Origin of the sequence: Streptomyces sp. NPDC051310 (assembly GCF_044455245.1) — a bacterium.
Lineage (GTDB): Bacteria > Actinomycetota > Actinomycetes > Streptomycetales > Streptomycetaceae > Streptomyces.
This window is the reverse complement of record NZ_JBITEO010000010.1, coordinates 56014-111778: the sequence shown is the minus strand read 5'-3', so window position 1 is coordinate 111778 and position 55765 is coordinate 56014. Positions and strand designations below refer to the sequence as shown.

Annotated in this window: 55 protein-coding genes (2 of these 55 running past the window's edge); 32 read left to right on the top strand and 23 right to left on the bottom strand. The window is 73.8% G+C overall.

Features of this window, described 5'->3' with window-relative positions; translation table 11 throughout:
* From murJ to ACIA79_RS16680, 5 genes are all read left to right on the top strand, one after another.
* Positions 1-1228, top strand: partial view of a murein biosynthesis integral membrane protein MurJ gene (murJ, locus tag ACIA79_RS16700; protein WP_399429002.1) — the 3' portion only. 443 nt of this gene lie to the left of the window's left edge; the window shows 1228 of its 1671 coding nt (coding positions 444-1671); its start codon lies off the left edge, out of view; the stop codon is at positions 1226-1228.
* Complete coding sequence (locus ACIA79_RS16695) at positions 1164-1913, top strand: polysaccharide deacetylase family protein (protein WP_399429001.1); 750 nt, start codon at positions 1164-1166, stop codon at positions 1911-1913. Before murJ ends, ACIA79_RS16695 begins: the two co-directional genes overlap by 65 nt.
* A gap of 77 nt (positions 1914-1990) precedes the next feature.
* Positions 1991-3085 carry a glycosyltransferase gene (locus ACIA79_RS16690; protein ID WP_399429000.1) on the top strand — a complete coding sequence of 365 codons (1095 nt, stop codon included), beginning with the start codon at positions 1991-1993 and terminating at the stop codon, positions 3083-3085.
* Positions 3082-3750, top strand: a complete 669-nt coding sequence (locus ACIA79_RS16685) for a lipopolysaccharide biosynthesis protein (RefSeq protein ID WP_399428999.1) — start codon at positions 3082-3084, stop codon at positions 3748-3750. Before ACIA79_RS16690 ends, ACIA79_RS16685 begins: the two co-directional genes overlap by 4 nt.
* Complete coding sequence (locus ACIA79_RS16680; protein WP_399428998.1) at positions 3747-4844, top strand: GNAT family N-acetyltransferase; 1098 nt, start codon at positions 3747-3749, stop codon at positions 4842-4844. The genes ACIA79_RS16685 and ACIA79_RS16680 overlap by 4 nt, the downstream gene beginning before the upstream one ends.
* 27 nt (positions 4845-4871) lie before the next feature.
* Here the strand turns inward: ACIA79_RS16680 and ACIA79_RS16675 are convergent, their stop codons facing one another.
* The 4 genes from ACIA79_RS16675 to ACIA79_RS16660 all read right to left on the bottom strand — a co-directional run bounded on the left by ACIA79_RS16675 (position 4872) and on the right by ACIA79_RS16660 (position 9069).
* Positions 4872-6104 (bottom strand): glycoside hydrolase family 26 protein, encoded by a 1233-nt coding sequence (locus tag ACIA79_RS16675; protein ID WP_399429175.1) that lies wholly within the window; start codon positions 6102-6104, stop codon positions 4872-4874.
* A 326-nt stretch (positions 6105-6430) separates the two neighbouring features.
* Complete coding sequence (locus ACIA79_RS16670; RefSeq protein ID WP_399428997.1) at positions 6431-6664, bottom strand: chaplin; 234 nt, start codon at positions 6662-6664, stop codon at positions 6431-6433.
* Positions 6665-7082: 418 nt separating this feature from the next.
* The gene (locus tag ACIA79_RS16665) at positions 7083-8453 is read right to left on the bottom strand and encodes a cytochrome P450 (RefSeq protein WP_399428996.1); all 1371 of its coding nucleotides are present in this window, start codon (positions 8451-8453) and stop codon (positions 7083-7085) included.
* Between the two features lie 235 nt (positions 8454-8688).
* Positions 8689-9069 carry a DUF6479 family protein gene (locus ACIA79_RS16660; protein ID WP_399428995.1) on the bottom strand — a complete coding sequence of 127 codons (381 nt, stop codon included), beginning with the start codon at positions 9067-9069 and terminating at the stop codon, positions 8689-8691.
* A gap of 176 nt (positions 9070-9245) precedes the next feature.
* Here ACIA79_RS16660 and ACIA79_RS16655 point away from each other — a divergent pair, with 176 nt between their 5' ends.
* Together ACIA79_RS16655 and ACIA79_RS16650 are read left to right on the top strand one after the other, a co-directional pair.
* Positions 9246-9635: a rodlin gene (locus ACIA79_RS16655; RefSeq protein ID WP_399428994.1), complete on the top strand. Its 390-nt coding sequence runs from the start codon at positions 9246-9248 to the stop codon at positions 9633-9635.
* Between the two features lie 167 nt (positions 9636-9802).
* Positions 9803-10192 carry a rodlin gene (locus ACIA79_RS16650; protein ID WP_399428993.1) on the top strand — a complete coding sequence of 130 codons (390 nt, stop codon included), beginning with the start codon at positions 9803-9805 and terminating at the stop codon, positions 10190-10192.
* 117 nt (positions 10193-10309) lie between these two features.
* On the opposite strand, the gene ACIA79_RS16645 is transcribed toward ACIA79_RS16650, so the two are convergent.
* Both ACIA79_RS16645 and ACIA79_RS16640 read right to left on the bottom strand, forming a co-directional pair.
* Complete coding sequence (locus tag ACIA79_RS16645; protein ID WP_399428992.1) at positions 10310-11998, bottom strand: bifunctional 3'-5' exonuclease/DNA polymerase; 1689 nt, start codon at positions 11996-11998, stop codon at positions 10310-10312.
* A 50-nt stretch (positions 11999-12048) separates the two neighbouring features.
* A complete protein-coding gene (locus ACIA79_RS16640) occupies positions 12049-13392 on the bottom strand; it encodes a LuxR C-terminal-related transcriptional regulator (protein WP_399428991.1) in 1344 nt (447 codons plus the stop codon).
* Between the two features lie 137 nt (positions 13393-13529).
* Between ACIA79_RS16640 and ACIA79_RS16635 the strand changes: the two genes are divergently transcribed.
* Together ACIA79_RS16635 and ACIA79_RS16630 are read left to right on the top strand one after the other, a co-directional pair.
* Positions 13530-14444, top strand: a complete 915-nt coding sequence (locus tag ACIA79_RS16635) for an NADP-dependent oxidoreductase (protein WP_399428990.1) — start codon at positions 13530-13532, stop codon at positions 14442-14444.
* Between the two features lie 279 nt (positions 14445-14723).
* Complete coding sequence (locus tag ACIA79_RS16630; RefSeq protein ID WP_399428989.1) at positions 14724-15296, top strand: TetR/AcrR family transcriptional regulator; 573 nt, start codon at positions 14724-14726, stop codon at positions 15294-15296.
* Between the two features lie 51 nt (positions 15297-15347).
* Here ACIA79_RS16630 and ACIA79_RS16625 read toward each other — a convergent pair whose 3' ends face one another.
* The 3 genes from ACIA79_RS16625 to ACIA79_RS16615 form a co-directional block, all read right to left on the bottom strand.
* Complete coding sequence (locus ACIA79_RS16625; protein WP_399428987.1) at positions 15348-17444, bottom strand: ABC transporter permease; 2097 nt, start codon at positions 17442-17444, stop codon at positions 15348-15350.
* On the bottom strand, positions 17438-18331 hold the full coding sequence (locus ACIA79_RS16620) for an ABC transporter ATP-binding protein (protein ID WP_399428986.1): 894 nt from the start codon (positions 18329-18331) through the stop codon (positions 17438-17440). The genes ACIA79_RS16625 and ACIA79_RS16620 overlap by 7 nt, the downstream gene beginning before the upstream one ends.
* Before the next feature lie 70 nt (positions 18332-18401).
* The gene (locus ACIA79_RS16615) at positions 18402-19220 is read right to left on the bottom strand and encodes an NAD(P)H-binding protein (RefSeq protein WP_399429174.1); all 819 of its coding nucleotides are present in this window, start codon (positions 19218-19220) and stop codon (positions 18402-18404) included.
* Positions 19221-19344: 124 nt separating this feature from the next.
* On the opposite strand from ACIA79_RS16615, the gene ACIA79_RS16610 reads away from it, so the two are divergent.
* The gene (locus ACIA79_RS16610) at positions 19345-19743 is read left to right on the top strand and encodes a winged helix-turn-helix transcriptional regulator (protein ID WP_399428985.1); all 399 of its coding nucleotides are present in this window, start codon (positions 19345-19347) and stop codon (positions 19741-19743) included.
* A complete protein-coding gene (locus tag ACIA79_RS16605; protein ID WP_399428984.1) occupies positions 19740-20864 on the top strand; it encodes a DUF2786 domain-containing protein in 1125 nt (374 codons plus the stop codon). The genes ACIA79_RS16610 and ACIA79_RS16605 overlap by 4 nt, the downstream gene beginning before the upstream one ends.
* Before the next feature lie 485 nt (positions 20865-21349).
* Here ACIA79_RS16605 and ACIA79_RS16600 read toward each other — a convergent pair whose 3' ends face one another.
* The 3 genes from ACIA79_RS16600 to rpmB form a co-directional block, all read right to left on the bottom strand.
* On the bottom strand, positions 21350-21883 hold the full coding sequence (locus tag ACIA79_RS16600) for a hypothetical protein (RefSeq protein ID WP_399428983.1): 534 nt from the start codon (positions 21881-21883) through the stop codon (positions 21350-21352).
* 61 nt (positions 21884-21944) lie between these two features.
* Positions 21945-22250, bottom strand: coding sequence for a 30S ribosomal protein S14 (rpsN, locus tag ACIA79_RS16595; RefSeq protein WP_399428981.1), 306 nt, complete (start codon positions 22248-22250; stop codon positions 21945-21947).
* Complete coding sequence (rpmB, locus tag ACIA79_RS16590; RefSeq protein ID WP_399428980.1) at positions 22250-22486, bottom strand: 50S ribosomal protein L28; 237 nt, start codon at positions 22484-22486, stop codon at positions 22250-22252. Before rpmB ends, rpsN begins: the two co-directional genes overlap by 1 nt.
* A gap of 64 nt (positions 22487-22550) precedes the next feature.
* On the opposite strand from rpmB, the gene rpmG reads away from it, so the two are divergent.
* The 5 genes from rpmG to ACIA79_RS16565 all read left to right on the top strand — a co-directional run bounded on the left by rpmG (position 22551) and on the right by ACIA79_RS16565 (position 24885).
* Positions 22551-22715, top strand: coding sequence for a 50S ribosomal protein L33 (gene rpmG, locus ACIA79_RS16585; protein ID WP_399428979.1), 165 nt, complete (start codon positions 22551-22553; stop codon positions 22713-22715).
* A gap of 8 nt (positions 22716-22723) precedes the next feature.
* Complete coding sequence (locus tag ACIA79_RS16580; protein ID WP_399428978.1) at positions 22724-23005, top strand: type B 50S ribosomal protein L31; 282 nt, start codon at positions 22724-22726, stop codon at positions 23003-23005.
* On the top strand, positions 23005-24129 hold the full coding sequence (locus ACIA79_RS16575) for a CobW family GTP-binding protein (protein ID WP_399428976.1): 1125 nt from the start codon (positions 23005-23007) through the stop codon (positions 24127-24129). Before ACIA79_RS16580 ends, ACIA79_RS16575 begins: the two co-directional genes overlap by 1 nt.
* A 4-nt stretch (positions 24130-24133) precedes the next feature.
* Positions 24134-24379: a 30S ribosomal protein S18 gene (gene rpsR / locus ACIA79_RS16570; protein ID WP_399428975.1), complete on the top strand. Its 246-nt coding sequence runs from the start codon at positions 24134-24136 to the stop codon at positions 24377-24379.
* 266 nt (positions 24380-24645) lie between these two features.
* Positions 24646-24885, top strand: a complete 240-nt coding sequence (locus tag ACIA79_RS16565; protein WP_355363110.1) for a DUF397 domain-containing protein — start codon at positions 24646-24648, stop codon at positions 24883-24885.
* Positions 24886-25039: 154 nt separating this feature from the next.
* Here ACIA79_RS16565 and ACIA79_RS16560 read toward each other — a convergent pair whose 3' ends face one another.
* Positions 25040-25576, bottom strand: coding sequence for an ATP-binding protein (locus ACIA79_RS16560; protein ID WP_399428974.1), 537 nt, complete (start codon positions 25574-25576; stop codon positions 25040-25042).
* Between the two features lie 306 nt (positions 25577-25882).
* On the opposite strand from ACIA79_RS16560, the gene ACIA79_RS16555 reads away from it, so the two are divergent.
* The 7 genes from ACIA79_RS16555 (at position 25883) to ACIA79_RS16525 (ending at position 31986) form a co-directional block, all read left to right on the top strand.
* Entirely contained in the window at positions 25883-26746 is an 864-nt protein-coding gene (locus ACIA79_RS16555; protein WP_399428973.1) for a helix-turn-helix domain-containing protein, read from the top strand.
* Positions 26747-26845: 99 nt separating this feature from the next.
* Entirely contained in the window at positions 26846-28303 is a 1458-nt protein-coding gene (locus ACIA79_RS16550; protein WP_399428972.1) for an aldehyde dehydrogenase family protein, read from the top strand.
* A gap of 128 nt (positions 28304-28431) precedes the next feature.
* Positions 28432-28977: a DinB family protein gene (locus ACIA79_RS16545; protein WP_399428971.1), complete on the top strand. Its 546-nt coding sequence runs from the start codon at positions 28432-28434 to the stop codon at positions 28975-28977.
* Positions 28978-29072: 95 nt separating this feature from the next.
* Positions 29073-29714, top strand: a complete 642-nt coding sequence (locus ACIA79_RS16540; RefSeq protein ID WP_399428970.1) for a PadR family transcriptional regulator — start codon at positions 29073-29075, stop codon at positions 29712-29714.
* Positions 29715-29951: 237 nt separating this feature from the next.
* Positions 29952-30710: a MerR family transcriptional regulator gene (locus ACIA79_RS16535; protein WP_399428969.1), complete on the top strand. Its 759-nt coding sequence runs from the start codon at positions 29952-29954 to the stop codon at positions 30708-30710.
* A gap of 138 nt (positions 30711-30848) precedes the next feature.
* Positions 30849-31118 carry a hypothetical protein gene (locus ACIA79_RS16530; protein ID WP_399428968.1) on the top strand — a complete coding sequence of 90 codons (270 nt, stop codon included), beginning with the start codon at positions 30849-30851 and terminating at the stop codon, positions 31116-31118.
* Between the two features lie 166 nt (positions 31119-31284).
* Positions 31285-31986, top strand: coding sequence for a DedA family protein (locus ACIA79_RS16525; RefSeq protein ID WP_399428967.1), 702 nt, complete (start codon positions 31285-31287; stop codon positions 31984-31986).
* A 198-nt stretch (positions 31987-32184) separates the two neighbouring features.
* Here ACIA79_RS16525 and ACIA79_RS16520 read toward each other — a convergent pair whose 3' ends face one another.
* A complete protein-coding gene (locus ACIA79_RS16520; protein ID WP_399428966.1) occupies positions 32185-36639 on the bottom strand; it encodes an HAD-IC family P-type ATPase in 4455 nt (1484 codons plus the stop codon).
* A 139-nt stretch (positions 36640-36778) separates the two neighbouring features.
* On the opposite strand from ACIA79_RS16520, the gene ACIA79_RS16515 reads away from it, so the two are divergent.
* The gene (locus tag ACIA79_RS16515; RefSeq protein WP_399428965.1) at positions 36779-37258 is read left to right on the top strand and encodes a hypothetical protein; all 480 of its coding nucleotides are present in this window, start codon (positions 36779-36781) and stop codon (positions 37256-37258) included.
* Between the two features lie 98 nt (positions 37259-37356).
* Here the strand turns inward: ACIA79_RS16515 and ACIA79_RS16510 are convergent, their stop codons facing one another.
* The gene (locus ACIA79_RS16510; protein WP_399428964.1) at positions 37357-39030 is read right to left on the bottom strand and encodes a threonine/serine exporter ThrE family protein; all 1674 of its coding nucleotides are present in this window, start codon (positions 39028-39030) and stop codon (positions 37357-37359) included.
* A gap of 115 nt (positions 39031-39145) precedes the next feature.
* Complete coding sequence (locus tag ACIA79_RS16505) at positions 39146-39640, bottom strand: inorganic diphosphatase (RefSeq protein WP_031077398.1); 495 nt, start codon at positions 39638-39640, stop codon at positions 39146-39148.
* A 110-nt stretch (positions 39641-39750) separates the two neighbouring features.
* Here ACIA79_RS16505 and dacB point away from each other — a divergent pair, with 110 nt between their 5' ends.
* The 7 genes from dacB to ACIA79_RS16470 all read left to right on the top strand — a co-directional run bounded on the left by dacB (position 39751) and on the right by ACIA79_RS16470 (position 48314).
* Positions 39751-41217, top strand: a complete 1467-nt coding sequence (dacB, locus tag ACIA79_RS16500; RefSeq protein ID WP_399428963.1) for a D-alanyl-D-alanine carboxypeptidase/D-alanyl-D-alanine-endopeptidase — start codon at positions 39751-39753, stop codon at positions 41215-41217.
* A gap of 66 nt (positions 41218-41283) precedes the next feature.
* Positions 41284-42402 carry a zinc-dependent metalloprotease gene (locus ACIA79_RS16495; RefSeq protein ID WP_399428962.1) on the top strand — a complete coding sequence of 373 codons (1119 nt, stop codon included), beginning with the start codon at positions 41284-41286 and terminating at the stop codon, positions 42400-42402.
* A 215-nt stretch (positions 42403-42617) separates the two neighbouring features.
* Positions 42618-43688 carry a tRNA lysidine(34) synthetase TilS gene (gene tilS, locus ACIA79_RS16490; protein ID WP_399428961.1) on the top strand — a complete coding sequence of 357 codons (1071 nt, stop codon included), beginning with the start codon at positions 42618-42620 and terminating at the stop codon, positions 43686-43688.
* A gap of 41 nt (positions 43689-43729) precedes the next feature.
* Complete coding sequence (hpt, locus tag ACIA79_RS16485) at positions 43730-44269, top strand: hypoxanthine phosphoribosyltransferase (protein WP_031077393.1); 540 nt, start codon at positions 43730-43732, stop codon at positions 44267-44269.
* A gap of 168 nt (positions 44270-44437) precedes the next feature.
* The gene (ftsH, locus tag ACIA79_RS16480; RefSeq protein WP_399428960.1) at positions 44438-46471 is read left to right on the top strand and encodes an ATP-dependent zinc metalloprotease FtsH; all 2034 of its coding nucleotides are present in this window, start codon (positions 44438-44440) and stop codon (positions 46469-46471) included.
* A gap of 133 nt (positions 46472-46604) precedes the next feature.
* Positions 46605-47210 (top strand): GTP cyclohydrolase I FolE, encoded by a 606-nt coding sequence (folE, locus tag ACIA79_RS16475; RefSeq protein WP_031077390.1) that lies wholly within the window; start codon positions 46605-46607, stop codon positions 47208-47210.
* 93 nt (positions 47211-47303) lie between these two features.
* Positions 47304-48314, top strand: coding sequence for an aldo/keto reductase (locus ACIA79_RS16470; RefSeq protein WP_399428959.1), 1011 nt, complete (start codon positions 47304-47306; stop codon positions 48312-48314).
* An 87-nt stretch (positions 48315-48401) separates the two neighbouring features.
* Here ACIA79_RS16470 and ACIA79_RS16465 read toward each other — a convergent pair whose 3' ends face one another.
* The 6 genes from ACIA79_RS16465 to ACIA79_RS16440 form a co-directional block, all read right to left on the bottom strand.
* A complete protein-coding gene (locus ACIA79_RS16465; RefSeq protein ID WP_399428958.1) occupies positions 48402-48878 on the bottom strand; it encodes a DUF3180 domain-containing protein in 477 nt (158 codons plus the stop codon).
* Positions 48879-48928: 50 nt separating this feature from the next.
* Complete coding sequence (gene folK / locus ACIA79_RS16460) at positions 48929-49528, bottom strand: 2-amino-4-hydroxy-6-hydroxymethyldihydropteridine diphosphokinase (protein ID WP_399428957.1); 600 nt, start codon at positions 49526-49528, stop codon at positions 48929-48931.
* Positions 49525-49884, bottom strand: a complete 360-nt coding sequence (gene folB / locus ACIA79_RS16455; protein ID WP_031077382.1) for a dihydroneopterin aldolase — start codon at positions 49882-49884, stop codon at positions 49525-49527. Before folB ends, folK begins: the two co-directional genes overlap by 4 nt.
* A 135-nt stretch (positions 49885-50019) precedes the next feature.
* Entirely contained in the window at positions 50020-50484 is a 465-nt protein-coding gene (locus ACIA79_RS16450) for a nuclear transport factor 2 family protein (protein ID WP_399428956.1), read from the bottom strand.
* Entirely contained in the window at positions 50481-51341 is an 861-nt protein-coding gene (gene folP / locus ACIA79_RS16445) for a dihydropteroate synthase (RefSeq protein WP_399428954.1), read from the bottom strand. The genes ACIA79_RS16450 and folP overlap by 4 nt, the downstream gene beginning before the upstream one ends.
* A gap of 205 nt (positions 51342-51546) precedes the next feature.
* Entirely contained in the window at positions 51547-53379 is a 1833-nt protein-coding gene (locus ACIA79_RS16440; RefSeq protein ID WP_399428953.1) for a phosphatidylglycerol lysyltransferase domain-containing protein, read from the bottom strand.
* A 150-nt stretch (positions 53380-53529) separates the two neighbouring features.
* Between ACIA79_RS16440 and ACIA79_RS16435 the strand changes: the two genes are divergently transcribed.
* Positions 53530-54648 carry an alpha/beta hydrolase gene (locus ACIA79_RS16435; protein ID WP_399428952.1) on the top strand — a complete coding sequence of 373 codons (1119 nt, stop codon included), beginning with the start codon at positions 53530-53532 and terminating at the stop codon, positions 54646-54648.
* On the opposite strand, the gene ACIA79_RS16430 is transcribed toward ACIA79_RS16435, so the two are convergent.
* Positions 54635-55765, bottom strand: the 3' portion of a protein-coding gene (locus ACIA79_RS16430) for an ABC transporter ATP-binding protein (RefSeq protein ID WP_399428951.1). 18 nt of this gene lie beyond the right edge of the window; 1131 of the gene's 1149 nt are visible here — the last part of the coding sequence; the start codon falls outside the window, past its right edge; its stop codon occupies positions 54635-54637. The genes ACIA79_RS16435 and ACIA79_RS16430 overlap by 14 nt on opposite strands.

The window sequence follows — 55765 nt, the reverse complement described above, 5'->3', positions numbered from 1 at the left end:
GGACCTCGCCGTCGACTGCACCCGGCTGACCGCGACCTGCGTGCTGTCGTTCGCGCTGGCCGGGTACTTCAGCGCGGCCCTGCGCGCCCACGGGCGGTTCGCCGCTCCGGCCGCGATCTACCTCGCGTACAACACCGGCATCATCGCGGCGGTCGTCCTGCTCGGCCCGGCCCGGGGCGTCCGGGCGGCGGCCCTGGGCGTCGCGGCGGGCGGCGTCCTGATGGCCGCGGTCCAGGCTCCCGCGCTGTGGCGGCGGCTGGGCGCGGGCCGTGCGCGTCCGGCGGGGCGGGCTCCGGATGCCGGCCGGGCGGCGCGGCGGGTGCTCGTGGTGTCGCTGATCGCGCCCGTCGTCGTGTTCTCCGCGGGCCGGCAGTCGCAGGTGCTGGTGGAGCGGTTCCTCGCCGCGCCGCTGCCCGCCGGGGCGATCTCGCACCTCAACTACGCGCAGAAGGTGGCGCAGTTGCCGATGGCGCTCTCGCTCATGCTGTGCACCGTCAGCTTCCCGGTCGTCGCGCGGGCGCTGGCGGCGGGCGACCCGCACACCGCGCGGCGGCGGGCCGAGCGCGACCTTCTGCTGGCCGCCGCCCTCGTGCTGGCCGGGGCGGCGACCGTGGTGGCCGCCGCCCCCCAGATCGTCGAACTGCTCTTCCAGCGCGGCGCCTTCGACCATGCCGACACCGCCGCGACGGCCGCCGTCATGCGGGTGTACGCGCTCGGGCTGCTGGGCCAGACCCTGGTCGGCGCGCTCGTGCGCTGCTGGTTCTCCGGCTCCCGGCCGCTGTGGTACCCGGCCGTCGCCATGGTCTGCGGTGTGGCCGCGAGCGGCGGCGCGGGGGCGTTGCTCGCCGGGCCGTGGGGCACCGCGGGCATCGCCGCCGCCAACGCGCTGGGCATCACCCTCACCGCCGGGCTCCTCCTCGGCGGCGTCCACCGGCAGCGCGTCCCCCTGGCCGCCGGGCAGCTCGCCCGGGGACTGGGCCGGCTCGCCGCCGCCGCCGTCCCCGCGACGGCCGCGGGGTGGTTGTGCGCGGCGGCGCGGCCACCGCTCCTCGCCGTGCCCCTCGCGCTCGCCGCCGTCACCGTCACGTTCCTCGCCGCCGCCTGCGCGCTGCGGGCGCCGGTGGTCCCGTCCCTGATCCGCACCGCTGCACGAAGGCTCGCTCATGGCTCCCCGCAACACCCGCCCCTGGGTGGCGATGTACCACTCGATCGACGACACGACGGATGACCCGTACCAGGTGACGGTCTCCCCGGCCCGCCTCGACCGGCAACTGCGCTGGCTGCGCGACCGCGGCCTGCGCGGCGTCGGCGTACGGCAGTTGCTGCTGTACGCCGCCCGGCACGGCGACACGCGCGGCCTGGTCGGCCTCACCTTCGACGACGGGTACGCCGACTTCCTCGACCACGCGGTGCCCGTGCTGCGCCGCCACGAGTGCACGGCCACCGTCTTCGTCCTGCCCGGGCGGCTCGGCGGCGAGAACGACTGGGACGCGCACGGCCCGCGCAAACCGCTGCTGGGCGAGGAGGGCATCCGCCGCTGCGCCGCCGCCGGCATGGAGGTCGCCTCGCACGGCCTGCTGCACGTCTCGCTGCCCGCCGCCCGCGACGCCGCCCTGGACCGCGAGGTCGCGCACAGCAGGGAGGTGCTCCGTACGATCACGGGCACGGCCCCGGAGGGCTTCTGCTACCCGTACGGTCATGTCGACGCGCGCGTGGTCCGCGCGGTGCGCGAGGCGGGGTACGCGTACGGCTGCGCGGTCGACCCCGCGCCCGGGCTGGCCGGGCTGTTCGCGCTGCCCCGGGTGCACATCGGGCAGCGCGACTCCGCCTGGCGGCTGCACGCCAAGTACCGGCTGCACTGTGTGCGGCGGGCCCCGGTGGAGCTGCCGCGCGGCCCGGTGCCGGTCTCATGACGGCCGCCCCGCGGACTCGGCGGCGCCCCGGGGCGCGACTCACCGGGGCCCGGTCCCCGCACCCCCCGGCCCCCCGGGTGCTGCACATCATCACCGGTCTCGGCATCGGCGGCGCGGAGGAGCAGCTCCGGCTGCTCGTCCCGCACCTGCGCGAAGCCACCGCCGGTGTCGTCACGCTCACCAACCCGGGCCCCGTCGCCGACGCCCTGCGCGCGGACGGCGTCCCCGTCGTCCACCTCGGCATGCGCGGCAACCGCGACCTGACCGCGCTGCCCCGCCTGGTCCGGCTCATCCGGCGCGGCGGCTTCGACGTCGTCCACACGCACCTGTACCGGGCGTGCCTGTACGGGCGGATCGCGGCACGGCTCGCCGGCGTCCGCGCGGTCGTCGCCACCGAACACTCCCTGGGCGCGTCGCAGATCGAGGGCCGGCCGCTGAGCGCCGGGGCGCGCGCCCTGTACCTCGCCGGCGAGCGGCTCGGCACCACGACGGTCGCGGTGTCCGGCACCGTGGCGCGGCGCCTGGCCGAGTGGGGCGTGCCGCCCTCCCGCATCCGGGTGGTGCCCAACGGGATCGACGCCGCCCGGTTCGCCTTCGACGCGGACGCGCGGCACGCGGCACGGCAGCGGCTGGGCCTGGCGCCCGACGCGTACGTCGTCGGAGGCGTGGGGCGGCTGGTGCCCGGCAAGCGGTTCGACACGCTGATCCGGGCGGTGGCCCCGCTGCCACCCGGTGTGCGGCTGCTGCTGGTCGGCGAGGGCGGGGAGCGGGCGCGGCTGGAGCGGGTGGCCCGGGAGTGCGGGGCCGCGGGGCGGGTGGTGTGGGCCGGCGCGGTCTCGCGCGGACTGCCGGAACTGCTGTCCGCGATGGACGTGTTCGTGTCGGCGTCGGCGGACGAGGCGTTCGGGCTGGCGGTGGTCGAGGCGCTGGCCGCCGGGCTGCCCGTGCTGTACGCGGCGTGCCCCGCGCTCGACGACCTGCCGTCCGGCCGGGCGCCGGGGGCGCGGCGGACCGGCGGGACGGCCGCGGAGCTGACCGCCGCCCTGCGCGGGGCGTACGCGACGCGCGGCGCGGCCCGGCTGCCCGTCCCCGAGGCCGTGCGCCACTACGACATCGCCCGCAGCGCCCGGCAGTTGATGTCCCTCTACCACGAAGCGAGTGAACGACGATGACTCCCCATTCCCTCCTCGTCCGCCGGGTGACCGGCCGGCTCTCCCGGCTGAGGAGCGCCCGGCCGACGGCCCGCCACCGCCGGTGGCTCGTCCCGGCCGCCGTACTGCTGGGCGTGGTGTGCGGCGGTTCCTACGGGCTGCTGGCGACCCCGGAGTACGCGGCGACCGGTTATGTGGTCGTCGTCCCGGCCGAGGGGTCCGATCCGGCCGGGGCCATGGGCCTCGCCCAGGCGTACGGGCGGGTCGCCACCGACATCGCGGTCACCGGCGACGCCCAGATCGAGGCCGGGGTCCCGGCCGCCACCCTGCGCGCGGGCGTCCTGGCGGAGACCTCGCCCGACGCGCCGATGATCTCCCTCACCGGCCGGGCGCCCGACCCGCGGACCGCGGCCGCCATGGCCGACAGCGTGGCGAGGGCCCTCGTGCGGAAGGGCGGCCACACCGAGGCGAGCACCGGTGTGAAGGTCCTGCAGTTCACCCGCGCCACCCCGCCCACCGAGCCGGTCTCGCCCTCCGCGCCGCTGTCCGCGCTCGTCGGCGGCTGCGCGGGCGGCCTGCTCGGCGGGCTGGCGCTGCTGGTCCGGCCGCGCCCCGGGCACGGGGAGGAGCGGTACGCGGCGGTGCCCGGCCCCGTCCCGGCCCGCCCGCAGGAGGCCGCGGTATGAGCTTCGACGTGACGGTCTGCCGCGACGGCGAGGAGTTCGGCCGGCTGGCGGGCGAGTGGGCCGGCCTCCACCGCGGGTGCGCGGCCGCCACCCCGTTCCAGGCCCACTCCTGGCTGCACTCCTGGTGGACGTCGTACGGGACCCCGGGCCGCCTCCGGGTGGTGCTGGTACGCCGCGGGGGCCGACTCGTCGCCGCGGCGCCGCTGCGGCTGGTGCCCGGCCCGGTGCCGGTGCTGACGCCCCTGGGCGGCGCCATCACCGACTTCTCCGACGTGCTCGTGGACGACGCGTGCGAGGAGGCGGTGGCCGCACTGACCCGGGCGCTCGGCGAACTGGCCCGGAGCGCGGTCATCGACCTGCGGGAGGTGCGCGCCGGGGCGGTGGCCGAGCGGGTCTGGGCTCAGTGGCGGGGGCCGCGCCACCGGCTGGCGGACTCCGTCTGCCTGGACCTGCCCCCGCTGCCCATCGACGGACTGGTGGGGCGCCTCCCGCGGGCCAGGGCGCAGCGGGCCCGGGCCAAGCTGCGCAGGATCGAGAACGCCGGGGTCGAGGAGCGGGTCGTCCCGCCGGTGGAGATCCCCCAGGCCCTCGAGCGGCTTCTGGAGCTGCACCGGCGGCAGTGGGAGGGCAGGCGGGTGACATCGGAGCACCTCACCCGGCGGTTCGCCGAGCACCTCCAGCGGGCCGTACGGCCGATGGCGGAGTCGGGGAACGCGATGGTGACGGAGTTCCGCATCGCCGGTGACGTGGTCGCCGCCAACATCACCCTGATGTCGCCGCGGCTGTCGGGCGCCTATCTGTACGGGGCGGACCCCGCTCTGCGGACCGGCAAGGTGGACGTGCTGGCGATGCTGCTGCGCACCTGTGCACAGGAGTGCAGCACGAACGGCCGCGCCACGCTCAGCCTGCTGCGCGGCACCGAGCCCTACAAGCGGCAGTGGCGGCCCTCGCCCGCCCGCAACCAGCGGCTGCTGATGTCGCGCCGCCGGATGGCGCCGGCCCTGCTGCTGCGTGCGGCGTACGCGGGCGGGCGGGCCCGGGCGGCGCGGACCGTCCGGGCCGTCCGGGAGCGGCGCGCCGGCGGCGGGGGGTGAGGGGCCGGCCCGGCCGCCGCCGGGCTGTCAGGAGCGGCTGGAGTGCCACCAGAGGGAGGGGATGCACAGTCCAAAGTCGCCGATCCACTTGTGGACCCACGGACCGAGGTCCAGTGTCCTGCACGGGTCCGCGGCCCCGCTGCCGGTGCCCGGCTCGGAGGGCGCGGGCTCCTGGGGCTGGGGCTGGGGCTGGGGCTCGGCCGGCTCCGGCTTGGGCTCGGGGTCGGGTGCCGGTTCCGCGGTCGGCGGCTCGGGGGCCGGCTCCGTCTCCTCCGGCTTCGGCTCGGGCCTGGGCAGCGACAGCGCCGCACGGAACACCTCGGACGACCTGGGGTTGTCGTCGCACTGCCACACACCGTGCGGGCAATAGTCGGTGATGGTGTGGTAAAGCGGTCGATGCCGGTCGATCCATTCCAGCATCCGCCGCATGTACTCGGGGTTGTCACCGTTCCGGAAGAGTCCCCATTCGGGATACGAGACGGGCTTCCCGTGGGCGGCGGCGAATTCCACGTGGTGACGCAGTCCGTACGGCTGCTCCACCATCTCGTCGAAATTCTCCCCCGGCGGCTGGTCGTACGAATCCATCCCCACGATGTCGACGACATCGTCACCGGGATAGCACTCGGTCCACGGAACGGCGTCCGCCCCCCGGCTCGGCGCGAAGTCGAAGCGGAACCGCTGCCCGGGCACGGCCCGCATGGCGGTCACGATGCGCCGCCAGTACGTCTTCCACGCCTCCGGGTCCGGGCCGCACCGGTGGGTGTACGTGGTGCCGTTCATCTCCCAGCCCAGCACGATGACGGTGTCCGGCGCCTCCAGCCGTACGAGCCGCTCGCCGAGCGTCCGGAAGTGATGGTCGAACCGGCCGTCCGCGCCGAGCCGCAGCATCTGTCGCACCACCGGGTCCGGCAGGTGGTCCTCGTTACGCACCAGCATGGGCACGTTGAGCACGAACAGCCGGTCCTCGCGGGCACGCCGCCACTGGGTCCAGGGTTCAAGGAATTCGGGGCGGCCCTCGATGTTGCTCCACACGTCACCGGGCAGGTAGGTGTGGCCCACGCGGAGTTCGGTACCGCCGAGCCACTTCTCCAGGCCCGCCATCCGCCGGATGCCGGACGGGCCGTAGTGGAGAAAGGCGCCCAGCGCCGTGGCGGTGGCCGGGGGCGTGGACGGAAGTGGGTCCCGCGCGGGCGGCGGCTCGGCGGCGTGACCGGCGGGCGTCACGGCGGCGCCGGAGAGGAGGACCCCGGCGGCGAGCATCACCAGCCACGTACGCGCCCGGTGCCGCGTGCGCGTCCCGTGCCACGTGCGGGTCGTGTCCCCTGCCCGATCGGCCATGTCTGCTCCTTCGCGGCGGCGCGGAACGGCGCGGTGTGCGCCGGTACGGGAGCCGTCCGTCAGATGGAACAAAAGTATTCTTATTGGGCTGATCGGGCATGCGGCCGGGGCGTTCAGTAGGCCGGTGGGGGAATTGGTCGCCCACTTGAGGTACCAGCGGGTGCGACCGGCGCATACGAAAAGCCGGTCCCGGAGCACGCGACCGGGACCGGCTCACTGGCCGCTCGGGCCGTGGCGCTACGGCAGGCTCACTTGTTGATGCAGACGTTGCCGAAGGTCGGGTTGAGCAGACCGCCGATGTTGACGGTGTTGCCGCACACGTTGACCGGGATGTGAATCGGCGCCTGCACGACGTTGCCGGACAGGACGCCCGGGCTGCCCACAGCGGCACCCTCCGCCTCGGCATCCGCGACGGCGGGTGTGGCCGCACCCAGCGCCATGACCAGACCGGCGACGGCTACCGCAGCCTTCTTGCCCTTCATAACTCGGTTTCCTTTCCACAGGGGGAAGGCATGCCACGCATTTCGTGACGTACGAGCCCGTCATGAGGGGCTCGGCTTCCACTATGAAAATCACAACGAATGCGAAAGCGGAAAGACACCATTGAGGCTGCTTTCCGGACCGATTCACTCGAACGCCGAGTAGTGCGTCCAGGCGAATGGCTCAACGGCTGGGCCAGATGGGTCGGGTCACCAGGACCTGCCACTCGTGGTCGGGCACTCCGGGCACCGCCCGCCCCTGGGCCCTCCATTCGCGCATCAGCATCGAATAGACGGGCGACAGGTCGCTCCCCGTCGCCTGCCTGCTCTGTGGAATGAGGGGCACACGCTGCCAGTTACCGGAGCGAGGAGCCATGCCGCACCTTCCCGTTCACAGCCGTGACGAGGCTTGCGCATCATGTCACAGGCTGTTGTGCGGAAGGTGGGGAAGCGCCACGAAGCGCAGACCGAAGTGGTCGAGGGTGCGCGGCAGCGGCCGGTCGGGCCGCAGCCGCCCCGGCCGGTCCAGCAGGTACGTGTGGCGCTCCAGCAGCACGGCGAGCATCGTCGAGGTGACCAGGAGCACCAGGTCCTGGCCGGGGCATTCGCCCGGCCCGCCGCTGAACGGCATGAGCGCCTCGGTGTCCTGCGCGGTCCCGTCCAGCCAGATCTCCGGGGTGAACCGGTCGGAGTACGGCAGGGCCTCGTCCCGGTGGAACAGCGGCGCGTAGATCAGGAACTCGGTGCCGCCCGGCAGGGTGTCCCCGCCCCAGTCGGTGTCGCGCACCGACTCGCGCAGGATGAAGGGCGTGGTGGGCCAGAGCCGGACCGACTCCAGGACGCACGCGCGCGTGTACGGCAGCAGCTGCGGTGCGGTGAGGTCGGCGACGGCCAGCTCGCCCCGCACCTGCGCGGTCTGCCGCTCGTGGGTGGACAGCAGGGCGAGGGTGCGGAACGCCGCGATGCCCGCCGCGTCGAACGCGAACAGCCAGTGCGGGGCCTGGCCCGCCGGATCGGTGCCGGCGGCGGGGATGTCGCCCAGGGCCGCGGCGAGACTGCCGCCCTCGGAGCGTTCGAGGTGGTCGCGCAGCCGGCGCTCGAAGCGGTCGCGCAGACCGGGGCGGCGGGGGGCCGCGACGGACCAGTTGGCGGCGGCCCGCAGGCGGCCGAGCATCGCCGTGAGGGCGGTGTCGTCCCGGGCGGTGTCCCCGAGCACGACACGGCGGGCGGTGCGGTCCCAGGCCTCCTTGAACGTGACCCAGCCGAGCTCGCCGTCGCCCGCGGTGGCCGCGCCGAGCAGCCGGCCGGCCTCCTCCCGTACCGCCCTGACCATGTGCGGGGCCAGGCTGTGCAGCTGCCGGCCGTACTCCAGCACCGCTTCGTTGAACTCGCGCCGCTCGTCGCGCCGCGTGCCCCGGGAGACCAGCACGCCGTGCGGCTGGAAGTGCTCCAGCGCGGCGGTCTTCTCCCGGGTGGCCGGGGAGTACGGGTCGGGGGTGCCGTCCAGGACGAGGCGGGCGTCGTCGGCGTCCAGGACGACCGCGAAGTGCCGCCCGGCGACGTCGAGCCGCAGCGGGCCGGCCCCGTAGCGGCCGCGCAGCTCCGAGAGCAGCCCGGTGGCACGCCGGTCGACCGCGTACCGCTCGGCGAAGGCCATGCCGGCGCGGCGCCGGATGACGACGCCCGCCGCGAGGGTCGGTGCGATCAGCTGTGCGGCGAGCCGTGCGACATCGCGCCCCACGGCCCGCGCGGGCGTGTGCGCCGTCGTCGCCTTGTCGTCGGTGCTGGTCATGCCCCCTCGGGTGCCCCGGCCGGTCCCGGCAAAACGATCCCCGCCCCGGTCGCGGCCGGGGGCGGGGCGGGGGTGGGCGGCTGCGCAGCGGGCACAAGAAGCCCGGCGCCGGGATCGGCGCCGGGGTGCGGCTCCGGGAGGGAGGGAACGGCGCGTGGGGGCACGGCGCACGTCATCGTCCTGCCGCCCGGAGCGGGCACGCGCCGGCGGGCGGCCGGGGGTGCGGCGGGAGCGGTCAGCCGCCCGTCGTCGGGCCGCCGCTGCCGAAGCCGCCGCTCGGGGCGCCACGCCACTTGCGGTCGTGCTCGGTGCGCGGGGACGTGTCCGGCTCCGTGTTCTCGTGCTTCAACTCGTACGGCATCACCCGGTCCTCGCGCTCGGTGAGCTCGGCCGGCCTGCGGTAGCCCTCGACCTCGCCCGGCAGGCCCGCGTCGGCCGGGCGGTGCGGCTGCTCGCTCGGCTTGGGTGGCTCGGGCTCCCGCGTCCTGATGCGCCGCCCGATCCAGAACGCGCCGATCAGGAATCCGACGAGGATGATCCCCGCCACCAGGGGGCCGATCCCTACGAGATGGTCCCTCTCGGCCAATTCCATGCTGTACGTGAGGAGAGCGTCCATACAGGGCGTGTACCCGCTGCGGCCCCGGTCAGACAAGCGCAAAATTATGGTCCTAAAAACGGTGAGTCCGTCTTTTGGTGATTGAGCTCTTCGAGTGACATGGCGCAACTGAAACCGTTCCGCGCTGTTGATCAGAACGACCCAAGCACCGGGTCTCTCGACGAGAAGGATGGACCATGATCAAGAAGGTTCTGGCTACCGCCGGCGTGGCTGCGGTCGTCCTGGGCGCCTCCGCGCCGATGGCCTCCGCCGTGGGCGACCGCGGGGTCGACACGCAGAACGGCAACTTCGCCACCCAGTCGTACGGCAACACCTACACCGGCGGCTACATGAGCCCCCAGATCGGGCTCATCCAGGGCTCGCTCAACAAGCCCTGTGTGGGTCTGCCCGTCCAGGCCGACGTCCAGAACATCGCGGCCCTGGTCAACATCGGCGTTCAGGACATCCTCAACGACACGCAGAACCAGCAGTGCGCCGAGAACTCCACTGCCGTCAAGGGCGACAGCGCGCTGTCGCACCTGCTGGAGAACGTCCTCTCGGAGAACGGCTCCGCCTCCGTCGACTGAGGACGTGAGGACACCGGCCCGAGCGACCTCCGGGGGGCGCGGGCCGGTCCCGGTACGGCCTTCGGGGCCGCACCCCCTGCAGGACCTGAGTAACCGCATTGCGCCCGCACGTGGGCGCGGCAAGGACGACCCGGACACACGGGTCTCTCGACGAGCAAGGATGAACCATGATCAAGAAGGTTCTGGCTACCGCCGGCGTCGCCGCGGCCGTGCTGGGCGTCACCGCGCCGATGGCCTCCGCCGTGGGCGACCGCGGGGTCGACACGCAGAACGGCAACTTCTCCAAGCAGGTCTACGGCAACACCGTGACCGGCGGCTACATGAGCCCCCAGGTGGGACTCGTCCAGGGCACGCTGAACAAGCCCTGTGTCGGTCTGCCCATCGAGGCCGACGTCCAGAACATCGCGGCCCTGGTCAACATCGGCGTTCAGGACATCCTCAACGACACGCAGAACCAGCAGTGCGTCGAGAACTCCACCGCCGTCAAGGGCGACAGCGCGCTGTCGCACATCCTGGAGAACGTCATCTCCGAGAACTTCAGCACCGCCATCGACTGAACCCGGAGCACGTCTCCAGCGGAATGACCCCAGGGGCGGGTCCGGCAGCCGAAGCCACGGCTGCGGGGCCCGCCCCGTGTGCGCAGGACCGCAGGTGCAACGGGCCCCCTGCCCGTCTCACTTCGCGTCGGCGTAGCACTCCACCGTCGCCGTCGTGAACGGGAACCGCACCGGGGTGTCCCCGAACGCGATCCGGCCGGCCGCGTCCCCGGCCGCGCGGATGGCCTCCGCGACGGCCGGCGCCTCCTCGGCGGGACAGTGCACGATCACCTCGTCGTGCTGGAAGAACACCAGCTCCGCCCGCATCCCCGCCAGCGCCCGCCGCAGCGCGGCCAGCATCAGCAGGGCCCAGTCCGCGGCGCTGCCCTGCACCACGAAGTTCCGGGTGAACCGGCCCCGCGCCCGGGCGTTCACCGACGCGTACCCCGGCGTGAACTCCGCGTCGGCCACCGCTTCCTCGGGCCCCTCCTGGGGGATCCCCGCCTCGTCCGCCTCGGCCGCGCCCGCCGCCCGCGGGCTCGTCCGGCCCAGCCAGGTGCGGACCAGCAGCCCCTCCTCGCCCGCCTTCGCCGCATCGTCGACGTACGCCACCGCCCGGGGGAAGCGGCGGCGCAGCGCCGCCAGGTTCTTCAGGCCGTCACCGCTGGTCTGTCCGTAGATCGCGCCCAGCAGGGCGAGCTTGGCGTGCGTCCGGTCGCCGGAGAACGCCCGGTCGGACAGGCGGGTGTACAGGTCGTCCTCATGGCCCGCCACCTCCATCAGGCCCGGGTCGCGGGAGATCGCCGCCAGCACGCGCGGTTCCATCTGGTCCGCGTCCGCCACCACCAGCCGCCAGCCCTCGTCGGCGACGACCGCGCGGCGGATCACCTTCGGGATCTGCAGGGCCCCGCCGCCGTTGGTGGTCCAGCGCCCGCTGACCGTGCCGCCGGGCAGGTACTCGGGCCGGAAGCGCCCGTCCCGCACCCAGTCCTGGAGCCAGCCCCAGCCGTGCGCCGTCCAGATGCGGTACAGCTTCTTGTACGCGATCAGCGGCTCGACCGCCGGATGGTCGATCTCGGCCAGCTCCCAGCGGCGTGTCGAACGCACCTTGATGCCGGCCTGCGCGAACGCCTTCACCACGTCGGCGGGCAGGTCCGGCCGCACCCGGCGCCCGAACGCCGACGACACCGCGTCCGCCAGCTCCGCGAGCCGCCGCGGTTCGCCCCCGCCCGCGTACCGCTCGCCCAGCAGCTCGTGCAGCACCGCCCGGTGGACGTCCGCCCGCCACGGCAGTCCCGCCCGCGTCATCTCGGCGGCCACCAGCATCCCCGCCGACTCCGCCGCCGTCAGCAGCCGCATCCTGCCCGGGTGCTCGGCGGCCCCGTGCCGTCGCTGCTGGTCCGCGTACACCTCCAGCAGTCCCTCGAAGCGCACCTCCAGGCCGGACCGCGGTTCGAACAGGGGTGACTGCGCGCCCGGCTCCGCCCCTCTGAGCGGCGGATCGGGCGGTACGGGCCGGTCGTGCAGCCGGGCCCAGGCGGCCGCGGCCGAGCGGGGCTCGCCCAGGCGGCCCTCGTGCCCGAGCAGCAGCTGTTCGGCGGCCTCGATGTCGTAGCACCGCTCCACCCGCACCCCCGACGCGAGCAGCCCCGGGTACACCCCGGACGTGGAGCGCCACACCCACCGGTCGACGTCCGGCCGCGACCGCACGGCCTCGACGAGGTCGGGTTCGGCCAGCACGGGACCGGCGGGCAGCCCGTCCCGGCCGAGGGGGACGAGCCGCGCCCCGCCGCCCTCGGTGCCGTCCAGGAACCAGCGTTCGCTCACACCAGCGAGTCTGGCACCCGCCACTGACAACGGGCGGGATCAGCCGCCGCTCACGCCGCGGCGTGGAACAGCGCCGCCGCCTCGCCGCGCGAGCCGACGCCGAGCTTGGTCAGGATGTTGGCCACGTGGAACTTCACCGTGGACTCGCTGATGTGCAGCTCCTGGGCGATCGCACGGTTGCGGTGCCCCAGCGCGAGGTGCGTCAGCACCTCCAGCTCGCGTTCGCCCAGCGAGGTCAGCGGGTGCGGAGCCGGCTCCTGGGCCGCGCGCAGCGGGACGGTGGCGGTGACGGTCGTGCCCCAGCCGGGCACGGCGTCCACGTCCAGGCGCCCGTCGAGGACGTCGAGCCGCTCACGGACCCGGCCCGGGCTCAGGGTGCACAGCGAGAGCGTGCCCGGTCCGTCGTCGCGCACCGCGGCCCGCAGCTCGTCGTCGGTGACCTGCCAGCCGATGTGGACCCGCGACACCGCCTCCTGCTCCAGCACCTTCATCAGCACCGCCAGGACCACCGCGCGGGCCGTGTGCGCCACGTCCGCGGCCAGCGGGCGGGTGGACCCGGGCCCGCCCAGCTCCAGGCGTACCGGGCTGTAGCGCACGAGCGGGCGCAGCGAATCCGCGAGCCGGGCGAACGCCTGGTCGGCCGGCTCCTCGGCGATCCGCTGGTCCCGCTCGGCCTGCGCCCGCAGCTCGACGAGCGCCGAGACGGCCAGGTCGGTGGCGGCGGCGCGGGCGGCCGCGTCGTCCAGGGTGCGGCTGCGCAGCACCCCGAGCAGGCTCGTCAGGGTTGCCGCGTGGGTCTCGCCCAGCTCGGCGATCACCCGGGCCCGCGTCCCGGCGGCGGTGCGCGAGCGGGCGAGCGCCCCGGGCACCGCCTCGGCGGCCAGCCGGTCGAAATGGCTGGTCACGAGGTCCCACAGGGCTTGCACGAGCGCGACGGCCGCCTCGTCGGACCCGGGCTCCCCGAACTCCCCGGTCGCTCCCGGTTCCATGACCTCGCCGGACTGCCCGGCTGTCCCGGTCTGCACGGCTGTTCCTTGAGCGGTGCTCTCGTCGCGGATCACCACCAGCACCGCGCCGCGGGGCGTCGCGTCGCTGCGCACCACGAGCACCGCACAGTCCGCGCCCGCGAGACGCAGCGTGCCCTGCCAGGGGCGGCCCGCGACACCGGAGGCCAGCAGTGGGGCCAGGTCGGCGGTGGTGAGCCGGTCGGTGATGTCCGCTTCGCCGTACGTCTTGAACGGCGAGTGCGCGCAGTGCGTCGACAACTCGGCGACCGCCCGGTGCGGGACGACGTCGGCCAGCACCCGGGACAGCCGGGGCAGGATCTGCCCGAGCGGCTGCCGGATCACGTCGTACGCGGCGGACAGGGCGGTGAGGGCCGTCATCGCTTCCATGTGCCCCAGCCTAGGGAGCCGGGGGACCCCGTCCTGTCCTTTCGGACAGGTCCGACTGTCCCGAGGACCGGCCCGGTCCGGGGGCCGGCTCCCCGAGGCTTGAGTCGTCAACACGACCAGTCCTACGGGGAGTAGACATGAAGGCGATCACCTACACCGAGTTCGGCGGCCCGGACGTCCTCACCTTCGGGGAGACCGGCAAGCCCGTCCCGGGCGCGGGGGAGGTACGGGTCCGGGTGGTGGCGGTCGGCGTCAACCCGCTCGACTACAAGCGCCGTTACGGATGGGTGGAGGAGTTCTACCCGACGACCTTCCCCGCCGTGCCCGGCCTGGAGTTCGCCGGCGTCGTGGATGCACTCGGCGACGGCGTCACCCAATTCGCCGTGGGCGACGAGGTGTTCGGCTGGACCAGGACCGGCGCGTACGCCGAATACGCCATAGCCGGCGACATCGTGCACAAGCCGGCCGGACTCTCCTTCGAGGCCGCCGCCACGCTGCCCGTCGCGGGGGAGACCACCCGGCGCGTCCTCGGCCTGCTCGGGCTCGAGGCCGGCGAGACCCTGCTGCTGCACGGCGCGGCGGGTGCGGTCGGGCAGGTCGCGGTGCAGCTCGCCGTGGCGCTCGGCGCGACCGTCATCGGTACCGCGTCGCCCGCCAACCACGACTTCCTGCGCAGCCTCGGAGCGGTCCCCGTGGCCTACGGGGACGGGCTCGCCGACCGCGTCCGCGCGGCCGCGCCGCAGGGCGTCGACGCGGTGTTCGACGCGGCCGGGCACGGCACCCTGCCCGCCTCGATCGAGCTGCTGGGCGGCAGGACGGACCGGATCGTCACCATCGCGGCGACGGACGCCGCGTCCTACGGGGTCGTCTTCTCGGGCGGCGGCACTCCGCCCGAGGCCGTCCGGGCGGGTCTCGTCGAGCACGGCCGCCTCGCCGCCGAGGGCCGGCTGCACGTGCCGGTCGTCGGGACCTTCCCGCTCGCCGAGGCGGCGAAGGCGCAGGAGCTGAGCGAGGCGGGACACGTGCGCGGCAAGCTGATCATCACCGTGTGAACCGGACCGGTGGCGGTGATGCCGCCGCGCGAACCGGGTGGGGCGTGTTGGCCGGAGACCGTGAACCGGTGACAGGCCGGCCGTGCGCCCGGTGCGGGGGACCGGGCGATGGTGGCGGGGGCCGGGCGGCCGGGGCGAGGGCCGGGCGATGGTGAGTGGGACCGGGCGGCCGGGGCGAGGGCCGGGCGATGGTGAAGGGCCGGGCGGCCCAGGGGTGGGTAAGGTGGCCCGGCCCCGGAGCTCCCGTCCCTGCTCCACCGGCCGGATGAAGGGTGAGTCATGGCGCGTGCCGGTCTGACGGCCGACCGACTGACGCAGGCCGCGGCGGACCTGGCGGACGAGGTCGGCCTGGACAAGGTCACCGTGTCCGCGCTGGCCCGGCGCTTCGGCGTCAAGGACGCGAGCCTGTACTCACACGTCAGGAACCTCGCCGACCTGCGCACCCGGGTCGCGGTGCTCGCCGCCGGCGAGTTCGCCGACCGGCTCACCGCGGCGGTGGCCGGCCGCGCGGGCGGTGACGCGCTGCGGGCGTTCGCCGACGCGTACCGGGCGTTCGCCGTGGAGCACCCCGGGCGGTACGCGGCGTACCAGCTGAGGCTCGACCCGGACGTCGTCGCCGCGTCGCCGGGGCACCTGCGCAGCATCCAGGCCACGACCGCCGTGCTCGCCGGGTACGGCCTGGCCGAGCCCGACCTCACGGACGCGGTGCGACTGCTGCGCAGCGCGTTCCACGGGTGGGCCGGTATCGAGGGGGCCTCGGGCTTCGCCCACCCGCGGGACGTCGACACCTCGTGGTCGCGTGCGGTCGACGCGCTCGACCTGGTGCTGCGCAACTGGCCGCGCGGCGCGTAGGGACCGCCCCTCCGAGGGCCCGGCAGCAGGATCCCGGCCGGGCGCCGGCGGTCAGCGGGCGCGGCGGCACATCAGCAGCGCGGACGGAACCGCCACCAGGACGCAGCCCGCCAGGGCCCCGGCGAGCACCGGCCAGGGGAGCGTGAGGGTCACCGGTGCCGACAGGACCGCGAGCGCCGTGGCGAGCCCCGACAGGTTGACGGCGGTCACCGCCGCGCCCAGCACGGCCCCGATCCCCACCGCCACCAGCGTCTCGACGGCCACGACCCGCAGCACCTGGGCGCGCGTCGCGCCGGTCAGCCGGAGCGAACGCAGTTCCCGGCCGCGTACCGACGTGGCCATCAGCAGCGTGTTGGCCAGCGAGATCGCCGTGTAGAGCAGGGCGATGCCGAGCACCACCAGCAGGCCCAGCCGGGTCTGCGGGCTGGTGGCCGGAGCGGCCCACGCGTCGGCCGTCGTCACCGTGCCGCCGGTGGCCTTGCGCAGGGCAGCCGCCACGGCCGCCGGGTCGGCGTCCGGCGCCAGGCGCACGTCGATGCGGTCGACCGCCGCCGCGCGGGCGTTCGCGGCCGTGACGTACGGGCCGTTGCCGCCGGTGCCGAGCGCCAGCACGGCCGCGATCCGCAGCGATGCCCGCCGTCCGTCGCCCAGCCGCACGTCCACCCGTTCGCCGACCGTCCGCCGCTCCCACTCCTCGTTGACGATGATCGACTCGTCGTCCAGGTCCCGTACGTCACCCGCCACCACCGGCAGCCGCGCCAGCTCCGCGAAGGCCGCCGGGTCGGCGACCGCCCGCGTCGCGTACCGGACGACGGCCACGTCCCCGTCCCGTACGAAGACGGCGGTCGGCGCCGTGGGGGAGAGCGTGGCGCCGCGCACGGGGGCCGGGGTCAGCGCGTCGCCCGTCACGACGAGGTCCGCGGCCGTCTGCCCGCGCGCCTCCGCGGCCTTGGACGCCGTCACCGTCTCCGCCGTGCCCATCAGGGACCCGGCCATCGCGACCGTCACCAGGACGGGTGCGGCGACGGCCGCGGTCCGCCGCAGGGCCGCGGTGGTGTTCGCGCGCACCAGCATGCCGGTGACGCCGGGCAGCGGCAGGGCGCGCGCCACCGGGCGGACGAGCAGCGGCGCCAGCAGGGCCACCGCGGTGATCAGGATCATCGGCTGGGTCGTGTACGTCTTGCGGTTGAGCAGGTCCGAGGGGTCGGTGAGCAGCGTCCGGCAGAGGAGGCCGAGGCCCGTCAGCAGCAGGGCCGCGCCCAGCAGGCGCCGGCTCAGCGGCAGTACGCCCCGGTCGACGTCCGCCTCGCGCAGTGCCTCGGCGGGGCCCGTGCGCCCGGCCCGGCGCGCCGCCGCCCAGGCACCGGTGACGGCGACCAGCAGCCCGGTCCAGAAGGCCATGTGGAACGGCCAGGCGGCGTCGCCGATCGCGAACCAGGCGGGCGCGATGCCGCCGTCCACGAGGACCCGGGCCAATACGGGAGCACCCCACGCCCCGAGCGCGCACCCCGCGGCCGACGCGGCGACCCCGACGAGCACCGCCTCGGTGAGCAGTGCGCGGCGCACCTGGCCGGGTGTCGCGCCGGCCAGCCGCAGCAGGCCGAACTCCCGCCGGCGCAGCGCCACCGCGAAGGCGAACGTCGAGGCCACCACAAAGACCGACACGAAGGCGGTGACGCCGCCGGCGGTGCCCAGCAGGGCGTTCACCGTGACGAGCGCCTCCGCGTCCCGCTCCGGCTCCGGGTCGGCCTGCCGCCGCTCGTCCCCCGTCAGCACCCGCCCGCGGTCGCCGACGACACGGCGTACGGCGCCGGGGTCGGCATCGACTCCCACCGCGTCGACCGGCGCGCCGGGGCGGCCGTCGGTCCGTACCTCGCCGAGCGCGCGCAGGTCGCGCAGCAGACCGGCGTCCACAGGGTGTGGATGGGGCAGCTTGTGCGTGCGGCCCCCGGCCGTGAGGGTGTCCTGGCCGATGACCACCACCGGTGACGCCGCGAACCGCTGCGGCGCCCGCTCCGGTGCTGCGAAGGTCGAGGCCAGGCCCAGTCCCATCGTCGCGAGCAGTCCCACGCCGAGCGCGAGGGCGACGAAGCTGCCCATGAACGAGGCCCACCGGCCGCGCAGTCCGCTGATCGCGAGGTTCAGCACGGGACACGCTCCGTCCCGGTGCCGTGCGGCGCGGTGCCGTCCGCACCGGCGTGCTCCAGGGTCGCCATGCGGGTGGCGACCTGCTCGGCGGTGGGCGCGGTGAGTTCGCCGCTCACCCGGCCGTCGACCAGGAAGACCACCCGGTCCGCGCGGGCGGCCGCCACCGGATCGTGCGTCACCATGATGATCGTCTGGCCGTCCCGGTCCACCAGCTCCCGCAGCATGCCGAGCACCTGACGGCTGCTCGTGGTGTCCAGGGCCCCCGTGGGCTCGTCCCCGAAGAGCACGGCCGGCCGCGTGATCAGCGCCCGCGCGATGGCCACCCGCTGCTGCTGGCCGCCCGACAGTTCACCCGGCCGGTGTCCCGCCCGGCCCTCCAGGCCCACCCGCGCCAGTGCCGCCCGGACCTCGGCCCGTGACGGGCGCCGCCCGGCGAGCCGCAACGGCAGTGCGACGTTCTGCGCGGCGGTCAGCGACGGCAGCAGGTTGAACGCCTGGAAGACGAATCCGATCCGCTCCCGCCGCAGCAGCGTCAGCCGCCGCTCGCTGAGCCCGCCCAGGTCGATGCCGTCGATCTCCACGCGTCCGCTCGTGGGCCGGTCGAGCCCGGCGGCGCACTGCAGCAGCGTCGACTTGCCGGACCCGGAGGGCCCCATCACGGCCGTGAAGGTGCCGGTACGGAAGGCGAGGTCCACCCCGTCGAGCGCGCGGACGTCGCGGTGGAGCCGGCGGAGAGCGGTGAGCCGCACGGCCGGTGTGGTGGTCGCCGCCGCGGGCGCCGTCGATACCGCGGGTGCGGTGGGCGTCGCCGGTGCGGTGGCTGTCGTGGCTGTCGTGGCTGTCGTGGGTGCGGTGGAGGGCGTGGGTGCGGTGGGTGTTCCGGTCATGTACCGAGCCAACCGCCGCGGGGCCTGCGGATCACGACCACTGCCGGGTGTCCCAGGGGTAGGGCAGGCCCTACCCCCGGACGAGCTCGCGGTACACCTCCAGCGCCGGCCGCGGCTCGCGCCCGAGCAGACGGCGCAGGTCACCCTGGAGCTCACGGCCGTCCAGGAAGCCGTGGGCCACGGCCGAGTACGTGCCGGTCAGCATCGGTATCTGGAACGGGGCCGCGCCCGACGCGCCGAGCGCGGACCGGGCCGACGCGAGACTCGCCGGTTCGTACGCGGCGGAGACCGCGTCCGCCAGGTCCGCGCCGCCCAGCGGCCGCTCACCGACCAGCTCGTAGACGCGGCCGGCGTGCGGCACCGGGTCCGTGGCGACGCGCACCGCGACCTCGGCGAGGTCCGCGCGGGCCACCGCCGCCAGGCGGCCGTCGCCCAGGGGCGCGGTGATACGGCCGTCCTCGCCGGGCGCCGCGAGGTGCGCCAGCAGCTCGGCGTACAGGCCGTTGCGCAGGATCGTCCAGCGGACCGCCGACCGGCGCAGGCGGCGCTCGGTCCAGCGGTGGGCGAGCGCGTACGGCAGGTGGTCGCCGTCCCCGGAGAGGCTCGTGTACACGATGTGGGCCACGCCGGCCTTCTCGGCCGCCGAGATCGCCGCCTCGTGGCGGGCGACGACGGTGTCGTCCTCGCCGTACCCCGCCGAGATCAGCAGCAGGGTGTCCACGCCGGCGAAGGCGTCCGGGAGGGAGTCCGGGTCGTCGAAGTCGACGCGTCGGCCGGCACCGGGGACGCCGGCCGGGGTACGGGTGCCGAGGAGGACGTCCGCACGCCCCTCGAGCCGCTCGGCGATCAGTCGGCCGAGTCCGCCCGAGGCCCCCGTGATCAGCAGCATGGCAAGGTCCTTCCACTCATGGTCGCAGTCGCAGTCGCAGTCGCAGTCGCTGCCGCGCTCGCTGTCGGAGGCGGCTGCGACCATGGTGTTCGGGTGGCAGGGGTTCGCGTAAGGAGGCACTTTGATGTCAGTCGGGCACACGGAGGTAACCGGGGACGCCACCGGACCTGTGGTCAGCTGCGCCGAGGAGTGCGGCGTCCGCGACGTCCAGGACCGCCTCGGCGACAAGTGGACGGTGCACGTCGTGGTGGAACTGGCCGCGGGAGTCCGGCGCTTCAAGGAGCTCCAGCGGCTGGTCCCCGGCATTTCGCAGCGCATGCTGACGCTGACCCTGCGCCGGCTGGAGCGGGACGGGCTGGTGACGCGGACCGTGTACGCGACCGTGCCGCCGCAGGTGGAGTACGAGCTGACCGGGACGGGGCACAGCATGACGCACCTGATCAAAGCGCTGGTCGACTGGTCGCTGGAGCACCGCCCGGTGATAGCGCAGGCGCGCCGCGACTTCGACGAGCGGCAGCCGTGAGCGGCACGGTCGAGCGCGCGCTGGCCGCCGCGCTGTACGCCGGGGAGGACACCGCCCTCGACACCGGCGCGTCGCTCCTCGCCGCCGACCCCGGAGCCGACGCGGAACTCGCACGGCGGGGCGAGGAGTTCCTGCGGCGGGCCTGGGAACGCGGCTGGCAGCCGGCCGATGTCGTCCGGCTGGTCCGGCGCGACCTCGACGAGCCCCATGTGCGGCTGGTCGCCGGCCTGATCACCGCCGAGACCCGGGCGTACCGCGAGCTGCCGCCCCGCTGGTCCGCGCAGCTCGCCGAGCTGGAGCCGGAGCCCTGGCGCGCGGACCGGTTCTCGTACGCCACGGCCGTGCTGGAGCTGTACCGGCTGCTCGCCCGGCTGCCCGCGATCGAGCCGGTCGGCCCGGTCCCGGGCGGTGCCGCCCCGCACACGGCGCCCGTGCCCGGCGAGCCGCGGATGCTCGCGCGGATCCGGGCCCTGCTGGCCAAGGCGGAGGCGACCGGCTTCCCGGAGGAGGCGGAGGCGTTCTCCGCGAAGGCGCAGGAGCTGATGGCGCGGCACAGCCTCGACGAGGCGGCCCTCGCGGCGCGCACGCACAGCTCGGACGAGCCGGCGGCGGTACGGATCGGCGTGGACGCGCCGTACGAGACGGCGAAGGCGATCCTGCTGGACGCGGTCGCCGGGGCGAACCACTGCCGGGCGGTGTGGAACGAGGCGTTCGGCTTCTCGACGGTCGTCGGGTACGAGCCGGACCTGGAGGTCGTGGAGCTGCTCTACACCTCACTGCTCGTGCAGGGCACGGGCGCGATGACGAAAGCGGAGGCCGCCCAGCGGGCCGGGGGCCGCAAGCGTACGAAGAGCTTCCGCCAGTCGTTCCTGCTGGCGTACGCGCAGCGCATCGGCGATCGGCTGGCGTCCACCTCCCGCCGCGTCTCCGCCGAGGAGCCGACCCTGCTGCCGGTGCTGGCCGCGCGGGACGTGGCGGTGACCTCGCGCGCGGAGACCATGTTCCCGCAGACCACCACGACCCGGGTGCGCGGCGCGACCGACCTCGCGGGCTGGGAGCACGGCACGGACGCCGCCGACCGGGCGCGCACGTCGCCACCGGGGGGTGTGCTGCCGCGCTAGAGCCTGCCCTCCGGGTCCTGCCGCGTGCGCGCGGCCCGGCCTGCACCGGAAGACGGGACCTGTCCCGTCGCGGACCTCCCGTACCTGTCCGGCGCGTCCGGTGGGCACGCCGGTGCGTCCTGCCCCACGAGCCGAACCCGGGAGCCTTGCCCACCGCGGGCCCTCCGCACGAGCCGAACCCGGGAGCCGGCCGCGCTCGCCGGGCCACCGGGAGCCGGCCCACCGCGAGCCCGGCCCCGCCCGCCGAGCCGTCGCGAGCCGTCCCCCGCCGAGCGGGTCACCCCCGCCCGGCCCGGCGCCGCCCGGCCCGGCGCCGCCCGGCCGAACTGCACGGTGCGCGCGGCCTCGCCGAGCGGATCGGGCCGGTGCTCGCCTCGCTCGCCGACCCGGCGGTCGGGGGTACCCCGCGAGGACCCGCAGCGCGAGCGGGTGCGCGAACTCCTCGACACCGCCGGGGCCGTGCTCGACGCCGCCGCGACGGAGCTTTACGGCTGCGGCGGCAGGGACGGCAGCGATGTCGGCAGGTCCTCGCCCAGCGGCGATTTGGCCAGCGTCTCCTTCTTGCCGCTGTCCCAGGTGACGACGATCTTCCGGCCGTCGCTCGTCTCCGCCGAGCCGCTCGCGCGGTCGGTGCTGCCGTCGTGGCACTTCAGGGCCAGCACGACCTTGTTGCCGTCCGCGCCCTTGGCGGCGCCCTGGCAGACCCGCGAGTCGGCGAGGACGACGGCGTGCCCCTTCTTGATGGTCAGGTTCACGGCCTTGCCGTCGGTCATGCCGAGCCAGGCGCCCTCCACCCCCGCTGGGGTGGAGGCCCCGGAGCCGGAGTCCGGGTCCGCGCCCGGCGACGGGGTGGCCGTGGCCGCGCCGCCCGTGGGCCGGCCGGCCTTGTCCTTGCCCGGGCCGCCGCCCTTCTCGTCGCTCCCGCCCCCGCCGCAGCCGGTCAGCGCGAGTGCGGCGGCGAGGCCCGCCGCCGCCACGAACCCGTTCCGTACGAACCCGTTGCGTACCAGCCGGTGCACGTCACTCTCCCCCTCGATGGGCTTCGGGACCGCGCCAAGCTACCAGGCGGTACGCCCGTCATCACCAGGAGGACTTGGTGACCCCGGGCAGGAATCCGGCGTGCGCCTGCATGCGCACGTTCACCCGTGACAGGCCGAACCTCCGCAAGTGTCCGCGGGGCCGGCCGTCCACGCTGTCCCGGTTGCGTACGCGTGTGGCGCTGGCGTCGCGCGGCTGGCGGCGCAGCTCCGCCTGGGCGGCCAGGCGCTCGTCCGGGGGCGTGGACGGCCGCCGGATGATCTCCTTCAGCTCGGCGCGCCGGGCGGCGTACCGCTCGACGACCTCCTTGCGCCGGTCGTTGCGCGCGATCTTGCTCTTCTTCGCCATCAGACCTTCCCTCCCCGGGCGCGGATCCGGGCCACGGCGGCCTCGATGCCGATGGTGTCGACGGTCTTGATGCCCTTGGCGGACAGGGTGAGCCGGACGTACCGGCCCTCGCCGGGCAGCCAGTAGCGCTTGCGCTGGACGTTGGGGTCGAAGCGGCGCGACGTGCGCCGGTGCGAGTGCGAGATGCGGTTGCCGAAGCCGGGCCGGGCGCCGGTCAGCTGGCAGTGGGCGGACAAGGGTGACCTACCTCTCGGGGGGCTGTCTTGGTAATGGAAACCATTTTCACATACTCTCATCCCCATGGCCCGCAACGAACTCCGACCGGTCATCAAGCTCCGGTCCACCGCCGGCACCGGCTACACCTACGTCACCCGCAAGAACCGCCGTAACGACCCCGACCGCCTGACGCTGCGCAAGTACGACCCGGTCGTCGGGCGGCACGTCGCCTTCCGAGAGGAGCGCTGAGCCCCGCGATGAAGCCCGGCATCCATCCCCCGTACGAGCCCGTCGTCTTCCGTGACAAGGCGGGCGGCTTCGCCTTCCTGACCCGTTCCACCGCGACCAGTGACAAGACGGTCGAGTGGGAGGACGGCGCCACCTACCCCGTCATCGACGTCGAGATCTCCTCGGCGAGCCACCCCTTCTACACGGGGCAGGCGCGCGTGCTGGACACGGCCGGACGCGTCGAGAAGTTCGAGAAGCGGTACGGCCGCGGGACCGGCGGAGCCCCCGGCCGCCGCCGCGAGGGCCGCTGATGCTGTCCGTCGCGATCGTCGCAGGGCTGCACTCCGAGGCCCGCGCCGCCGCCGTGGCGCGGCTGCTCGCCACCGTCCCCGGCAGCGTGGCGCTCCACCACGACCTGTCCACCGCGGCCTCGGGCACGGTGCGGCGCACGGTGCGGGACGCCACCGGGGTCCTGTCGTCCGGTGAGACCCCGCTGGTCAACGACTGCGCGTGCTGCGCCCTGCGCGAGGACCTGGTGCCGGAGCTGGAGCGGCTGGCGGACGCGGGGCTCACCCGCCTCGCGGTGGTCGAGCTGTGGGACTCGGTCGAGCCCAAGGCGATGGCGGAGGTCGTCGCGGCCGCCGGGCTCACCGTCACCTCCGTCATCACGGCCGTCGATCCGGCGCTGCTCCTGCCGTACCTCGGCAACGGTGACGACCTGGTGGACGCGGGACTCGCCGCGGCCGCCACCGACCGGCGCACGGTCGCCGACACCTGGGCGCGCCAACTGGAGTACGCGCCGGTGCTGGCCGTCCTCGACAGCCCCGAGGCCGACGACGAGGACCGGGCCCTGCTGGCGCAGCTCCACCCGACCGCCCGGCAGGTGCGTCCGGAGGGCGGCGAGCTCGCGGCCGCGGCGCTGGCCGGCTTCGACGTGGAGGCGGCCGCCGCCGCGCAGCACCCCGCCTGCGCCCTGCTGCCGCAGGAGGCGGAGGCGCACGGCGTCGGCACGTACGTGTGGCACCGGCGCCGCCCGTTCCACCCGGAGCGGCTCTACGCGGCACTGGAGGACCTGTGCTGCGCGGCCGCCCGCAGCCGGGGCCGGTTCTGGCTGGCGGACCGGCCCGACACGCTGCTGGCCTGGGACGCGGCGGGCGGGGCGCTGTGCGTCGAGCCGGCCGGGCCGTGGCTGGCGTCGCTGCCGGACGCCGCCTGGGAGATGGTCCCGCCGGTGCGCCGGGCGGCCGCCGCGCTGGACTGGGACCCCGAGCACGGGGACCGCTGCCAGCACCTCGTCTTCACCTCGCCGGGCCTGGACCGCGAGGGCCTCGCCGAGCTCCTCGACTCCTGCCTGCTCACCGATGCCGAGTACGCCGCGGGCCGCGAGGCCTGGAAGCGGCTCCCGCCCGCCTTCGACACCCTCCTGGAGGTCTGACCCCATGTCCCCCCGCCGCTCAGCGGACCGCAAGCCCGCCAAGAACCGGCCCAACCCGCTGGACCGCGACGGCATCGCGTACATCGACTACAAGGACACCGATCTGCTGCGGAAGTTCATCTCGGACCGCGGGAAGATCCGCAGCCGCCGTGTGACGCGTGTCTCGGCCCAGCAGCAGCGGCTGCTCGCGCGGGCCATCAAGAACGCCCGCGAGATGGCCCTGCTGCCGTACGGGCCCACCGGGCGCTGACGGACCGTAGGCACCGGCCCCGTCCGTCCCGTCCGCCTCATCACAGGCCCCCTGCCTCATCGGCAGGGGGCCTGTGGCGTGCGTAGGAGACGTACGACCGCAGGTACGGGAGCCAGAAAGGCCTTTCGTGCGTCTTTACTCGCGGACGGGGGGTGTAATCGAGGGACCACCCGGCGTGCACGTGCATCTGCTCATGCACTTGCATATGAACGAAGCTATGATCACGCATAGTTGACACCTGCACCATGTATCTCGGGGAGCGTCCTGTGCACCACGTGTACAACGGCATGGCGGCCACAGAGCTTCACGGGGTGGTCTGGCAGAAGAGCAGGCACAGCAACTCGCAGGGCTCCTGCGTGGAGTTCGCGAAGCTGCCGGGCGGCGATGTCGCCGTGCGCAATTCCCGGCATCCCGACGGGCCGGCCCTGGTCTACACGCCCGCGGAGATAGAGGCGCTGCTGCTCGGCGTGAAGGACGGGGAGTTCGACCACCTGGTGGGCGGCTGATCCGCCGGCCCGCGGACGAGTGCGCGCACGCGGACGCGGCCCCGGCGGAAGGGCGCGGGGCGGGTGGCCGGTGCGCGGACGCGGCCCCGCGGAAGGACGCGGGGCGGGTGGTCGCAGTGAGGGCGCGGCCGCGCTCCCGGGTGCGGCTGGGCGGCTAGGCGGCGGGGCCCGCGGTCGGCCGTGCGGGGGCGGGCGCCTCGGGCAGCCGGAACAGCGCCCAGACCACCTTGCCGCGCAGCGTCCCGGCCAGCGGGTGCCAGCCCCAGCTGTCGCTGAAGGTCTCGACCAGGAACAGGCCGCGGCCCGACTCCGCGGCGAAGTCCTCCTCGCACTCGCGTGTGGCGGGACTGTCCGGGCTGGGGTCGCGCACCGCGCAGACGAGCCGGCCCGCCCACCGCATCAGGTGCAACCGCACCGGTGAGTCGTGCGGCGTCTCGCGCGCGGGCGGGTCCGTCGGCAGCGCGTGCCGCAGGGCGTTGGTGACGAGTTCCGAGACGACCAGCGCCACGTCGTCGAACCGCTCGCTCAGGTCCCACTGGGCCAGCGTGGCGCTGGTGAACTGGCGGGCACCGCGGACCGCTTCGTACCGCGCGGGCAGCGCGCAGGAGGCGGAGCTGGAGACGGACGCGGCGTCGATCGGTGGAAGCCCCTGCCTTAACGGCTCGAGCATGGTCGATCCATTCGTCCCCATGCGAGGCACTCCCGGGATTCGCGGCTGTGGTGCGACAACACGAACGAGTACGCAGGTGCGCGAGGACCATGGTTCCGAATGCGACCAGCTGATGCAAGGGCAGATGCACGTGCACGCGCCCGACCTGTCCCTCCCCGTGCCGGTTGCGGGCCATATCTTCCTGCGACGGATTTCACCCGGTACAGGCCAGGCTTCGGCTATCCGTAATCGGATGAGCACACGCTGAAGCGTTTAGTGGCAGAATCCGGCATCTCGGGGCTCGGGGGTGCTCCTTCGTACACATCAGCGATGGGGAGGGTTGGAAACGTGACCGCAAGCGAATCGAGCGGTTCCGTGGTGCGACGCATCCTGCTGGGTTCACAGCTGCGGCGGCTGCGTGAATCGCGCGGCATCACGCGCGAGGCCGCCGGCTACTCGATCCGGGCGTCCGAATCCAAGATCAGCCGCATGGAGTTGGGACGGGTGAGCTTCAAGGCGAGGGACGTCGAGGATCTGCTCACGCTCTACGGCGTCACCGACGAGACCGAGCGCGCCTCGCTCCTCGGCCTCGCCCGCGAGGCCAACGTCGCCGGCTGGTGGCACAGTTACGGCGACGTGCTGCCGGGCTGGTTCCAGACGTACATCGGACTGGAGGGTGCCGCCTCCCTCATCCGGATCTACGAAGTCCAGTTCGTGCACGGGCTCTTGCAGACCGAGGCGTACGCACACGCCGTCGTCACCCGCGGCATGCCCGACGCGCCGCACGCGGAGATCGACCGCCGGGTCGCGCTGCGCCTGGAGCGGCAGAAGATCCTCGTCTCGGAGCGCGCCCCGCACTTCCACGCCGTCCTCGACGAGGCCGCGCTGCGCCGCCCGTACGGCGACCGCGAGGTGATGCGCGACCAGCTCAAGCACCTGATCGAGGTCTCCGAGCGCCCCAACGTCACCCTGCAGGTCATGCCGTTCAGCTTCGGCGGCCACGCGGGCGAGAGCGGCGCCTTCACCATGCTCCGCTTCCCCGAGTCCGACCTCTCCGACATCGTCTACCTGGAGCAGCTGACCAGCGCGCTGTACCTGGACAAGCGCGAGGAGGTCGCCCAGTACGAACGGGTGATGGAGCGGCTGCACCGGGACAGCCCGGGCCCGGAGGAGAGCCGGGATCTCCTCAGGGGACTCCTCCAACTCACCTGACCCGTCAGTAGGATGACGTTTCGTCATGACGATTTCATGAGCGAAGAAGCGATGAGCGCTGCGCGTTGCCCAGCCCGCACGCCTGCCGGAAGGGATGGCATGTCCTACTTCACAGACCTGGCCCTGCAGTACATAGACGGTGAGTGGCGGGCCGGAGGCGGCTCGTGGGACATCATCGACTTCAATCCGTACAACGAGGAGAAGCTCGCCTCCATCACCGTGGCCACGGTCGACGAGGTCGATCAGGCCTACCGGGCCGCCGAGCGCGCCCAGCGGGCGTGGGCGGACACCAACCCGTACGCGCGCCGCAGCGTCTTCGAGCGCGCCGTGCGGATCATCGAGGAGCGCGAGGAGGAGATAACCGAGGCGATCATCGCCGAGCTCGGCGGCACGCGCACCAAGGCCGCCTTCGAGCTGCACCTCGCCAAGGAGTTCCTGCGCGAGGCGATCCACCTGGCGCTGCGCCCCGAGGGCCGCATCCTGCCGTCGCCCATCGACGGCAAGGAGAACCGCCTCTACCGCGTCCCGGTCGGTGTGGTGGGCGTGATCAGCCCGTTCAACTTCCCCTTCCTGCTGTCGATCAAGTCGGTCGCCCCGGCGCTCGCCCTCGGCAACGCCGTCGTCCTCAAGCCCCACCAGAACACGCCCATCCTCGGCGGCAGCCTGGTCGCGAAGGTCTTCGAGGACGCGGGGCTCCCGCCCGGCCTGCTCAACGTCGTCATCACCGACATCGCGGAGATCGGTGACGCGCTCATCGAGCACCCGGTGCCCAAGGTCATCTCCTTCACCGGCTCGGACCGCGTGGGCCGGCACGTCGCCACCGTCTGCGCCGCCCACTTCAAGCGCGCCGTGCTGGAGCTGGGCGGCAACAGCGCCCTCATCGTGCTGGACGACGCGGACCTCGACTACGCGGTCGACGCGGCGGTCTTCAGCCGTTTCGTGCACCAGGGGCAGGTCTGCATGGCCGCCAACCGGGTGCTGGTGGACCGCTCGGTCGAGAAGGAGTTCACCGAGAAGTTCGTCGCCAAGGTCCGCACCCTCAAGGCCGGCGACCCGGCCGACCCCGCCACCCACCTCGGGCCGCTCATCAACGCCACGCAGGCGGAGGCCGTCTCCTCGCTCGTCGAGCAGACCGTCGAGGCGGGCGCGACCGCCCTGGTGCGCGGCAGGACCGAGGGCAACGTGGTGGCGCCGACCGTGCTGACCGGCCTCCCGGCCGACTCCCCGGTGCTGGGCCAGGAGATCTTCGGCCCGGTGGCGGTCGTCATCCCCTTCGACGGCGAGGACGAGGCGGTACGGATCGCCAACGACACTCCGTACGGGCTGAGCGGCGCCGTCCACACGGGGGACGTGGAGCGCGGCGTACGGATTGCCCAGCGCATCCACACCGGCATGATCCACATCAATGACGCCACCGTGCACGACGAGCCGATCGTGCCGTTCGGCGGCGAGAAGCACTCGGGTGTCGGGCGGCTGAACGGCGAGGCCACGGTCGACGCGTTCACGACCTACAAGTGGATCTCCATCCAGCACGGCCGCAGCCGCTTCCCCTTCTGATCCGGTTCCCCTGCGGTCCTCCGGGACTCTCCGGCCGGAGTGGTCATAGAGGACAGGATCTGACCGCAAGGGCCCGTAGCGTGTGTGGTGTCGGAACGGCGCAGGAACCCCCTGAAAGGCGGACGGTCATGGTCACTTTCGTACCCGCGGAGGCACACGGCGATGAGCGGGGCGCGCTGCTCTCCTTCGTCGAGGCGCAGCGCGGCAGCCTGCGCCGCTCGGTCCTCGGGCTGACCGAGGAGCAGGCGGCGTCGCGGCCGAGCGCCAGCGAGCTGTCGCTCTCCGGGCTGATCAAGCACGTCGCCGAGGTGGAGCTGAACTGGCTGCGGCTGGCCCAGCAGCGGCCGAACGAGCGGCAGCGGAGCCGGGAGACCTGGGCGGAAGGCTTCCGGCTGACCGAGGAGGAGTCGGTCGGTGACGTGCTCGCCTTCTGGGACGGGGTGACGAAGGAGACCGAGGAGTTCCTGCGGTCGGTACCGAGCCTGGACGACACCTTCCCGCTGCCCGCGGCGCCCTGGTTCCCCGCGGACGGCCGGGTGTCGATGCGCTGGATGGCGATGCACCTGGTGCAGGAGATGGCCCGGCACGCCGGGCACGCGGACATCATCAGGGAGTCGCTGGACGGGAAGACCTCCTTCGAACTGGTGGCCATGGAGCGGGAGCAGCCCGCGTAACGCCGCCCCGCCCTGTCCCGCGCCCGCCACCGCGCCCCCGCGCGGGGCGGGCGCCTGCGTAGCCTGGTCGCGAACCGACGAGGAGGCACAGGGCGATGTCAGCAATCCGGCTGCTGGTGCTCGGGGCCGTGCGCCAGCACGGGCGGGCGCACGGCTACCAGGTGCGCAACGACCTGGAGTACTGGGGCGCGCACGAGTGGTCCAGCGCCAAGCCCGGCTCGATCTACCACGCGCTCAAGCAGATGGCGAAGCAGGGGCTGCTGCACGCGTACGAGACCGCGCCGAGCACGGCCGGCGGGCCGCCGCGTACCGAGTACGAGCTCACCGAGAAGGGCACCGAGGAGTTTCTCGCGCTGCTGCGCGCGTCGCTGACCTCGTACGACCAGAAGATGGACGTGCTGTCGGCGGCGGTCGGCTTCATCGTCTGCCTGCCGCGCGAGGAGGCGGTCGCGCTGCTGAAGCAGCGCGTGGCGGGCATCGAGCGGTGGAAGGCCGGGGTCCTGGAGCACTACACCCCGGCCGAGGGGCCGCAGGCGCTGGGGCACATCGGCGAGATCATGCACCTGTGGGTGCACTCCGCGGATGCGGGCGCGGAGTGGACGCGCGGCCTGATCGAGCGGATCGAGCGCGGCGCCTACACCTTCGAGGGCGAGGGCGAGCCGTTCGTCGGGGTCCTGGGGCCGGACGAGGAGAACCCGTACGCGACGGGTGTGCCGCACCCCGGGGACGCGCGGTAGCGGTCGGCACCGACAACAGGCGCCCCGGAGCCGGACCGAGCCCTCATGGCAGCGGGCCGGGCCGTCCGCGCGGGTCCGCCGGCGGCTGCGCGTACGGGGTGCCGGCCGGCGGATCGAGGCGGGGCGAAGAGCCCCTCCGCCCCGGTTCCGCACAGGGCCGGACATCGGGCTTGCACCTCACGTGGCGTGAGGGCCCAGGCTGGCATGCGTACCGACAAACAGGAGGAGCGGGAAGCCATGAGCTACTCCGTGGGACAGGTCGCCGGCTTCGCCGGAGTGACGGTGCGCACGCTGCACCACTACGACGAGATCGGGCTGCTCTCCCCGAGCGGCCGCAGCCACGCGGGACACCGGCGTTACGACGACGCCGACCTCGAACGGCTGCAGCAGATCCTGTTCTACCGGGAGCTCGGCTTCCCGCTCGACGAGGTCGCGGCTCTGCTCGACGATCCCGACGCGGATCCGCAGGAACACCTGCGGCGCCAGCACCGATTGCTGACCGCGCGGATCGCCGATCTGGAGAAGATGGCCGCGGCCGTCGAACACGCCATGGAGGCACGGAAGATGGGCATCAACCTCACGCCCGAGGAGAGGTTCGAGGTCTTCGGCGACCACGACCCGGAGCAGTACGCCGAGGAGGTGGAGCAGCGCTGGGGCGACACGGACGCGTACCGCGAGTCCCAGCGCCGCACCGCGCGCTACACCAAGGCGGACTGGCAGCGCATGCAGGAGGAGACCGCGGCCTGGAGCGCCCGCTACCGGGAGCTGATGGCCGCGGGTGAGCCGCCGGAGGGTGAGCGCGCGATGGACCTGGCGGAGGAGCACCGCCGGCAGATCGACGGCTGGTTCTACGAGTGCAGTTTCGAGATGCACCGGTGCCTGGGGGAGATGTACGTCTCCGACGAGCGCTTCACGGCTCACTACGAGGCGACGCACCCGGGCATGGCGGCCCACCTCCACGCCGCGATCGTCGCCAACGCGGCCCGCCACGGCTGACGTCCCCGGCGGAAGCGGAGGCGGAAGCGGAAACGGAAGCGGGGGACAGGCCGGGGCCGGGGGCGCCGGGGCGGAGGAAGTGGAATGACACGCTCCGTTCTGGGCACCTCGTCGCGTACGCCATCGAAAGGAGTCGCCATGGTGATCCGGAAGTTGCACGAGATGGGCGTACGCAGCGAGCACGCGTACCTGGCCGCCTTCGTGTCCATCGGTCTTTCCGTGGCCAGCTGGGCCGGGTCGCTTCGGATGGAGCCCGGCACCGGCCTGGCCCGCGCCGACCGGTGGGGCATCTTCGTGGGCGAATGGGCACCCACGTTCTTCGGCCTCGGTCTGGCCCTCTCCCACTACGAGCAGCACGACGGCACCCTGATCGTCGACGCCCGGGAGTACCGCAACGCATCCGTGTAGCGCGCTCCGCGCGTGACGCGGGGAGCACGCGTACCGCGCGTACCGCACGAAACGGCGGCTTGCGGGCCCCCGGGCGGCCCGAGGGGGCGGTGGAACCGGGACGGCGCACAAAGCGTTGATAGCTTTGGGCAGCCGTCCCGCCCACCGACCCAGGAGTCCCGGAACCGTGAATACGCTTGCGCTCGGACCGAGCTGGCTGGACCCGGACTATCTGATCCAGACCTTCGGTCTGATCGGCGTCCTGGTCATCGTCTTCGCCGAGTCCGGCCTCCTCATCGGATTCTTCCTGCCCGGTGACTCCCTGCTGTTCACCACCGGCCTGCTGGTGACCACCGGCAAGCTGGACACCCCGCTGTGGCTGGTGTGCACGCTCGTCGTGCTCGCCGCGATCATCGGCGACCAGGTCGGCTACCTCTTCGGCCGGAAGGTCGGCCCCGCGCTGTTCAAGCGCCCGGACTCCCGGCTGTTCAAGCAGGAGAACGTCGAGAAGGCGCACGAGTTCTTCGAGAAGCACGGCCCCAAGTCGCTCATCCTGGCCCGTTTCGTCCCGATCGTGCGGACGTTCACGCCGATCATCGCCGGTGTGAGCCGGATGAACTACCGCTCGTTCATCACGTTCAACGTCATCGGCGGTGTCCTGTGGGGCGCCGGTGTGACGCTCCTCGGGGCGTCGCTCGGCAAGATCGACTTCGTGCACCAGCACATCGAGAAGATCCTCGTGCTGATCGTGCTGATCTCGGTCGTCCCGATCGTCATCGAGTACCTGCGGGCCCGCTCCCAGGGCAAGAAGCAGAAGCAGGAGCAGTTCGGGACGGACGACTCGGACGGCCGCCCGCCGGCCCAGCGCGGCCGCCACGCCAAGCGCTGAGCCAGGCCCCCACTCCTCCCGGCGCGGGCGGCCCCGGGAGCTCGCGCGGCGGGCGCTCGCGGCCCCGGAGGGCTCCCGCGGCGGCGCTCACCGCTCCCGGGGCCGGGGCCACCCGCCCGGATGCGGTCCCCACAGCGGGGCGCTCACCGCTCCCGGAGGGGAGCTCACCCACCCCGAGGCGGTTCCCGGGGGAGGCGCTCACCGCTCCTCTGCGGGGCCGTTCACCGCTGACCGCTCCCGTACCAGCGGGGACAGCGCCATCCCCAGGACCGTCGCCGTGGCGATGGCGCCCAGCGCGATGCCCCAGCCCACCGGTCCCAGGGGCGTGCAGCCGAAGAACTGGCTCACCCCGGGCGTCTGGATGACCGCGGCCAGCACCGCCGCCGAGCCCAGGCTGGCCGCCAGCACGTTCCGGTCCAGGCCCCCGGTCGCCAGGGTCTGCGCCAGCTGGGTGCCGACGACCGCGGCGAGGGCGACCGTGCCCGCCCGCCTGCCGCGCCCGGTCAGCCGGGCAGCGGTCCACGCGAGTCCCGCGCCGGTCGCGGTGATGGCCCCGCGCAGCAGCATCTCGTCGGTCAGGGCGCTGCCGAGCGAGCGGCTCGGGCCCTCCGCCATCAGCCGTTCGGCGGTCTGGCCCGCCGGCTGGCGGACCGCGATGGCGAGCGACGGCGCCAGGTCCGTCAGCAGGTTGACCAGCATGATCTGCCGGGCATTGAGCGGCGTGGAGCCGGTCAGGGTGGAGATCAGCACGCTGAAGGTGACCTCGCCCAGATTGCCCCCGATGAGGATGCCGAGCGCGGCCCGTACCGACGCCCACATGGCGCGGCCCTCCATCAGCGCCGAGACGATGGTCTCCAGCCGGTCGTCGCCGACGACCAGGTCCGCCGCGGCCGTCGCGGCGGGCGTGCCGCGCCGCCCCAGGGCGATGCCGATGTCGGCGAGCCGGATGGCGGGGGCGTCGTTCGCACCGTCGCCGGTCATGGCCACGACCCGGCCCATCCGCTGGTAGGCCTGGACGATGCGGACCTTGTGGTGCGGGCTGCACCGGGCGATGACGTCCACGCCGGGCAGCAGCTCGTCCAGCGCGTCGTCGCCGAGCTCGTCCAGTTCCGCGCCCGTGCAGACCTTCGGGTCGGTGACGTCGCTGATGGTGGAGGCGATGGCGTCCGCGGTGGCCGGGTGGTCGCCGGTCAGCATCACGGTGTGCACCCCCGCCTCCCGCAGGTGAGCCGTGGCCGGCGCCGCCCCGGCCCGTACCGGGTCGGCCAGCGTGAGGAACCCCAGGAAGACCAGGTCCCGCACGCTCTCGTCGGTGAGGTCCTCCTCCGCGTCCATCCGGCGTTCCGCGACCGCCAGGACCCGCCGTCCCGCGCCCGCGAGCTCCTCCGCCGCGGCGGTCAGCCGCGCGAGGCCCGCCTCGTCCAGGGCGGTGTCGCCGTCCGGCCCGCCGCGGCTGCGGGCGCACCGGTCCAGCACGTTCTCGGGCGCGCCCTTCACGCTGAGCAGCACGCCGTGCGCCGCCCGGCCCGAGGTCGCGTGGTAGGCCCGCGACGGCTCGAACGGCAGTGTGTCGAGGCGCCGCCAGCGCGCCGCACCGTGCCGGACGGTGACCTTCGCGCTCCGCGCTCCGGCCGTCACGGCCCGGTCGGTCTGGTGGGCCATGGGCTCCGCCTGCCGGGCGGGCGGAGTGGCCCGCAGCGCCGCGGCCAGGACGTCCTTGCGCGGCCCGTCCAGCCGGTCGGGCGGCAGGACGCCGTTCCCGTCGCCGACCCCGGCCAGCTGGAGCTTGCCCTCCGTGAGGGTGCCGGTCTTGTCGAAGCACAGCACGTCCGCGCGGCCGAGCGCCTCGATGGTGCGCGGATTGCGCACCAGCGCGCCGACGTCCGCGAGCCGCCGGGCGGCGGCCAGCTGGGCGGCGTTCACCAGGAACGGCAGCCCTTCCGGCACGGAGGCGACGGCCAGGTTCACCGCCGAGGCGAGGTTGTCGGCGAGCGGCCGCCCGTGCGCCAGGCCCGACGCGGCCACGGCGCTGGCCGAGCCGATCGCGATGGGCAGGCTGGTGCGGGTGAGCGAGGCGAGCCGCGCCTCCACGCCGGTCTCGGGCGCCGCCTGGCGGGCGGTGGCGAGGCTGCGCCCGACCTCGGTGCTCGAACCGGTCGCGACCACGACCGCCACCGCGCGCCCCGCGGACACCGTCGTGCCCTCGTACACCATCGAGCGGCGTTCGGTCAGGTGGGTGGCGACGACCGGCGCCGGGTCCTTGTGGACGGCGAGGGACTCGCCCGTCAGGGACGACTCGTCCACCTCCAGGCCCTCCGCCTCCAGCAGCCGGCAGTCCGCCGGTACGACGTCCTCGGGCCGCAGCAGGATCACGTCGCCCTCGACCAGGTCGCCGGCCGTCACCAGCCGCTCGCGCCCCCCGCGGCGTACCCGCGCACCGATGGCGGAGCGGCGGAACAGCTCGGCGAGGGCCCGTTCGGTCCGCACCCGCTGGAAGCCGCCGATCAGGGCGGACGTGCCGGTGATGGCCGCCACCAGCAGGGCGTCGGTGCGCGAGCCGACCGCGGTGGCGAGGGCGGCGCCGCCGGCGAGGACGGGCGTGAGGGGGTTGGCCAGTTCCTCGACGAAGGCGGACGGCAGGGTGAGGCGGGCCGGTTCGTTGCCGCCGCCCGTGCGGGTGGCGCCGCGGCCGGCCGCCTCCCCGGGGGTGAGGCCGTCGGTGGTGGTGCGCAGCCGCTCCAGCACCCGCTCGGTGGGCATGAGGTGCCACGGCACGGTGGTCACGGGCGGGGCGAGGGGCCGGGCGAGCAGTTGCCTGGTGCGCCAGGCGCCCATGCAGAACGCCACGGTCGCAGCGCTGGTCCCGGCGGCCATGCCGTGGGCGGTGGCCTGCCCGGGCGGGGCCTGGAGCGCGGCGACCGCGCCGACACCGCTGCCGCCCGCGGCGAGCACGGCGCTGTCCCGGTCCACCCGCGCGGCGACGCCGACGGCGTCCACGATGATGCCCGCCGATTCGAGGTCCGAGCCGACGATCAGGTGCGCGCCCCAGGCGGGCGGTTCGCCGTCCCGGTGCACGCCGACACCGCAGTCCGCCGCGCCGAGCGCCCGCCGGTTGCCGGAGACCAGCAGCACCACCGCGCCGTCGGCCTGCAGACCGCGGACGGAGGCGACCAGATGCCGGCCGGCCGGCACCACCGCGTCGGCGAACGTGAACGCGGGCGCATCCCGGTCGGTCGCCAGCACCACCCGGGCGCCCGCGCGCCGGGCCGCTGCCGCGACCGCCTCGGCGCCCGGCGCCGTCTGCGTCCCGAGGCCGGCGACCGCCTGGAGGCGGCGGCCCTTGGCCAATCCGAGCGTCCGCTCGGCGCCCCGGCGCCGCAGCCGGGAGTCGGCCTGCCGCCCGGTGCGCCCGGAGAGCTCCAGTCCGTCCAGCGGGCCGAGGGTCCAGCCGTCGTCGTCGCGGGCGGTCCGCAGGGGCGCGTCCGCGTCGAAGAGCGCGAACAGCCGCCCGGCGGTCGTCTCCGGGTCGGCGCCGGCGAGCAGTTCCAGGTCCACCGGTTCGTACCGGTCGCTGCGCAGGGCGTCCTCCTCCAGGACGACGGTGTCCACCTGGCCGAGCCGCCGCAGCGCGCCCCGGTCCATGGTGACGACGCCGCGCAGGGCCAGGGCCCGGCCCAGGCTGGTGGCGAAGCCCTCGCGGCCGGCCTCGGGTGCCTTCGGCACGGCGGCGAGGGCGACGGCCAGGCCCCGGCGCAGGCCGGCGAAGGGCGCGGTGAGCGCGCCGGCCGCCAGGCCCGCGGCCATGGCGCGTTCGGCGTAGCGGTCGACCGAGTCCTCGGGCGTCGGCCCGGCACGGTCCACGACGAGCGGTTCGGCTCCGGCGTCCGCGGGCCCGTGGACGAGGCCGGGCTCGGCGTCGGCCCACGCCGTGCGCTCGGCCGTGGCCTCCCGCCACTGGGCGACCCGTTCGAGCACGTCGAGGGCGAGGCCGCCGCCATGGGTGGCGACGCCCTGGGTGAGCGCGTTGATCACCGGCAGGAGCGATTCGGCCTGCTCGGCGCTGCCGAGGCCGGCGACCAGGTGGCGCAGCCGCGGATGGTGCTGGAGGGCGCCGACGACCGCCGCCGCCTCGGGCGGCACCCGGAACCAGGGCGCGAGCTGCCGTACGGCCGTGATGCCGAGTCCGACGGTGTCGGCCGCCAGCGCGGGGACCGACTGGCGGGTGCGGGGGCCCTCGCTCGGGTGGTGCGGCTCGGGGCGCCACTCGTCGAACTCGTCCGGGTGGCCGCCCAGCTCCTCCTCCGCGCGCGTGACGAGGGCGACGAGCTCCCGTTCGGCGGGCGGCGGCGCGGTGACGGCCACGACCACGCGCTCCGACGGTGCGTTCACCCGGGCCCACAGCACGCCGGGGTGGCCCTCCAGGGCCTGCTCCACGCGCGCGGCGAGCCGCTCGCCGCCGGCGCCGTGCACCCCGTGGACCTCGATGTAGCAGCGGCCGGGCCGCCACCACACGCCGCGCCGCGGCAGGCCCAGCAGCCGGCCGGCCACGTCGGCGGCGCCCCGGACGCCGGCGGCGACGCCGTACGTGACCCCGGACGCCGCCGGTCCGAGCAGCGGGGGCGCCCACAGGCGCAGGCCTGGCAACGGTGACATGGGCGGGTGCCTCCGTCCGTCTCGCGACGCGAACGAGGCCCGAGTAGCCGCTCGGGGCCGCTTCAACCGCTCCGCAATGGCTACTCTGAAATGTAGACAAATTGCCCATACGTACACCACTTGTACGGATGTGAGAGCTGTGGCCACCTCGTCAACACCTCGTAAGCGCACAGCGTCGAAGGCCCCCTCCCGGAAGGCGGCCGCGAAGCCGGGCACGGCGTCCTCGGGCAGGGCGACGGCGGCCTCCGGCACGGGCACCGCACAGCAGGCCACCGCGGCGGCCGCGGGACCGGCGGCGGAACCGGCCGCGGCCCAGGACACCGGCGCGGCCCCCCGTGACGGAGGCGGCGGCCGCACCATCACCTTCACCCTCCCGTCCATGGACCGGGTGGCGAGCGGCGCGGCCGAGGCGGCGATGCTGCCGGTGACGGTGGCACGCCAGGTCATCCCCGGCAACCGCAGCCTGCCGGTCTACCTCGGCCTCGGCGTGCTGGGCGCCGCGGACGTCATCGAATGGCCCCTCGCCATCGGTCTCGGTCTCGGGTACGCGGCCCTGCGCCGCGGCGGTCTCCTGCCGCGGGCATCCACTTCCCCGACCCGCCCGGCCCCCGCGGCCTGACGCCTCGCGGCGATCCGGCGACCGGGCACCGGCCCGGCGCCTCGCCGGCGCCTCGCCGGCGGCGTACAGCGGCGTACGGCGACCTGCGGCGCGAGGGCTCAGAAGCCGCGGGTGCGCTTGGCCGCGCGGCGGGCGGCCGCCGAACCGGGCGCCCGGATGAACAGGCGCGCCATCTCGCCGCCCAGGTTCACGCCGATCGCGATCGCCAGGGCCAGCGCCGCCGCCCGGGCCAGCGAGGTGAAGCCGGCGTCCAGGTCGCTCTGGGCGATGTTGAGCACACCGAGGTACGTCGCGGAACCCGGCAGCAGCGGCCCGATCGCCGCCGTCACGTACGGCATCGACGAGGTGTGCTCGTACCGCGCCATCAGCTGCCCGAAGAGGCCCACCAGACCGGCCGCGACCGCGGTCGCCAGCACCGTGGGCCCGTCCGCGGTCACCGCGATCGACGCGTACACCACCCACGCCACCCCGCCGTTCAGCGCCACGAACAGCACCGTGGAACGTTCCTGCTGGAGCAGCACCGCGAACGTCACCGACAGCAGCACCGCCGCCAGGATCTGCAGCCCCGGCCGCTCCACGGCCTGCAGCGCGCCCTCCGGGTTCAGCTTCGCCTGGAAGAACTGCACGCCCACGTACAGCACGGTCAGCACGCCCACCACGATGGCGACGAAGAAGTACGCCACCTCCAGCAGCCGCGCCGAGGCGGTGATGTAGAAGCCGGTCAGGCCGTCCTGCACCGCCGCCACCAGCGCCCGCCCCGGGATCAGCGCGAACAGGCCACCGGTGATCACCGCGTTCGGGTGGAGCCCGGCGTGCAGCAGGCTCACCACCACACCCAGCGCCGCCGGCGGCACCGCGGCCACCGCGAACTGGTAGAACTCCGGCAGTCCGCGCCCCGCGCAGAACCACGCCGCCCGGTCGCCGAGCATCGCACCGGCCGCCGCCACCGCGAACACGGCCATGTCGCCGCCCAGCAGCATCGAGGCCGCGCCGGCCAGCAGACCCGCGGCCAGCGTGAGCACCCACCCCGGGTAGGGATGCCGGTTGCGCCGGATCTCCGCGAGGCGCCGGTACGCCTCCTCCAGCGTGACCTCGTCGTCCTCGGAGTTGATGTCGGCCACCAGCGTGTAGACCGCCGACAGCCGGGTGTAGTCCGTGCCGCGCCGCCGCACCGTCCGGTTCGCCGTCACCGGGTCGTCCACCAGCGACGGCTGGTACGTGATCGACAGCAGCGTGAACGTCACGGTCGGCTCGCAGCGGTCGAGCCCGTACGAACGGCAGATCGCGAACATCGCCGCCTCGACGTCCTCCGCGCCCTCGCCGCCCGCGAGCAGCAGCTCGCCGATACGCAGCGTCAGGTCGAGCACGCGCGGCACGGCCGGGCCCGCCTCGTCCTGCCGCTGCACCGGCTCCGGCACCGGGCGCTCGCTCACCGGCATGCGCAGCATGGTGCGCATCCGGTCCTGCCAGGGCGCGTCCTTCGACAGCCGCACCGCGGGGAAACCCTGCGCGGGCGTGAACGCGGGCGGCGACTGGCTGGCCCCGTACGTGGAGGGCGGTGCGAACGCCGATCCCTCCGGCTCGGCCGGCCCCTCGGGGGCCAGCCCCTGCGGAAGGGCGAACTCCGAGGTCGGATGGTCCTCCTCGGGCCCGGCGGGCTGTTCCACCCCCGGTGGCGGTGTGAAGGCGCTGTGCGCCTCGTCCGACTGAGGCTTCCGGTCCTCCGGAACGCCCGCTTCCTCCGCCGCCACAGTCCTGTCCCTCACTCCCATCCGGCCCGCCTGCCCAGTATGAGCACGACCAAGGGCGGGGACGCACGGCGGCCGGTGACGCACGACGGGCGGCGCACCCGCGAAGGTGCACCGCCCGCCGGACGGGAAAGGGGCGTCAGTGAGCGCCGCCCTGCGCCTCCAGGCGCTTGATGGAGGCCTCGATCTCGGCCTCGGCCTCGGCGCGGCCGACCCAGTTGGCACCCTCGACGGACTTGCCGGGCTCCAGGTCCTTGTAGACCTCGAAGAAGTGCTGGATCTCCAGGCGGTCGAACTCGGAGACGTGGTGGATGTCGCGCAGGTGCTCCATGCGCGGGTCCGAGGCCGGCACGCACAGCAGCTTGTCGTCGCCGCCCGCCTCGTCCGTCATCCGGAACATGCCGATGGCGCGGCACTTCACGAGCACACCCGGGAAGGTCGGCTCGTCCAGGATGACCAGCGCGTCCAGCGGGTCGCCGTCCTCGCCCAGGGTGCCCTCGACGAAGCCGTAATCGGCCGGGTAGACGGTCGACGTGAAGAGGTGGCGGTCCAGCCGGATGCGGCCGGTCTCGTGGTCCACCTCGTACTTGTTCCGCGATCCCTTCGGGATCTCGATGGTGACGTCGAACTCCACGGGTGGCTCCTCCAAGATCAACACAAACCGGGGGTGCCGTGTGCACGGCACAGCTCAGTGGTTAAGTGTCCCTCACGCAACCGTGTGCTCGCGAAAGGGGCTGGTCGGCCGTGCCGGAGCCGAAGGTGTTGCAGCTCGCCGCCGGTTCCGCGGTGCTCGGCCTGGTCCTGTCGGCCGGTGTGGTGACCGCGACCGGGCCCTGGGACTCGGGTCAGCGTACGGCGGAGCGCGCTCGCGTCGCCGCCCAGGCCCGCACAGGTGGCGCACATCACGATCCCGCGGCGCCCGGCGGCCCGGCCCGGGGGGACGGCCCCGGTGGCCGCGGCGGCCCCGCCCGCCCCGAGGCACCCGCCCCGGCGCCCAGTGCCCCCGGAGTGCTCACGGCCCTCGGCAAGGCCGCCGCCCGCCCGCAGAACACCGCCCTCGCCACCGTCCTGGAGCCGCTGCTCGCCTCGCCGGACCTCGGCCCGCTGCGGACCGGCGCCGTCGTCGACGTCGCCACCGGGGAGCAGCTGTACGGCAACGGCGCGGCCGCCCCGATGGTCCCCGCCTCGACCGTGAAGATCGCCACCGCGGCCGCCGCGCTCTCCGCCCTCGGCCCGGACCACCGCATCCCCACCACCGTCGTCGCCACGCCGGACTTCCGCCGCGTCACCCTGGTCGGCGGCGGCGACCCCACCCTCGACGGGCCCCGGCTGCGCACCCTCGCCCGCGACACCGCCCGCGCCCTGCGCGACCGCGGCGTCACCACCGTCGTCCTGGCGTACGACACCTCGCTCTACTCCGGCCCGGAGCGCCACCCCATCGGCGTCAACGACAACATCGCGCCGGTCACGGCCCTGATGACCGACGAGGGCAGGATCGCCGGCGCCGGCGCCGCGGGCCCGCAGGGCGAGCCGGCGAACGGCCCCGCCCCCCGCTCCGCCGACCCGGCCGGCGACACCGCCCGCGCCTTCGGCGACCTGCTCGGCGAGCACGCCGTCACCACCGGCGGCCCGCCCGTCCGCGCCAAGGCGCCCCGGCAGGCCGAGCGGCTGGCCCGGACCCGTTCGGCGCCCCTGTCGGCCCTGGTCGAGCGCGCCCTGACCCACAGCGACAACGACATCGCCGAGGCGCTCGCCCGCCAGACCGCCATGGCCACCGGCAAGCCCGCCAGCTTCGACGGCGCCGCCCGCGCCGTGCGCGCCGAACTCGGGAAGCTCGGCGTCCCGCTGGCGGGAGCGCGGTTCGCCGACGGCAGCGGCCTGGACCGCCGCGACCGGCTCTCCGCCGCCTCCCTGACCGCCCTGCTGGTCCGCGCCGCCGACCCCGGCCGCCCCGAGCTGCGCCCGGTCCTCACCGGCCTGCCCGTCGGCGGCTTCAGCGGCACCCTGAGGGAGCGCTACGCCGGCGGGTCCCCGGGCGCCGGGGTGATCCGCGCCAAGACCGGCACCCTGACCGGCGTGAACACCCTCGCCGGGACGGCGGTGACCGCGAACGGCCGACTGCTGGCGTTCGCGTTTCTCGCCGGCGAGACCCCGTCCCCGTACACCGCCCAGCCCGCCCTCGACCGCCTCGCCGCGGCCCTCACCCGCTGAGCGGCCGGGAGACGGGCGCCGTCCCGTCCCTCACCCATCCGCGCGCCGAGCACGTACGGTTGACGCATGACGAGCATCGGTGGTGCGGAGATGGTCGACTGGAACCTCGCGGTCGCGACCGCGACCCGGCTGGTACGCCCGGGGCCGGAGGTGAGCCGCGACGAGGCCCGTGCGGTCGTGGCCGAGCTGCGGCGACACGCGAAGGCGTCCGAGGAACACGTCCGGGCGTACACCCGGATGATCCCCGACGGCCACGAGCCGGACGACACCCCGATCCTGGTCGTGGACCGTCCCGGCTGGGTCAGGGCGAACGTCGCGGGCTTCCGCGAGCTGCTCAAACCGCTGCTGGAGAAGATGCAGGAGCGCCGCTCCGCCTCTCCCGGCGGGGCCGTGCTGGGCGCGGTCGGCGGCAAGGTGACCGGCGTCGAGCTGGGCATGCTGCTGTCGTTCCTGGCCTCCCGGGTCCTCGGGCAGTACGAGACGTTCGCCCCGGCCACGCGGGAGCTGCCCGCCGGCGAGCACGGCGGCGGACGGCTGCTGCTCGTCGCGCCGAACATCGTCCACGTGGAGCGCGAGCTGGACGTGGCACCGCACGACTTCCGGCTGTGGGTGTGCCTGCACGAGGAGACGCACCGTACCCAGTTCACCGGGGTGCCCTGGCTGCGCGACCACCTCCAGGGCGAGATCCAGTCATTCCTGAGCGCGACCGACGTCGATCCCATGACGGTCCTGGAGCGGCTGCGCGAAGCCGCCCAGACGCTGGCCGGCGCCCGCCCGGAGGGCGAGGAGGAGGACGGCGGCCGCTCGCTGGTGGAGCTCGTCCAGACGCCCGAGCAGCGCGAGATCCTCGGCCGCCTCACCGCCGTGATGTCGCTCCTCGAAGGCCACGCGGACTACGTGATGGACGGCGTGGGCCCGCAGGTGGTGCCGTCGGTGGCGGAGATCCGCGAGAAGTTCCAGCAGCGCCGGGCGCGCGGCGCGTCCCGGCTGGACCTGGCCCTGCGCAAGCTGCTCGGCCTGGACGCCAAGCTGCGCCAGTACCGGGACGGCGAGAAGTTCGTCCGCGCGGTCGTCGACGAGGTCGGCATGGACGGCTTCAACCGCGTGTGGACCTCCCCGAACACCCTGCCCACCAAGGCGGAGATCGCCAAACCGGCGGATTGGGTCGCGCGGGTGCACCGCTAGGCGGAGTGAGCAGCCCGTTCCGGCCGACGGCGGCGAACGGCGCCCCTCCAATCACCCATCCGAGGGACCGTGGGCGGTGGGTGGGCGTGCAATGCTCGGGTATCGGCCGGGTTCTGTCACGATCGATGCACTCTGAGTGACCGAACCCTCCGGTCCGGCCGTTAAGACTCCGACCGAGGCACCCCCCAACTTCTCCCACACGAAGGGCACCGGACATGGGTCCCCATCCTGCGGTCGCGGCGATACGCCTGGCGGTCCGCCGCGTCCTCCACGACGTCCTCACCCAGCACACCGTCCCCGAGCCGAGCACCACGGCACACAGCGCCCCGGGAGTCACCGCCGCCCCCGGGCACGGCGCCGGCGCACCGCCGGAGCCCCCGCTCGTGCTGGTCGCCTGCTCCGGCGGCGCCGACTCCATGGCGCTCGCGTCCGCCCTCGCCTTCGAGGCCCGCAAGCTCCCCGTCCGCGCCGGCGCCATCACCGTCGACCACGGCCTCCAGCCCGGCTCCGACCTGCGCGCCACCGAGGTCGCCGCCCGCCTCGCCGTGATGGGGCTGGACCCGGTCGAGGCCGTCACCGTGACCGTCGGACGCGACGGCGGGCCGGAGGCCGCCGCCCGCGACGCCCGGTACGCCGCGCTGGACGAGGCCGCCGAGCGGCTGGGCGCCGTCGCCGTGCTGCTCGGCCACACGCGCGACGACCAGGCCGAGACCGTGCTGCTCGGGCTCGCCCGGGGCTCCGGCATCCGCTCGCTGTCCGGCATGGCCGCCGTCTCCGGCGCCGAGGGCCGCTACCGCCGCCCGTTCCTGGAGGTCGACCGGCAGACCGCCCGCAAGGCGTGCATGGTCCAGTCCCTGCCCGTCTGGGACGACCCGATGAACGCCGACCCGGCCTACACGCGCTCCCGCCTGCGCCACGAGGGCCTGCCCGCCCTGGAGAAGTCCCTGGGCAAGGGCGTCGTCGAGGCCCTCGCCCGGACGGCCCAGCTGTGCCGGGACGACGCCGACGCCCTGGACACGTGGGCGGCCGACGTCGAGGCGTCCGTACGGGACGAGACCGGCCACCTGGTGTGCGCCAGGCTGTACGCGCTGCCGCCCGCCGTGCGCCGCCGGGTGCTGCGCCGCGCGGCCATCGCCCAGGGAGCCCCCGCCGGCTCGCTGTTCGCCCGCCACATCGAGGAACTGGACCGGCTGATCACCAGCTGGCGCGGTCAGGGAGCCATCAATCTGCCCGGCCGCGTCGAGGCACGCCGCCAGGGTGGCAGACTGGTCATTCGGCAAGGCTGACGCAGGCTGCAACGAAAGTGACCCGGGTGAACGAGAAAGACATGGGCGCCGACCTCCAGTCGGTGCTCATCACCAAGGAAGAGATCGACGCGAAGCTGGCCGAGCTGGCCGCGAAGATCGACGCGGAGTACGCGGGCAAGGACCTGCTCATCGTCGGTGTCCTCAAGGGCGCCGTGATGGTGATGGCGGACCTGGCGCGCGCGCTGTCCACCCCCGTCACGATGGACTGGATGGCCGTCTCCTCGTACGGAGCGGGCACCCAGTCCTCCGGCGTCGTCCGGATCCTCAAGGACCTGGACACCGACATCAAGGGCAAGCACGTCCTGATCGTCGAGGACATCATCGACTCCGGCCTGACGCTGTCGTGGCTGCTGTCGAACCTCGGCTCGCGGGAGCCGGCCTCCCTGGAGGTCTGCACCCTGCTGCGCAAGCCGGAGGCGGCGAAGGTCGCGATCGACGTCAAGTGGATCGGCTTCGACATCCCCAACGAGTTCGTCGTCGGGTACGGCCTGGATTACGCGGAGAAGTACCGCAATCTCCCCTTCGTCGGGACGCTGGCGCCGCACGTGTACGGCGGCTGATCGGCGGATGACCCGGCGCCGCACGGGAACCCCGGCCTCCTTCCCCGCGTTGGAGCATGGGAAGGCGGTCGCGGGTCACAATGCTGGGGTACCGTCCGAAGAACAGTCTTTTCTCATAGCAGCATTTACCTACGGGCAGGAGGGACGGGGCGTCATCGCTCCGTATGGATGGACGTGAAGCGATACTTCCGTGGGCCGGTCATGTGGATCGTGCTGGCCGTCCTCGCCGTGGTCGTGTTGATGCAGGTCGTCGGCTCGTCGGGCGGCTACAAGACGGTGGACACCGGCAAGGTGATCCAGGCGATCGACAAGAACCAGGTCGAGCAGGCCAAGCTCACCACCGGCGACGAACAGATGATCAAGATCGACCTGAAGGGCAACTTCAAGGTCGACGGTGCCGACAAGGTCCAGGCGAGCTACATCGGAACGCAGGGCTCCGACCTGGCCGCCACGCTGCAGAAGAAGTACGAAGCGGGCGACATCGAGAAGAGCTACACCGTCTCGCCGTCGAAGCAGTCCCCGTTCGTCTCGGTGCTGCTCTCGCTGCTGCCGTTCGTGCTGATCGTCGTGGTCTTCCTGTTCCTGATGAATCAGATGCAGGGCGGCGGCTCCCGGGTGATGAACTTCGGGAAGTCCAAGGCCAAGCTGATCACCAAGGACACCCCGAAGACGACGTTCGCCGACGTGGCCGGGTCCGACGAGGCCGTGGAGGAGCTCCACGAGATCAAGGAGTTCCTGCAGGAGCCGGCGAAGTTCCAGGCCGTCGGCGCCAAGATCCCCAAGGGTGTGCTGCTGTACGGCCCGCCCGGTACGGGCAAGACGCTGCTCGCGCGCGCCGTCGCGGGCGAGGCGGGCGTTCCCTTCTACTCCATCTCCGGCTCCGACTTCGTCGAGATGTTCGTGGGTGTCGGCGCCTCGCGCGTCCGTGACCTGTTCGAGCAGGCCAAGGCGAACGCTCCGGCGATCGTCTTCGTCGACGAGATCGACGCCGTCGGCCGGCACCGCGGCGCGGGCCTCGGCGGCGGCCACGACGAGCGCGAGCAGACCCTGAACCAGCTGCTCGTCGAGATGGACGGCTTCGACGTGAAGGGCGGCGTCATCCTGATCGCCGCCACCAACCGGCCGGACATCCTCGACCCGGCGCTGCTGCGCCCGGGCCGCTTCGACCGGCAGATCGCCGTCGACCGCCCCGACATGCAGGGCCGTCTGGAGATCCTCAAGGTCCACCAGAAGGGCAAGCCGGTCGCCCCGGACGTGGACCTGTCCGCGGTGGCGCGCCGTACGCCCGGCTTCACGGGTGCCGATCTGTCGAACGTCCTCAACGAGGCGGCGCTGCTGACCGCCCGCTCGGACAAGAAGCTGATCGACAACCACATGCTGGACGAGGCGATCGACCGTGTGGTCGCGGGCCCGCAGAAGCGGACCCGGATCATGTCGGACAAGGAGAAGAAGATCACCGCGTACCACGAGGGCGGTCACGCCCTGGTCGCGGCGGCCTGCCCGAACTCCGACCCCGTCCACAAGATCACCATCCTGTCCCGGGGCCGGGCCCTGGGTTACACCATGGTTCTGCCGGACGAGGACAAGTACTCGACCACGCGCAACGAGATGCTCGACCAGCTGGCGTACATGCTGGGCGGCCGCGCGGCCGAGGAGCTCGTCTTCCACGACCCGACCACGGGTGCGGCCAACGACATCGAGAAGGCGACCGCGACCGCGCGGGCCATGGTCACGCAGTACGGCATGACCGAGCGGCTCGGCGCGATCAAGTTCGGCGGCGACAACAGCGAGCCCTTCCTGGGGCGCGAGATGGCGCACCAGCGCGACTACTCGGAAGAGGTCGCCGCGCTCGTCGACGAAGAGGTCAAGAAGCTCATCGAGACCGCGCACAACGAGGCCTGGGAGATCCTCGTCGAGAACCGCGACGTCCTCGACAACCTGGTCCTGCGGCTGCTGGAGAAGGAGACGCTCGGCAAGGAGGAGATCGCCGAGATCTTCGCCCCGATCGTCAAGCGTCCGGCCCGCCCGGCGTGGACCGGCTCCTCGCGGCGCACGCCGTCGACGCGGCCTCCGGTGCTCTCGCCGAAGGAGCTGGCGCTGACGAACGGCGCCGCCGGTACGGCCGGGACGAACGGGTCCGGGCCTGTCTCCGACGCCTCTCCGGCGGCGGAGCCGGTGACGGAGGAGCGTCCCGAGGCGTGAGGGACCGCCGCCGGCCAGTGGCCGGCGGCCCCGGAATGAAAGCCGCGCCCCCCGGGTTCTAGCCTGTGGGGGCGCGGCTTTGCGTGTGCGCCGCGTACGCGCGTACTGCAGGCAATACGGAACGAGGCACAGAATGACCGACCCGGTGACGCTGGACGGCGAGGGCAGAATCGGCGACTTCGACGAGAAGCGCGCCGAGAACGCCGTACGCGAACTCCTCATCGCGGTCGGTGAGGACCCGGACCGGGAGGGTCTGCGGGAGACTCCGGCGCGGGTGGCCCGGGCCTACAGGGAGATATTCGCCGGTCTGTGGCAGGAGCCCGAGGACGTCCTGACGACGACGTTCGACCTGGGGCACGACGAGATGGTCCTGGTGAAGGACATCGAGGTCACCTCCTGCTGCGAGCACCACCTGGTGCCGTTCCGCGGCGTCGCCCACGTCGGGTACATCCCGTCCACCACCGGCAAGATCACCGGTCTGTCGAAGCTGGCGCGGCTCGTGGACGTCTACGCCCGCCGGCCGCAGGTGCAGGAGCGGCTGACCACCCAGATCGCGGACTCGCTGATGAAGATCCTGGAGCCGCGCGGCGTGATCGTGGTCATCGAGTGCGAGCACATGTGCATGTCGATGCGCGGCATCCGCAAGCCGGGCGCCAAGACGATCACCTCGGCCGTGCGCGGTCAGCTGCGGGACGTGGCGACGCGTGCGGAGGCGATGAGCCTCATCATGGCGGACTGACCACCCCCGGACTGACCAACTCCCTTTCTGCGCCCGTCTTTTATGCCGGACAGGCAGTGGACGCGGGCATGCTCCGCCGTGAAGACTCGCGGCATGACGATCACGAACGAGCAGGCGAAGTCCTTACCCGCACGCAGTCTCGGCGGCCTCGAGGTGTCCGCGCTCGGCTTCGGCGCGATGGTGCTGTCGCCGGGGGTGTACGGGGAGATCGACGACGAGCGCGGTGAGCGGGCGCTGCTCGCCGCGGTCGAGGCGGGCGCCACCCTGATCGACACGGCGGACGGCTACGGCGCCGACGGCCACAACGAGCGGCTCATCGGCAAGGCGCTGCGCGGGCGGCGGGACGAGGTGGCGATCGCCACCAAGTTCGGCTTCCGGCTGCCCGAGGGGGTGGAGCCGCACCCCTTCCCGGTCGGCTTCGCCTTCGGCGAGCTCGCCGTCAACGCGGACCCGAAGCATGTGCGCGGGTACGCCGAGGCGAGCCTGCGGGAGCTGGGGACGGACCGGATCGACCTCTACTACCCGCACTTCCCCGACCCGCAGGTGCCCCTGGAGGACACCGTGGGCGCGGTCGCCGACCTCATCCAGGACGGGCTGGTCCGGTACCTGGGCCTGTCGAACGTCACCGCCGGGCAGCTGCGGGCGGCGCACGCCGTGCACCCCGTGGCGGCCGTGCAGACCGAGTGGTCCATGTGGCGCCCGGCCGACCCGGAGCTGCTCGCCGCCGCCCGGGAGCTGGGCGTCGGGCTGGTGGCGTGGTCGCCGCTGGGGGCGGGCTTCCTCACCGGCACGGTGAGCGAAGTGAAGGAGGGCGACTTCCGGCAGCAGATGCCGCGGTTCGCCGCGGAGAACCGGCAGGCCAACAACGACCGCTTCGCGCCCGTGCGGGGCATCGCCGCCGAGCTGGAGCTGACCCCGGCGCAGCTGGCGCTGGCCTGGCTGCTGGCGCAGGACCCGCACGTGGTGCCGATCCCGGGAAGCCGTACCCCCGCGCACATCGAGGAGAACCTCGCCGCCGCGCGGGTGGAGCTGTCGGGGGACGTCCTGGACCGGCTGTCGGAGATTCTCGCCGCGACGGAGGTCGCGGGCGGCACGCTGCTGTAGGCGCGGCGCACCGCGGTGGGCTGCACGCGCCCCGCGGCCGGGGCCCGGGGTCGCTGTCCGGCGGACGGCGACCCCGTCCCGCCCGGGTCAGCCCCGGGCGGGCACCTCGTCGTCGTCCTCCGGGAGCCGGCAGACCCGCTCCAGGAAGAGCGCCGCAGCGATCACCGCGATGCCCGCCGCCACCGCGAAGCCGGCGTAGATCGCCTGGTCCCGGCGGGGCGGGATGTCGAGGGAGCCGAGCAGGAAGACGCCCACCCCGCCGTACATACCGCTCACCAGTGCGACGACCAGGGCGCTGGCCTGGCCGAAGACGACCGCGCGGGCGGCCATCAGGGGCTCCACGCCCTTCGCGCCGGGGCGGCGCTCGCGCTGGGCCCGCAGGCGGGCCCGCAGCGACAGGGCCGTCGCCATGAGGACCACCGCGATCACCGCGAGAACGATCGGCGCGGCCAGGGGCACGCTCGGCAGGGTGCCGAACGCCTCCCAGAGCCGTGCGCCTCCCCAGGAGAGGATGCCCGCGACGACGAACAGACCGGCCAGTACCTTGAGCCGCAGTTGCTTCACCCGGGGGTCCTTCGTGCTCGTCGCCGTACGATCTCCGTCGAGGTTAACGACTACTCGGGCAGCCGCAGTTCCAGGTCCTCGCGGACGAGGACGCCGGACCGGCCCACGCCCGTCAGCAGCTCGGCGACCGCACCGACGCCGGGGACCCGGGCCTCCGGGTCGACGTCGTGCCACGGCGCCAGGACGAAGGCCCGCTCGTGGGCGCGCGGGTGCGGCAGGGTGAGGACGGGGTCGTCGGAGACCAGGTCCGCGTACGCCACGATGTCGACGTCCAGGGTGCGGGCGCCCCAGCGCTCGTCGCGGACGCGGTGGAACGCCTCCTCCACGGCGTGCGCCCGCTCCAGCAGCGAGGCGGGGGGCAGGGTGGTCTTCACCACGACCACCGCGTTGAAGTACGAGGGCTGCGAGCCGGGGTCGACGCCCCAGGGCTCCGTCTCGTACACCGGGGACACCGCCTTGACCCGGACACCCGGGGTGTCCTCCAGGGCGTCGACGGCGCCCTGGAGGGTCTCCAGGCGGTTGCCGAGGTTGGCCCCGAGGGCGATCACGGCCCGCTTGGGGTTGGAGAGGGTGATGTCCGCGGCGTCGACCTGCTCCACCACGGAGGCGGGCACCGGCTGTACCGTCGGGTCGCTCTGCGTGCTGTTCATGCGCGCCTCCGTGTGATGGTGATGGTGACGTCGTCGAAGGGCACGGTGATCGGGGCGTCCGGCTTGTGGACGGTCACCTCCACCTCCTGGACGCCGTCGTGCTTGAGGCACTGGTGGGCGATGCGCTCGGCGAGCGTCTCGATCAGGTCGACCGGCTCCCCCTGCACCACGTCCACGACCTCCTCCGCCACGATGCCGTAGTGCACCGTCTTCGCCAGGTCGTCGTCGGCCGCCGCCGGGCGCGTGTCGAGGCCCAGCACCAGGTCCACGATGAAGGTCTGGCCCTCCTCGCGCTCCCGGGGGAAGACGCCATGGTGCCCACGGGCCTTGAGGCCGCGCAGCGCGACACGATCCACGCGAATCACTCCTGCTGTCGTTGGTCTGGCGGGCACACGGCCGGGTGCGGTCGACGCGCGTTGCCACCACTCGAATCTACCTGCGAGCTCTGACAGCGCCCGCCCACGGGGCGGGCTTACCGCTCGCCTACCCACTCACGAGGGGTTCTCGTCGTCCTCGTCGTCGCCCGTTTCGGCCAGAACGGGTGAACCGTGGTGCGACCAGACGCGCCACCCGTCCGGTGTGCGGCGGAACACGTTCGTCGCGACGACCAGCTGGCCGACGAGCGGTCCCAGCTCGGCGCCGTCCTCGGCCGGGCCGCCGCTGAGGATGTTCTCCGTGCAGGTCACCAGGGCCGTGTCATCGGCGACGGACACCTTCACGTCGGTCAGGAAGAACTGGATGTACTCCGTGTTCGCCATGATCAGCGCGTACGAGCGGAGCACCTCGCCCCGGCCCGTCAGGACCGGCCAGCCCGGGTGCACGCAGGAGATGCCGCCGTACGGTTCGGCCAGCCACAGATCGGACACCGCCTCGAAGTCGCCGCGCTCCATCGCCTCGTAGAAGGCGGTGTTGGCCAGCTCGACCGCTTCGGCGTCGTGGGTCCGCGCGTCGCTCACAGGGCACCCTCGACGGCGCGGGCCACCCGGACCGCGTCCGCCGTCGCCCGTACCTCGTGCACCCGCACGGCCCAGGCGCCCTCGCGGGCGGCGATGGCCGAGACGGCGGCGGTGGCCGCGTCCCGCTCGCGCGCGGGCGGTGGCGCCGAGCCCTCGGCGGCCAGCACGTGGCCGAGGAACCGCTTGCGCGAGGCGGCCACCAGCAGGGGGCGGCCGAGGGCCCGCAGGTCGGCCAGGTGGGCGAGGAGCGCCAGGTCGTGCGGGGCCTGCTTCGCGAAGCCGAGGCCCGGGTCGACGATGATCCGCTCGGGGTCGATGCCCCCGGCGACGACCGCCTCCACGCGCTCGCGCACCTCGGCGACGACCTCCGCCACGACGTCGTCGTACACGGCGAGGCTGTTCATGTTCTCGCTGAAGCCGCGCCAGTGCATGACGACGAACGGCACCCCTGCGGCGGCGACGGACGGCACCATCTCCGGGTCGGCGAGACCGCCGCTCACGTCGTTGACCAGCACCGCACCGGCCTCCACGGCGCGGCGGGCGACCGAGGCGCGCATGGTGTCCACCGAGACGGTGACGCCCTCGGCCGCCAGGCCGCGCACGACGGGGACGACCCGCCGCAGCTCCTCGTCCTCGTCCACGCGGGTGGCGCCCGGCCGGGTCGACTCGCCGCCGACGTCGACCAGGTCGGCGCCCTGGGCGACGAGTTCCAGGCCGTGCTTGACGGCGGCCGTGGTGTCGAACCAGCGGCCACCGTCGGAGAAGGAGTCGGGGGTCACATTGACGACTCCCATGACCGCACAGCGGTCCCACTCCGGCAGGCCCCGGGCCGTGCCACGCGCGCGCAACGTACTCATGCGTCCAGCCTAGGGGGTGTCTTGCCGATCATGCCGGGCTCGCGGTGTCCGGCACCGCACCTCGCTGCGTTGTCGTCGGTCGCCGACGCTCCGCGTCGACTCCCTCCTCCGCCTTGCGATGCACGGCACCGGACACCGCTCACTGATCCAGCCTGATCGACAAGACACCCCCTGGGGGTGTCTCGCCGATCACGGGGTGCGCGGCTCAGGCCGCGCGGACCTCGTGCTCGCCGTGCGACGGGCGGATGTGCGCGCAGGGCCGGGCCGGGCGGGCGGCGCGCCGGCGGCGGAACGGGCGCGGCGGCTCGATGTTCACGAAGCCCTCCGCCTGCATCGCCGCGAAGCCGATGCGCGGCAGGTCGCGCGCGTTGCGGTAGACGACGAAGCGGGGCTCCCAGCGCGGCTGGAACTTCGCGTTGAACTTGTACAGCGACTCGATCTGGAACCAGCGGGAGAGGAACACCAGCAGCCCGCGCCAGATCCGCAGGACCGGGCCGGCGCCGAGCTTCTCGCCGCGGGCCAGGGCCGAGCGGAACATCGCGAAGTTCAGCGACACCCGCTCGATGCCCAGCCGGGGGGAGGCCTGGAGGGCCGCGACGATCAGCAGCTCGTTCATGCCCGGGTCGGCGGACCGGTCGCGGCGCATCAGCTCCAGCGACATCCCGTCCGTCCCCCACGGGACGAAGTGGATGATCGCCTTCAGGTCGCCGTACGGGGAGTCCGGGTCCTCCTTGTGGGCGGTGGCGATGACGGCGTCGCCGTCCGCGGGGTCGCCGATGCGGCCGAGGGCCATGGAGAAGCCGCGCTCGGTGTCGGTGCCGCGCCAGTCGGCGGCGGCCCGCCGTATGTGCTCCAGTTCGCCGTCCGAGAGGTCACGGGCGCGCCGGACCCGGGTCGTGTACCCATTGCGTTCGATGCGCTTGACCATCTGGCGCACGTTGCGCATGGCGCGCCCGGTGAGCGAGAAATCCGCGACGTCCACCACCGCCTCGTCGCCGAGCTCCAGCGCGTCCAGACCGGTCTCCCGGGTCCACACCTCGCCGCCGGTCTCGGAGCAGCCCATGACGGCCGGGGTCCAGGAGTGGGCCTTGGCCTCGTCCATGAACCGCTCGATGGCGCCGGGCCAGGCCTCGACGTCGCCGATCGGGTCGCCGCTGGCGAGCATCACGCCGGAGACGACGCGGTAGCAGACGGCGGCCTTGCCGCTGGGGGAGAACACCACGCCCTTGTCGCGGCGGAGCGCGAAGTGGCCGAGCGAGTCGCGCCCGCCGTGCCGGGCGAGCAGCTCGCGCAGCCGCGTCTCGTCGTCCTCGGTGAGCCGGGCGACCGGGTGCTCGGGGCGGAAGGCGAGGTACACGGTGGTGATGGCGGTGACCAGGCCGAGCGCGCCGAGCGAGTAGCCGACGGTCCAGTCGACGCCGCCGCGGTAGCCGATGGGGCCCTCGACGCCGAACAGGCCGTAGAGGACGTGCTCCAGGCGGTCGCTCACGCTCGGGCTGCCGACCACCTTGCGGGGGTGGGCGCTGACGATGACCAGGCCGAGCCCGATCGAACCGGCGCCCATCACCACGAAGTTGGCCAGTGCCTTCCAGCGGCTGCGCGGATCGGGCAGCGCCGCGAACTGGCTCCGGTGGCGCAGCAGCAGGGCGAGCAGCGCCAGGGAGAGCAGGGCGCCGATGACGGAGTGGCGGTAGGTGAACTGGGCCGCGGCACCGACCGGCAGCAGGACCACGGCCGCGCGCCAGGCGCGGCGCTTGTGGCGCTTCAGCCCGTGCGCGAGCAGCAGGAGCAGGACGCCGGCGCTCACCGAGAGGGCCGCCGAGAGCGGCCCCAGGGTGCCCGGCAGGACCTCCGCGACGGCGTGCATGCGGCTGGCGCGGAACCGGGGGAAGACCCCGGCGGCGACGTCGATCAGACCGATGACGGTGCAGGCCGTGCCCACCAAGGAGGGAACCGTTTCGGCACGCGGCCCGCGCAGGACGCGGCGTACCCGACCCGGAACCGATCCCGACTTATCCCCATCTACCGTGACAGACATTGCTTCCCGTAGCTCCGCGAGAGATTTACCTGTGTCCCCTGGGGCCGGAAACGGCTCGGCCGGACAGCGTGCGCTCTCTAGGACGGCACACGGGGGATACGGGTTCATTCCGCCCCGGGGAAATCTCGACGAAGAGGACTGCGACGACTCATGGGTCTCACCGGCAACAAGGTCCTGGCGCTGGCATCGCTCCTGGCCATCGGCCTGTTCGCGGCGACCGTCCTGCTGTGGCCGCGGCTCGCCCGCCGGGGCCTGCGGCCGGTGCTCGCCCGGGTGGGGCTGCTGCTGGCGACCCAGCTGGCCCTCTTCGCCGCGGTCGGTCTGGCCGCGAACAACCACTTCCTCTTCTACGGCTCGTGGGCCGACCTCTTCGGACGGGAACAGGAGATGGGCGTCGTCGTGGACCACTCCGCGCGCGGCGCGGGGGGCATCACGGTGGTCGGCGAGCGGGCGCCCGAGGGCGTGCCGGGCGCCGCCCGCCCGGCGCTGGCCGGCCAGGTCCAGAAGGTCGTCGTCACCGGCGCGAGATCGAGGATCAGGAGCGCCGCCTACGTCTATCTGCCCCCGGAGTACTTCCAGCCGCGGTACGCCGGCAAGACCTTCCCGGCGGCCGTCGTGCTGACCGGCTACCCGGGGACCGCCGAGAACCTGCTCAAAGGGCTCCGGTACCCGCGCACCGCTCACGAGCAGGTGAAGCAGGGGAGGATGCGCCCCATGATCCTGGTGATGCTGCGCCCGACCGTGGCGCCGCCCAGGGACACCGAGTGCGTCGACGTCCCCGGCGGCCCGCAGACCGAGACCTTCTTCGCGCAGGACCTGCCCGAGGCCGTCTCCGGGACCTACCGGGTCGGCACGCACGCCCGGAACTGGGGTCTCATCGGCAATTCCACCGGCGGTTACTGCGCGCTGAAGATCGCCCTGCACCACCCCGGGCGGTACGCGGCGGCCGCCGGCCTGTCCGCGTACTACAAGGCGGCCGAGGACATCACGACCGGCGACCTGTTCCACGGCGACCGGCGCCGGCGCGACCGGGCGGACCTGCTGTGGAGCCTGGACCACCTGCCGCAGGGCCGATCGTCCTTCCTGGTCACCACCTCCCGGCAGGGCGAGGGCAACCGCCGGGCGACGCTCGACTTCATCGGCAAGGTGAAGGCGCCCGCCCGCGTCTCCTCGATCACCCTGGACAGCGGCGGGCACAACTTCACCACCTGGAACCGGGAGATCCCGCCGGCCCTGGTGTGGCTGAGCGGCCGGCTCAGCGCGGGCTGACGGTCTCCAGGTCGACGTCGCTCCGCGGGACGTCCCGTGCGTCGGCGGCGGTGGAGCGGCGCAGCGCCTCGTGCAGCCGTGCCGGCGTGAGCACGCCGAGGAAGCGGCCCTTCTCCCCGGGGTCGACGACCGCGATCCAGCCCGCGTCGTACTGGAGCATCGTGGCGAACGCCTGCTTCAGCGAGGCGCCGACGGGCAGCCACGCCTCCATCCGGCGGGCGTGGTCGCGCACCGGGCCGCTGCCGGCTCCGGCCCGTTCGGCGGAGATCCAGCCGTGCAGGCCGCCCTCCGCGTCCAGGACGACGGCCCAGTGCGCGCCGAGGTCGCGGGGCAGCGGGTCGTCGAGGCGGACGACCGGGGGCTGTTCGAGGTCGCCCGGCTCGATGGGGGTGACCGACAGCCGCTTCAGTCCGCGGTCGGCGCCGACGAACTCGGCGACGTACGGGGTGGCCGGGGCGCCCAGCACCGCGGCGGGGGCGTCCAGCTGCTCGATCCGGCCCTGCCCGAAGACCGCGATGCGGTCGCCCAGCCGGACCGCCTCCTCGATGTCGTGGGTGACGAACAGGACCGTCTTGCGCACCTGGGACTGGAGCTTGAGGAACTCGCTCTGCAGCCGCTCGCGGACGACCGGGTCTACCGCGCCGAACGGCTCGTCCATCAGCAGCACGGGCGGGTCGGCGGCCAGCGCGCGGGCGACGCCGACGCGCTGGCGCTGGCCGCCGGAGAGCTGCTCGGGATAGCGGTCGCCGTACACGGCCGGGTCGAGGCCGACCAGGTCGAGGAGTTCGGCGGCGCGGGCGCGGGCCGCGGACCGCTTGACGCCGAGGAGGTGGGGGACGGTCGCGGTGTTCTCCAGCACGGTCCTGTGCGGGAAGAGGCCGACCTGCTGGATGACGTACCCGATGCCGCGGCGCAGCTGTACGGGGTCGGTGCCGGCGATGTCGCGGCCGTCGACGAACACGCGGCCCGAGGTGGGTTCGACGAGCCGGTTGACCATCTTCATCGTGGTGGTCTTGCCGCAGCCGGAGGGTCCGACGAGCGTGACGAGTTCGCCCTCGGCGACCTCGAACGACAGGTCGTCGACGGCGGTCGTGCCGTCCGGGTACCGCTTCGTGAC

Bases quoted from the DNA above. Each gene is read 5' to 3' on its own strand.
- ACIA79_RS16695 (WP_399429001.1), top strand. From the start codon at position 1,164: ATGGCTCCCCGCAACACCCGCCCCTGGGTGGCGATGTACCACTCGATC.
- ACIA79_RS16685 (WP_399428999.1), top strand. From the start codon at position 3,082: ATGACTCCCCATTCCCTCCTCGTCCGCCGGGTGACCGGCCGGCTCTCC.
- ACIA79_RS16680 (WP_399428998.1), top strand. From the start codon at position 3,747: ATGAGCTTCGACGTGACGGTCTGCCGCGACGGCGAGGAGTTCGGCCGG.
- ACIA79_RS16675 (WP_399429175.1), bottom strand. From the start codon at position 6,104: ATGCTCGCCGCCGGGGTCCTCCTCTCCGGCGCCGCCGTGACGCCCGCC.
- ACIA79_RS16670 (WP_399428997.1), bottom strand. From the start codon at position 6,664: ATGAAGGGCAAGAAGGCTGCGGTAGCCGTCGCCGGTCTGGTCATGGCG.
- ACIA79_RS16665 (WP_399428996.1), bottom strand. From the start codon at position 8,453: ATGACCAGCACCGACGACAAGGCGACGACGGCGCACACGCCCGCGCGG.
- ACIA79_RS16660 (WP_399428995.1), bottom strand. From the start codon at position 9,069: ATGGACGCTCTCCTCACGTACAGCATGGAATTGGCCGAGAGGGACCAT.
- ACIA79_RS16655 (WP_399428994.1), top strand. From the start codon at position 9,246: ATGATCAAGAAGGTTCTGGCTACCGCCGGCGTGGCTGCGGTCGTCCTG.
- ACIA79_RS16650 (WP_399428993.1), top strand. From the start codon at position 9,803: ATGATCAAGAAGGTTCTGGCTACCGCCGGCGTCGCCGCGGCCGTGCTG.
- ACIA79_RS16640 (WP_399428991.1), bottom strand. From the start codon at position 13,392: ATGGAAGCGATGACGGCCCTCACCGCCCTGTCCGCCGCGTACGACGTG.
- ACIA79_RS16635 (WP_399428990.1), top strand. From the start codon at position 13,530: ATGAAGGCGATCACCTACACCGAGTTCGGCGGCCCGGACGTCCTCACC.
- ACIA79_RS16630 (WP_399428989.1), top strand. From the start codon at position 14,724: ATGGCGCGTGCCGGTCTGACGGCCGACCGACTGACGCAGGCCGCGGCG.
- ACIA79_RS16620 (WP_399428986.1), bottom strand. From the start codon at position 18,331: ATGACCGGAACACCCACCGCACCCACGCCCTCCACCGCACCCACGACA.
- ACIA79_RS16615 (WP_399429174.1), bottom strand. From the start codon at position 19,220: ATGCTGCTGATCACGGGGGCCTCGGGCGGACTCGGCCGACTGATCGCC.
- ACIA79_RS16610 (WP_399428985.1), top strand. From the start codon at position 19,345: ATGTCAGTCGGGCACACGGAGGTAACCGGGGACGCCACCGGACCTGTG.
- rpsN (WP_399428981.1), bottom strand. From the start codon at position 22,250: ATGGCGAAGAAGAGCAAGATCGCGCGCAACGACCGGCGCAAGGAGGTC.
- rpmG (WP_399428979.1), top strand. From the start codon at position 22,551: ATGGCCCGCAACGAACTCCGACCGGTCATCAAGCTCCGGTCCACCGCC.
- ACIA79_RS16580 (WP_399428978.1), top strand. From the start codon at position 22,724: ATGAAGCCCGGCATCCATCCCCCGTACGAGCCCGTCGTCTTCCGTGAC.
- ACIA79_RS16575 (WP_399428976.1), top strand. From the start codon at position 23,005: ATGCTGTCCGTCGCGATCGTCGCAGGGCTGCACTCCGAGGCCCGCGCC.
- rpsR (WP_399428975.1), top strand. From the start codon at position 24,134: ATGTCCCCCCGCCGCTCAGCGGACCGCAAGCCCGCCAAGAACCGGCCC.
- ACIA79_RS16560 (WP_399428974.1), bottom strand. From the start codon at position 25,576: ATGGGGACGAATGGATCGACCATGCTCGAGCCGTTAAGGCAGGGGCTT.
- ACIA79_RS16550 (WP_399428972.1), top strand. From the start codon at position 26,846: ATGTCCTACTTCACAGACCTGGCCCTGCAGTACATAGACGGTGAGTGG.
- ACIA79_RS16545 (WP_399428971.1), top strand. From the start codon at position 28,432: ATGGTCACTTTCGTACCCGCGGAGGCACACGGCGATGAGCGGGGCGCG.
- ACIA79_RS16540 (WP_399428970.1), top strand. From the start codon at position 29,073: ATGTCAGCAATCCGGCTGCTGGTGCTCGGGGCCGTGCGCCAGCACGGG.
- ACIA79_RS16535 (WP_399428969.1), top strand. From the start codon at position 29,952: ATGAGCTACTCCGTGGGACAGGTCGCCGGCTTCGCCGGAGTGACGGTG.
- ACIA79_RS16530 (WP_399428968.1), top strand. From the start codon at position 30,849: ATGGTGATCCGGAAGTTGCACGAGATGGGCGTACGCAGCGAGCACGCG.
- ACIA79_RS16520 (WP_399428966.1), bottom strand. From the start codon at position 36,639: ATGTCACCGTTGCCAGGCCTGCGCCTGTGGGCGCCCCCGCTGCTCGGA.
- ACIA79_RS16510 (WP_399428964.1), bottom strand. From the start codon at position 39,030: ATGGGAGTGAGGGACAGGACTGTGGCGGCGGAGGAAGCGGGCGTTCCG.
- ACIA79_RS16495 (WP_399428962.1), top strand. From the start codon at position 41,284: ATGACGAGCATCGGTGGTGCGGAGATGGTCGACTGGAACCTCGCGGTC.
- tilS (WP_399428961.1), top strand. From the start codon at position 42,618: ATGGGTCCCCATCCTGCGGTCGCGGCGATACGCCTGGCGGTCCGCCGC.
- hpt (WP_031077393.1), top strand. From the start codon at position 43,730: ATGGGCGCCGACCTCCAGTCGGTGCTCATCACCAAGGAAGAGATCGAC.
- ftsH (WP_399428960.1), top strand. From the start codon at position 44,438: ATGGACGTGAAGCGATACTTCCGTGGGCCGGTCATGTGGATCGTGCTG.
- folE (WP_031077390.1), top strand. From the start codon at position 46,605: ATGACCGACCCGGTGACGCTGGACGGCGAGGGCAGAATCGGCGACTTC.
- ACIA79_RS16470 (WP_399428959.1), top strand. From the start codon at position 47,304: ATGACGATCACGAACGAGCAGGCGAAGTCCTTACCCGCACGCAGTCTC.
- folK (WP_399428957.1), bottom strand. From the start codon at position 49,528: ATGAACAGCACGCAGAGCGACCCGACGGTACAGCCGGTGCCCGCCTCC.
- folP (WP_399428954.1), bottom strand. From the start codon at position 51,341: ATGAGTACGTTGCGCGCGCGTGGCACGGCCCGGGGCCTGCCGGAGTGG.
- ACIA79_RS16440 (WP_399428953.1), bottom strand. From the start codon at position 53,379: ATGTCTGTCACGGTAGATGGGGATAAGTCGGGATCGGTTCCGGGTCGG.
- ACIA79_RS16435 (WP_399428952.1), top strand. From the start codon at position 53,530: ATGGGTCTCACCGGCAACAAGGTCCTGGCGCTGGCATCGCTCCTGGCC.